This is a genomic window from Fluviicola taffensis DSM 16823 (assembly GCF_000194605.1).
GTDB lineage: Bacteria > Bacteroidota > Bacteroidia > Flavobacteriales_D > Crocinitomicaceae > Fluviicola > Fluviicola taffensis.
Genome location: NC_015321.1, coordinates 692,056 through 749,726, shown reverse-complemented (window position 1 = coordinate 749,726; position 57,671 = coordinate 692,056). Strand labels below are relative to the sequence as shown.

The following is a 57,671-nucleotide window of genomic DNA, read 5'->3' as shown; positions in this document are numbered from 1 at the left end:
GCGTGAGAAAACAGAAGCGTTGGTACATACAATTCGTGAAAAAGTTCCAGGAATAGCAATTCGCACGACCTTAATTGCGGGTTATCCAGGTGAAACAGAAGAAGATTTTCAAGAAATGGTTGATTTCGTAGAACGCATGCGATTTGATCGTTTAGGGATTTTTACCTATTCTCATGAAGAAGATACACATGCTCATTCCTTGGAAGATGATGTTCCCGATGAGGTAAAACGTCAACGTGCAGATGAAATCATGGAATTGCAATCAGGAATTAGCTATGAATTAAATCAAACAAAGATTGGTAAAACGTTCAAAGTTCTTTTTGACCGTATCGAAGGAGACTACTTTATTGGACGTACCGAATTCGATTCTCCAGAGGTTGATAATGAGGTGCTTGTGAAGAAATCAGAAGGATACGTTAGCGTTGGCGATTTTGCGCTGGTTGAAATTACTTCGGCAGATCATTACGACTTGTACGGGAAATTCGCGATGTAAAATCAAAATTTAAATAAAATTGAAAACCGCTTCTCTCACGATGAGCGGTTTTTTAGTTTAGAAATAATTGCCAGTATTTCGGCTGCTTTCTGGTTTTAAAAAGGTAGAGAGCTTCCGAATTCAAAGTTCTTACACCCCCTGTTTTGTAAATGTTTCAATAAAAAGTCTATTTTTGAGTATGGACATTCAGAACCGACTACTTGAACAGCTTAAAGCTAAATTACCTCACGATACCTCTTTGGGGAAATTATTGATGGATGATTTGGAATTGTCTCGCGATTCAGCTTACAGAAGAGCGCGAGGAGAAACAGCCTTGAAACCAGAAGAAATCAATTTGCTTTGTCAAAAATACGAACTGTCAATCGATAAAATTATTGGTGTTTCGGGAAAAAGTGTCACCTTTCAATATAATCCTATTCAACGTTCCGAGTTTTCATTTGAGACTTATCTGACAGGAATTATGGATGGATTTAAACGGATGGTTGCACAGCGAACCCAAGAATTGTATATGTCGAATTTGGATTTAATCATCTTCCAATTATTGAATTCACCAGCACTTTTGCGATTTAAGTTGCTTTATTTTGGGAAATGTTATTTGAAATTGGGGCAGTTAGAGAATGTCAAGTTTCACAAAGGTTGGAAAGGCGACATTTCAGATGAACAATTGCAGCAAATGTCGAATTTTTATATCCGCGTAAAATCAACAGAAGTAATTGGTTATGATGCTGGGAAAGGATTAATTCGAGAAATTGTATCCTTCTACGAATTGGGGTATTTTGAAACTCCAGAAGATGCTCTGTATTTGATTGATGAAGTTTCAGGATTAGTAGAACACATCAAACAGCAAGCTGAAATTGGTCGTAAATTCATCAAAGGACAACCAGTTATTACTGAAGAAGATAACTTTCATCTTTATTTACATCAAACGTATATTCAAGACAATACGATTATTTCTGAAACGAATGCCTATCGCATGTTATATATCACTCACAACATGCTGAATTACTTGTATACGATTGATCAAGATTACGTCAATAAATCGTTTGCAGTGTTTAAATCCATGCTGAAAAGCTGTGTAAAGATTTCGGAAGAAAACCAACGACAACGGAATGCGTATTTTGATAGTTTGGAGCAATTTATTGACAAAGCAAGACTCCGAATTAAAGGAACAGACCTTTTTTAGAAGCTGAAAGAGTATTGCTTCTTGTTTTTAGTTTAAAGTATTCCGTGGGTGATAACTCAAAATTGCTTCGCGCAAAAAACGTTGATCTAAATGCGTGTAAATTTCGGTAGTGGTAATGCTTTCATGGCCCAACATATCTTGAATCGCACGTAGATTTGCGCCACCTTCAATGAGATGAGTGGCAAAAGAATGTCGAAACGTGTGTGGACTAATATTCTTTTTAATCCCAGCTAAATCTGCTAAACGTTTGATAATCGTGAAAATCATGACACGTGTTAATTGAGCGCCACGTCTATTGAGAAATACAAATTGTTCATGGCCTTTTTTGATTAATAAGTTACTTCGGTCATGTTCTACATATTCACCAACTTCTTCAATCACACTTGGACTCACAGGAACCAATCGTTCCTTGTTTCCTTTTCCGATTACACGAATAAATCCTTCTTCGAAAAAACAATCTTCAAAGCGCAAAGAAACTAACTCGCTTACACGAATTCCACAGCTATAAAGGGTTTCGAGAATTGCTTTGTTTCGCTGACCTTCATTCGAACTTAAATCAATCGCATCAATCAATGCATCAATTTCTTCGATTGTCAATACTTCGGGTAGTTTTCTGCCAATTTTAGGAAGTTCCAATGCTTCAGAAGGGTCGTCTTTACGGATTTCTTCCAAGACTAAAAAGTCGAAAAATTGTTTCCAACCACTGATTATTCGGGCTTGTGAACGTGCACTTAATCCCATATCATAAAGCTCTGCAACAAATTGTTTTAAATGCCCAGTTTGAATGTGTTCAGGAGAAAGTGTGTAAGATTCGCAAAAGTCACGTAACTTCGCAATATCTTGTTGATAAGCGAAAATGGAATTTTCAGCCAAGCTTCGTTCAATCTTCAAATAATGAACAAATTGTTTAATAGTACGTTCCCAATTTTTCAATGATGCGCATTCTAATTCTCAATGGCCCGAATTTAAACCTTTTAGGAACACGTGAGCCCGAAATTTATGGAAATCGTACTTTTTTACATGTTTTGGATCAGTTAAAGAAGAATTTTACGGGAGAAATCGACTATTTTCAAAGCAATGTGGAAGGTGAAATCATCAATGCCCTCCACGATTCAAAACACGATGGAATTATTCTCAACGCAGGCGGATATACACATACGAGTGTATCGATTCGTGATGCTGTCTCAGGAATTCAAATTCCGGTGGTAGAAGTTCATATCAGCAACTTAGCTCAACGGGAAGAATTTCGTCACAATTCATTGATTACAGCTGTTTGTGCAGGATCAATCATGGGATTTGGAATGGATGGTTATCGTTTGGCGTTGGAATGGTTTGAAGGCAATCAACGTGGGAAGATTGGATATTGAAATATGTAGGCACGCGATGCGTCGCGTGCCTACATATTTTTATCGTATTTCAAGATTTCCCCTTTCATTTAATTCTGTAGTTTCGGTTCGATAAAATCAATGTGCTCCTTTAGGCCTCGTCCATATTTATAATACTCGTCTCGAAAATTCTCCGTTTCCATTGCAATCAATCTCCCCAAACCAAGAGAAATAATCCGATTTATACTATCATTAGTGGTATGAAGAACTCCAAAATTTCTCCAAGTTATGGAATGATCATAAATTTTCCCGATTCCTTGAATATAGCCTGAATTGGAGTTTGCATCCATAGCAAATTCGTGATTTTCATTTGTGAAAAGAGAAACTCCGACTCCTTTTCCATTCACGTCAATGAAACCGATTGAGATCAACGAATCTTTATTGTTTTTTTTTAAGATTTCGGATGCTGAAACGGTGTCTGTAGGATATCTCTGACTATTCGAATAATAGTAGTAAGCCAGTTTTTCTGTCTTTATCTCGCATTTTTGGTCAATTGTCACATCACATCTTTTAGGAGAAAAAAGGAGCAGCACAATTCCAATCAATGCAGGTAATCCTTGAACGAAAAAGATTTTTTTATCTGCTGTAAGTGCTCCGTAAAGTCCCGCTACAACCACACAAATTAAGAAGAACATACTTACATTGAAACGCCATTCCGGATTACAGATAAAAAACGTCCAAATCAATCCTGCAGCTAGAAACCCATTGTACAATCCTTGATTGGCTGCAAGAGACTTTGTTTTAGGGAACAAGTCTTTGTCAAAATTCTTGAAGGTTTTTGGGCCACGTGTTGTCCAAGCAAACATTTCCAGCCACATCACATAGAGGTGGAAAAGAGCTACGATTCCGATTACAATTTTAAGTGCGATTTCCATACTAATTAACGTTTAAAGTGATTTTATTCCTACTATCGAATACATCATGGGAATAAAATTTCCAAGATGCTTGATCCGGTATTTTCCTGGTTCAAATTCGTCTGTGTGCAAGAAACAATTGTAGTTTGAGAAATCGTATTCTTGCAAATCTTGGATGTGAATACCTTGTTTGAGCAAACTCGTTATTACTTCACTCATTCCATGATTCCAGCTTACTGAAGTTGTTTGAATTGGCGCGTCTTTATCTGCATAGGTTCCTGTTGCTGTTTCTACAATCGGATCGGATTTGAAATAACGATATCCAACCTTTTGAAAATCATCATCAAACATCCAAACAACTGGGTGAAATTCTACAAATACAAATTTCCCTTCTGGCTTCAAAAAATGAGAAATAACGGAAGCCCATTTGTCTAGATCTGGCAACCAACCAATGGTTCCATAAGACGTAAATACAATGTCAAATTCTCCTTCCAAATGCTGCGGAAGATCGTATAAATCACAACAAAAAAAAGTGGCATCTGTTCCTGAAAGCATGGAAAATTCGCGTGCTTTTTCGATTGCTTTGTCGGATAAATCTGCTCCAATAGTACTAGCTCCCATTCGTGCTAATGAAATGGTGTCCTGACCAAAATGACATTGCAGATGTAGAATGCGTTTTCCTTCCACATCTCCGAGTAATGCAAGTTCTGTTTCTTGAAGCGAGGTTTTCCCCGCAAGAAACCCTTGAACATCGTAAAAATCCGATTCAACGTGTGGCTCAACGCGTTGATTCCATTGTTTTTTATTGATTTCCTTGTAATTCTCCATGAGCGTGTTTTTTTCTGTTTTTTAATTCGTCAAAAGCTTCGTCGTAATCCGTTCGGAGTGTGCCCATCCAGCGATCCCAAAACAAAAAATACAATCCATAATTTCCTTTAAAATATTTGTGATGTTGATTATGAGCTACGGAAGTATTTATCCATCTTCCAATCCATGTTTTTTGAAAATTTGAAGGAAACAACTCGAAGCCTAAATGCCCATAAACGTTGATAATAAACTGCCCCAATAAAAAGAGAATTAATGCGGTAGGATGAACAGGTAAGGTAAAGGCAATAATTGGAATAATCAGTGCTTCTAGAATACTTTCCGAAAAATGAAATGAATAGGCTGCAAGCGGAGTGGGATTTGTTGATTGATGGTGTACAAAATGAATGTGTTTGAATAATTTGGGATGATGAATTGCTCGATGCATCCAGTAAAAATAAGTGTCGTGGATAATAAACATTACAGGAATCGTGAAGATGTAATAGCCGATTCCGTATTCCGTGATGTCTTTGTACAGATTGGTGTGCGGCCTAAAAACAACCATCACGAGTAAAAATATACTAGCAAATATGATTGTTGTTTGCATGGAATAAAGTACTTCCATCAACACGCGTTTGTTTTTAGGTAGAATGAGTTGAATTTTTCGTTGAAAGAACTGCTTCTTGAACAGAATGTAGAAAACAAAATATGCTCCGCCTGCAATTAGCAAGTAGCGGAGTGAAATGTAATAAGCAATCTTTACCCAAAGATCCGTAATTGTTTCCATTGTATTTGAATTCTATTAAAGGTCGCAATTTTATTTGAATTGTAGATCCTCATGGAATTTGTAGTTCCAAAGAGTAAGTTAGTTAAAAAAAACTAACTACGAATTAGTGGCAAAACTACTCGATAACTTTTAACTCTAACAAGTAGAACGGTTTCTTTATTAAATTTGCACCAAAATTTAGTAATTATGAAATGGTTTCTTCTCCTATTGATCTGTTCCTCTACCGCTCATTTCTATGCACAAGACAAGATTGAAATTTGGAAACCAAATAAAAAAGGTTCGTTTTACATCTATTGGGGGTGGAATAGAAGTGCTTACACGAAATCGGATATTCATTTTCAAGGAAAATCGTATGATTTCACGCTAAATAATGTAATCGCCAATGACCGTCAATCCTTATTTAGAGCAAATCTCTACTTCAATCCAAAAACGATTACAATTCCACAATACAATTTAAGATTGGGGTATTATTTTAAAGATAAATATGAAATATCTTTTGGAGCAGATCACATGAAATATGTGATGAAAAATTTCCAAACGGTAACTATGAATGGAACGATTGCTAATTCAGGAACCCCTTATGACGGTGTTTACACCAACCAGCAGCAGTATTTAGACACTTCTTTCTTGCTTTTTGAACATACAGATGGATTGAATTATTTAAATCTAGAAGTAAGAAGATCTGAAGCCTTAATCAATGTAAAACACTTTAATTTGAGTGCTTCTTATGGTGCAGGATTAGGACTTTTAGTACCCAGAACAAACACAACACTATTGGGAAATGCAAGACACGATAAATTTAATGTAGCAGGTTATGGATTGGGCTTAGTTGGCGCTGTGAAAATCAATCTATTCAAATATTTCTTTATCCAAGGCGAAGCGAAATATGGATTTATCCACATGCCAGATGTTCGAACAACGAATCAAATTGATGACAAAGCAAGCCAGCATTTCTTCTTTATGCAGTACAATGTTGTTTTTGGAGCTCAACTTCAATTAACGAATAGAGTGAAGAAAACAAAATAAACGCCCATCTTACTTTTTCTTGTTTTCCGAGAAAAGTAGAATTTTTGGTAATCCTGCCTGACCTTCATTTGAAACATATAAGTCACCATTTGGCATGATTGCAATTCCTTCGGCTTTATTGAATTTTACAGGATCTAGAATCTCTAAATGTTGAATTTCCCCTTTGTGATTGAACACGAACAAGTAAAAATCGGATGCGCTAAGCACATATAACAATTTGCTGGTTGGATGAATGTATATTCCTGAAAGCTGAAATTTCAGAGCTACTTCTTGTTCTTCTGGGTTTTTCTTGCTTTGTTTGGTTGGGAGTTCAATACCTTGGTTTTGCGCAAAATCTTTGATGACTGTAATGTCGTAGCTGTAGATAGGCTCGCTCTGTAATTTCTTTTTCGTGTAATCGAAAGCATAAATCGTTCGAATATTTTTAAAGGCTGCACCTTTTGCTATTTTACTCTTAGAACCAATCAACAATCGTTTATTTTCCTTGTCAAAACACAATCCTTCATTGTCTTTGTTTGGAATTCCAGTTGCAATGGAATCAATTTTCGGATTGCTTTTGGTAAAATTTTGAATTTGAAAAAGCTCGCCATCACTGCGTAAAATATAGAGATCTTTTCCTACGGGAGCAATTCCTTCATAATCACCAGGTCCAGCGAAATCAATTTTCCGAATTACTTTTTGAGTAGATAAATCATAAATGAAGGCGATTCCCTCTTCATCTTGCACACAAGCCAACGTTTTTGAATCAATGATTGTTAAGCCCGAGATTTCGCGCAATTCGTTCGGAAGGATAATTGTTTCTTTTTCCTGCTTTAAATTGTAGGGAATAGAAACTTGAGCAAATCCAAAATTGAATTTCAATAAAACAAAAAGTAAGAGTGATAATGTACATTTCATTCCTTAAAAATATAAAAGAAGCACTGTAATACTTGGAGTTTTAAGTTGAATTAACGTTTTATTCCCCCGAAGTCATTTCATAGTAGCGTTTTGCATTTCTGACTAGCTCAATGAATTCGACGTTCTTCAATATAGAAGGTGTAATCTCCACGTAACGGGTTTTCTTACCATCTCCCATTAATAAATTCGATTTAGAGGAAAGTTCGACGCCTTTACTGAATGAACATTTGATTCCTCTTTGAGATGGAAGTAAGACGCAAATCATTCCTTTGTATCCAGATCCATAGCTAAAAGCAAGCATTTTTGCAGCGATATCTAGTTCTTGGAAACTATTGGGCAATTCTGTTTCCAGTAATTCTTTTGTTTTTAGAAATAACTCGCGAATGGGATGTGGATAACCACCTAAAAATACTGCTAAAGATGAGCTCATTAGAGATCCATTTTTCGTTGATTTAAATCTTTGAATTTGAATACTTTTTGAATGTATAAAGCCCAAAGAATACTCCCTTTATAAAAACGGATTGGAGTTTTTAAATCTCTTTTTTTCCATGCTCTTCGTTCTTTTATGGAGGAAGGAAGATGATTGTAAAATGAAATATGTGCTCTAAAAACCGCCCAAAAATGGGGGAATTGCCCTCTGAAAAGGAATACCAACCCAGCCAATCCGTCAAAGCAAAGTCTTCTGAAAAGTACATAAGTTAAGCCAGCTCGTTGGTTTTTATGAATCATTAAAAGGCTATTTCTGAAATTCAAAAAAGTTTTTTTTGGGTTCATGTAGTTTAAAGTTCCTCCACCAACATGATAAACGACACTTAGCGGATTCACTTCGAAATGAAGTCCCATTCGATGAATCCTCCAACAAAGATCTATTTCTTCCATGTGCGCAAAGAACCGTTCGTCTAATCCACCAGCTTCCCAATAAATTTCAGAACGAATCATTAAACAAGCACCAGTTGCCCAAAATATTTTTGCAGGATAATCATATTGTCCTTCATCGATTTCTACATGATCCATAATTCGACCACGACAAAAAGGATAATGGTATTTATCTAAAAAACCTCCAGAGGCTCCAGCGTGTTCAAACGTATTTCTGTTTTTAAATGAGCGAATTTTTGGCTGACATCCAGCAATTTCCGGATTTTTCATGGTCTCTACAAGTGGATTCAACCAGTTTTCACTAACCTCAACATCGCTATTCAGAAGCACATAATAATCTGCTTTTACCTTTTTGAGCGCATCGTTGTACCCTTTGGCAAATCCTCCATTAGAATCATTGATAACGATTTCCAAATTGGGAAAATGTTCTTTCGTCCATGAAACAGAATCATCCGTTGAAGCATTATCCGCTAAAACAACACGATAAGGCTCAGAGTAAGCGATGACTTGAGGTAGAAATTGTTCTAAGAAATGTTTTCCGTTCCAATTGAGTATAACAACGGCGATGTCAGGATTTTGCACAGAGTTTTTTAATCTTGTTTGTAATAGTATTGGCTATTTCCTCCATACTGACTATTTCCGTTGGTTCCATCAATATTGTTATCAGAATTGTTTCGTTTCACAAGCATTTGTTGCCATTTGTAATTTTGCTGCTCCCCAACCATATCTGAATGTAATAATCGGTAGCCGTTATTCACCAAATCTGGGTTATAGAAAACGAAGCGTTTGTTGCTAAATGTTTTGATTTTATAATAATGCCAAATTTCGTAAGGATATTCTGATGGAGAGCTCTCTCTTACAATAATTGTATTTGGAGTACCATATTGAAGATAAACTCTTCCGCGATCTGTTTCGAAACCACTCATGAAATTTGAGCCATAATTTTTTTCAACGAGAACCACATTTTTCTTGTAAAGCATCCATTGATTATAAGCATCTACTCCAGAAGTTTGAACCCAAAACTGTTGGAGATGCTTGCGGCTTAAATCAGGACTTTTAGCTTTCAATGTTTTCAGAATTGATTTTATTTCAGCTGGTCGTGCAATTGGAATTAAACTTGCCAAATAATAGTTGACAGAATCTTGAGTAATTGATGCCTGAAATGCAGGATCTAGAACTATTTCCTCTACATTTTCTGCGTTTTCAATATTATCATTGATGCGTTCAAAGAAATAATCAGCTGTTTCACCAATCGTTTGACTGTTTTTATCAATAATTTGAAGGGTTAAATGATAAGATCCTGATGGTAATTTTGAAATATCTAAATTTCGTAATACGGGAACCACTGGTTCTGGTTTAATCTTCGTAAAACGAGAAAATCCAGGGACCACCTGATTTGTTTGAGAAGAAACTATTTGTTGTCTCAATCCAAAACTACTGTCTTGAATCAAATGGGTATTGTAAAGTTCGATGTAGTAAGGAATTCGGTTCATTGTTTGACTATAGAAATTCGATAGTCTTGGGATAATTTCATACCCGCTTTTGTAGAATGGAGATTCATGATTTGTACTTGGTGAAGCTACTTCAGCAACAACAATATCAGAGCTTGAAACGTGTTTTGAATCACCAGAAACTTCTATTTCAAGTTTTCCATCTACTGGTTTTCCCTGAGCAATGATATCTGTGAGTTCAACATGAGCAGTGTATTTCCCTGGTTGTAAAGGAATGCGCAAGATGTCGTAGAAATCTTCCACAATTGAATCACGCATTCTTGGACTTTCTAATGCGAATAAATTGGTATATACAGTATCGCCAGTAGCTACATCCGTAATGATGGTTGAAACAGCAACTTTTGCTTGTAAAATAGAATCCACTGGAGCAAAACGAATTGTATAGGCAATAAATTGAAACTGTAAATCAACATAAGCCCCTTGATCAGGAGAATAATAGCTCTTGTAATCAATGAACGCTTTCATCTGACTTTTCTGTCCAAAAGAATGGAAAGAAAGTACAAAGAATGCGATGAATACCAAAAATAGATTTTTCATAATTCTAGAATCTCCCGTAAAGTTAGCGATTTTGACCTATTTACGGAAAAGTAATCGAAGGAAAAGCAAATTCATTGATTAAAGGGTGCTGATTTTCAGGTGACAAGTAAATAACTTTATTTTTTTTTCAAATAATGCTTGCCAAAAAGGAAAATAGCACTACTTTTGTCGCGGAGAATTGGCAGAGTGGTCGATTGCGGCAGTCTTGAAAACTGTTGTACCGCAAGGTACCGTAGGTTCGAATCCTACATTCTCCGCCAAAATAAAAAAGCTCCGAATTTTCGGAGCTTTTTTATTTTAATCAATTTATTCGATCCTCATTTAGTCAATAAATTCATGAAACCTGCAGATTTAATTGCGATTATAGAAAAGAATGAACTGATTGAAAATTTGGTTATTCTTGAGCGTAATGAGTTTCTGAAAACAGCAGGAAGTATCGATACGAACATCTATTTTATAGAAGAAGGAAGTTTGCGCGTTTATGTGATCGATGTTCATGAAGAACGAACTATTCGCTTTGGGTATCAAAATAATATTTTGGTATCGCTCGATTCTTTTTTGACTGAAACTCCCTCCGAATTTGTAATTCAAGCGATTAAGAAAACGGTTGTAAAGATTATTCCGAAAATAGCCTTTATGAGATTCATTTATGAAAATGAGGATCATCAGAAGTTGTGGATTCAAATTTTGGAAGATTTGGTTGTTCAGCAAATTGAACGCGAAAAGGATTTGTTGATTTCATCTCCAAAAGAACGATTTGAACGAGTCTTGAAAAGAAGTCCGCAATTGTTTCAAGAAATTCCTAACCGACATATTGCCAATTATCTTCGAATGACACCCGAAACGCTTTCAAGACTTAAAAAGTCTTGATTTGAATCAATGTTTTTAGTAGAAGAGTTAGAGACCTTTGTCAAAAAGAGAGCAAGATGAAAATTCAGACAGAAGCATTGTTGGTTGATTTAACGAATAGAACCAAAAAACTCGTTCAGGTGGCAGAATTGTTGAGAAATAAATCGGAGGAAGCACTCAATTTCAAGCAAAATTCGGAGAGTTGGAGCATTTTAGAATGTTTGGAACATTTGAATTTGTATGGACGATTTTATCTTCCAGAAATTGCAAAGCGAATTGATGAGAATAAAGGAAAGAACGAATCCGTTTTTAAAAGTGGTTGGTTGGGGAATTATTTTTCGAACAGTATGCTACCAAAGGAGAAGTTGAACAAAATGAAGACTTTCCAAAATATGAATCCAATCAATAGCAAATTGGATAAACGTGTAATCGATGAGTTTTTGAGTCAGCAAACCGAAATGCTCCGATTATTGGATCAAGCCCGCAAAATTAGCTTGAATAAAACGAAAACAAGTATTACACTCACAAAACTCATCAAATTGAAACTAGGGGATACTTTTCGTTTTGTGATTTATCATAATCAAAGACATATGGAGCAGGCGAAGAGAATTGAAAATGGAGAATTAAAAAATTGAAAAGTTTAGATTCACTCAATAATTTCAGATTCCTGATAAAATTGATTGATTTGATTTAGTAATAATTGAATGTCTTTATTTTGATTTTTGGTATTGTAGAAAGTATTATTAATTGATTTATCGATCATTTTCCCGTTTTCAACTTTTAATAAGTAAGGAAAACCTTTTTTATCCTTAATAGAATAAAGTGCATGTGAAATATACTTAGTCTCGAATTTAGATTGAGGGATTCGACCATTTAAATATACCAATGCAACATTTTTCGGAAGTTGGGGAAGGATTGTTTGTTTAATGTAGCTGTGGCTATTTGTTCTGCTATTGTATACAAATATTTTTTCACCTTCAATGGATTGTAAATATGCATGGAATTTTTTTTTGAATGAATAATTCTGAATTTTTCCATAAATCATCATTGGAATGAAGATCGGGAGAAAGACAATAAATCCTGCGATGAGGAAAACGGCTACAATTGAAATAATAATGAACTCACCCATTTTTCAGAGAATTAAAAATTCGTAACTATCCTATCCGTGTTCAGTTTTTCACTTCTCGTTCTGGCTGAAGCAAGGTCACTTCTTTATTGTCTCCAATTCCACCTAAGATTAAACATTCGCTCATCATAGTGGCAATTTGCTTGGGAGGAAAATTAATGACTGCAACAACTTGTTTGCCGATTAACTCTTCCGTTTGGTAAAGATCAGTTACTTGCGCGGAAGTTTTGCGAATTCCATATTCTCCAAAGTCAATGGTGATTTTATACGCTGGATTGCGTACTTCTGCGAATATTTCTGCTGAAATAATCGTTCCAACACGCATTTCGACGTGCATAAATTCGTCCCATGTGAGGTTGTTTTCCATTTTTTACTTGATTTTATTTCCTTTTTTATCAATGTAGAACCAGTTATCACTTTCCCAAGAGGAATGCTCTCCATCTTGAATCGTTTCACAATCCAAAGACACTTTTGCTTTTCCATTTTCGAAAGGATATGCACAGCCGTATTTTGCATCAATCACTACTTTTCCAGTAAGGTCTGCAAAGCCAATTTTACCGTTTCGCTTGATGCGGAATAAACCTTCATTGATGTAGTCAGGGCCATTGTCATAGATAAATGCTTCAAAAATGAGCTCTTTGTTTCTATTTATGGCAACAATACCTTTGTCTTTGAATTTTTTGTCGGAAACGTATGCGAATGTTGCAAATAAGTCACTAAAACAATATTCGAATTCTCCCACAGGAATAATCGTATCACCAAATTTGTTGGTGTATCCATAAGAAGTTCCGTATTCAAATTCACCAGCTGAAGTGCTATACAAGGTGTCTTTAATAGGAACGATATCTGAATAGGAATTGTCTTTTATAGCTACCTCATGCTTTTCGGGGTGAGAAGTAGTACAAGCAAAAGCAATTAGTAAAATAGGAAGAAGGTTTTGTTTCATAGTTTATTGGTTTGTGTTTAGTTGTTTCTCAATAATCATTCCATAGAATTGTTTGATGTTTTTTTACATTGATGAGATTCATCTAGTTAGCAATTGGTTGAATTTACCTTTAAAATTCAATGGACTCAAATTTATAGATAAACTGGTTTTATCCAAAGGAAATGTTCTGAGAGTATTGATTTTTCTCATTTTTGTGATCAAATGCTAAAATGGTGATGTGAGAGCGTTAAAAAATGCCAAGTGAAAGCTCAACTTTTAGTGAGTCAAATAGCTTTGCTCAAATTTTAAAATCATTTTTATGAAATCACTTAAATCGCTAAAGGCGTCCTTGCTTGGATTTGCCATTTTTCTAACTTGTAATGGAGCATCTGCTCAAACCGAAAACCCCTCTCCGATAAAAGGAAGGTGGGGATTGAGCACGGGTATTACTTTTGATCAATACAAAACTGATATTTTATTCCAAAAAATGAAACTTGGAATACTTCCTATGTTAACGTACACTTATGGGAAGAACCAGTTCGAATTGGGGCCTCAATTTCAGCTTGCCACAAGAAATACGCGTAATGAATATTTGGGAGTAAATTTTCAGTATAAACGTTATTTTAATGGCTTTGGAAATCGATTTGTTCCTTATCTATATAGTGGAATAGGTTTTACGATGTCAAAATATGATGGTATTCATTATGAAAGTGGAATCATTTATTCAACTGGATATGATTATCAACAAATTGGAGTGAATTTGAGTATCGGTTACGGTTTGGAATGGCAGTTAGGAAAGCATTTTTATCTTGGTTCAGCAGTTGGATTTAATCCTGGAATTTATTCGGTTACAAGATCCCAAATGCCATTTGAATATACTGAAGGGGTGCAAACAACAAAAACGACGGGAATCGGACTGAACTTCAATGTAAATATGCAGGTTGGATATCGTTTTGGAAAGTAACTTAAAAAGATAGAAACAACAAAAAAAAACGCCATCTCTCAACTGAGGATGGCGTTTTCATTGAGTAAATTATGTGTGCTATTTCCCTAACAATACATCAACCGCTTTTTTCAATTGTGCATCTTCACCTTTCAACATGGTTTTGTAGTCATTTTCTACTTTAAAGTCTGGTTCACATTGGTTGTTTTCGTAGTATTTTCCATCCATAGTCATTACTCCAACTTGTGGAATTCCGAAGATCAATGAATTGTCTTGTAGATTTTCCCACCAAACGGCTGTTCCTGTTCCTGGTACGGGCATTCCAATTAATTTTCCAATCCCCAAAGTTTTGTAAACTACAGGGAACATGTGCGCATCGGAGTAGTTTCCTTCTCCCATGATGACGCAGCTTGGTTTTGTCCATTTTGATCCTGGTTCAATTCCGATTTTCTGACCGCGAGGTACAAAATTGATGTATTGTTTTCCCGATAAGAAGGTTGCTAAATCATCATGTAACCAACCTCCACCATTGAACCGTGTATCGACAATCAACGCTTCTTTGTTGATGTATTTCCCCATTACCTGATTGTAGAATTCACGGTAGCTGTGGTCGTCCATTCCACGAACATGCATATAACCTAGTTTACCGTCAGACAATTTTTCGGTCATTACCTGCATGCGCTTAATCCAACGTTGGTAAAGCAATTCGTTTTGTATTCCAGTAGAAATTGGTTTGACAATCTCTTCCCAACGTTTCCCACTTGCAGGGTCAAATACAGAAAGTAAAACTGTTTTCCCTGATTTCCGATTCAAGAGCGGGTAATAATTCAATTCTGGTTTAATTTCAATGCCATCAATTTTTTCAATGATTGCTCCAGCCTTGATTTTAGTTTCAGAACTTACAAGCGGACCTTTATCTAAAATTTCAGCAATTTTCAGTCCAGTTCCTGTGAAATTCTCATCCAAAATAACACCTAATTGAGCTGTTTCATCTCCATTTTCAGGTCGTGAGTAAAAACGACATCCTGTGTGTGAAGCATTTAATTCACCCAATAATTCGCTACACATTTCTGCGTAGTCGTAATTGTTATTGATATGAGGAAGGAACTTTGCGTAAGTTGTTTTGTAATAATCCCAATCAGTTCCTTGTAAGTCTGCGACATAGAATTTCGTTTTCACTTGTCTCCACATGTGTTCAAACAAATACGCTCTTTCTGCATAGCTATCTTGTGTTCGTTCAGCTCTGAATGGAATATCTTTTCGTTCGCCTTTTTCTAAATCCAAACGGGTTAATTTCCCATCAATCACTGCGAAGATGTTTTTCCCTTCTTTATCCATCGAAGTACTCCACATGCCATTAGCTTTGAGAGGAATCAGCATTTTTGTTTCGTGTTCTTTGAAGTCACGAACATATAAGTTTGTTCCGTCTTCATTTGGACTTAAATAGTAGAGCTTTTCTCCTTTTGGATCCAGGAATGCATCTTGCAAGAAAGAAGAATTTTCCGTTAAGCGAACTTGGCGATCCATTAACCCTGTTAGGTCAATTTTCAACGGTTCTACTTTTTTGGTTGTATCTGTTTTTTCACCTTTTCCTTTTTTTGCAGGAGTTTCTTTCTCCGTTGTTTTTTCCTTGTCCGTCTTTTCTTTTTGTTCTTTCCACAATTCGTAATCTGCTTTTTTCATTTTGAACAAGTCAAAAGCATTTTGATCCAAGAAAAGGGCATACGCATCTTGTTGTGAACCATGACTAGCAACATTTTTCATTCCATCGCGGTTGGAGAACCATAGGATTGCTTTTCCATCTAGTTGGAATTTTGGACCACCATTGGAGAACCCATTTTGAGTTAATTCTAACATTGGTTTTCCTCCACTCACATCGACTAATCCAATTTGTTCATGCCAATTTCCATCTTGTAAGAAAGAAACCAAAATGTATTTGCTATCAGGTGCCCAGTTGAATGTTTGATCTCCGTCGCTGTAGGAGTAGTTTTTCGTTTCAGGAAGTACGTTTCGAATTTTCTTGGAGGCCAAATTGTAAACGCTTACTGCAGTTCTATTTTCCAAGAAAGCAATTTCTTTACCATCTGGGGAATATTGTGGTTGGAAAGATTCTTTATCAGTGACGATCAATGCTTCTTCTTTTAACAAGGTAGAAACATAGAAGTAAGCATCTTCTTTTCGAATCATCGTTGTTTGGTAGATTCCCCAAATTTTATTTCGTTCTGAAGCATATAAAATCGCTTTACCATCTGGAGAAAAACTCACGTTACGTTCTTCTTCTGGAGTATTGGTGATTTGTTTTGTTACACCATTTTCAAGAGAAACTGTGAAAACATCTCCGTGGTTGGTGAAAACAACTTCTTTTCCATTTGGAGCCACAGCAATTTCAGATGCACCGCCCGTTTCAACGCTGTTTTTATTGTCTGCATTGCGATCTTCTGCATTAATTTGAATGTTTACTTTCTGCGGATTTGATCCTTCTTTCTGTGTGTAAATTTCGCCGTCATATCCATAACATAAGGTGTTCTCATTGGAAACAGATAGAAAACGAACAGGATTTTTGTCGAATTTGGAGACTTGTGTTGCAGCGTTTGGTGAACTTGGATTCATTTTCCAAACATTGTAAGAACCACTTTTTTCACTCAAATAGAAGATGTTAGATTCGTCGCTATTCCAGACTGGATTTCGATCTTCGCCTCCAAAATCTGTCAGTTTCGTAAATTTGTCGCCTTCTTTTTCATACATCCAAACATCTCTTGTAACGGATGATTGGTGGTGTTTTCTCCAAGGATCTTCGTATCCTTTTTTATCGTGGAAAAGCATTTTTGTTCCCGCTTTGTTCCATTTGATGTTTTCAGCAGTAATTGATAACTCTTGTTTTTCGCGGCCACCGTCAATTCCTACAGAATAAACCTCACCTAAAGCACCGTAAGGGAATTGAGACATGGCAGCATTGTCGCCACGAGCTGCAATAAAAATGATTCTTTTTCCGTCATCAGAAAGACATTGTGGGTAATCATTGCTGGAATGAAACGTTAATCGTTTTGTAGCCCCACCTTGAAGCGGAACGGAGAAAACATCAAAATTTCCATGTCGGTCTGAAGCAAAATAAATGGTTTTTCCATCTGGAGAAAAAACGGGCATAAAGTCATGCGCACCACTTAAGGTTACTGGTGCAGCAACTCCTCCAGCGGCAGGCACTTGATAAATATCACCTTTGTAAGTAAAAACAATGGTCTTTCCATCAGGGGAAATAACTGGGTATCTCATCCAGAGCGGGTTCGTTGATGCTTCTTGAGGTGGAGTGGGCATTCTGAGACTCATAATCATTGCGCCAATCATGACCCAAGCAAATCCTTTTTTCATAAATTGATTTTAGAATTTTAAAAATAGGGAAATCTAAGAGAATATGATTCAGGAAAGAATAAAGATGTGAATTGATCATGGAATCTAACGAATTAACTAAATAAACCCGCAAAGAGTTTAATTGATACAACCATTATTGATTCTTCGCGTCTTGTCTGATAGATAGAATTATTTATAGAACACACAAAAACAGAAGCTTATGAGAAAAATTACGCAATTAGTTTTCACATGTCTTGCACCAATTGCATTTGGACAAACAGACCATCAAGTTGATGCTCAAGCCATGGCTTGGTCACCGAATGATTTAACAATTGATTTGGGAGATTCAGTGACATGGATTAATAATAACAATGGGAGTCATAATTTGAATGGAACAACGGCAACATTTGCAGCAAATCCAGAATCGTTTTCTATGCTGACAACGGGTCAAAATTGGACATTTGGAAAACGATTTAATGTGCCAGGTATCTACATGTATCGTTGTGATGTCCATTCGGCAATGATGACAGGCAAAGTTACTGTCGTTGATCCAAATTTAGGTCTTGATAATAAGACGACTTCAGTAATCAGTTTTGGACCGAATCCTGCAGTGGAAACGATTACAATCCAAACAACAGCAACGGATTTCACGGTGGTGATTTATGACATGGCTGGAAAACAGGTTTTGTCTGAAAATTTGAAAAACAAAAATCAATTAAATATTTCTTCCTTGAAACAAGGGACTTATGTGATTGAGATTAATGCTCAAGGAAAAATCCTTCAAGAGAAATTGGTGAAGAACTAATTGGATTTTAAGACATCGAAGTGTCGGGGCAGACTTCAGGATATTAAGATATTAGGACTTTATTTTTTACTTCTAGCAAGATGTAAGTCCTAATATCCTGATGTCTTAATATCTTAAACGTCCATTCCCAAAACCACTCAACCTAATCTTTGAACCTTTCGCTAACTGATAATCGGTTTTTGACCAGTTTTTCGGTTTTTCATCCAAATATCCTAACAATTGTGTATATTTTTGCTTCAATAATTTTGAAGTAGTCATGGATATCAAAAAAGAAAGTTCTACACCCCAGGTTTCTAAATTAGCAGAGCACATTATTGGTTCTGAAATCATCAAATTGGCTGCTGAAGTCAATGAGAAGATTAAACAAGGGGAAAAGGTGTATAACCTAACTATCGGAGATTTTAATCCAACCGTTTTTCCAATTCCAGCTGAGTTGAAGCAATATATTCAAGAAGCTTACGCGGAAGACCAAACAAATTATCCAGCTGCAGATGGAATGCTAGAATTGCGTCAAGCTGTTTCTCAATTGTTGAGTAAGCGCGGTGATTTGGAGTATGCAACGGATGAAATTGTAATTACAGGTGGAGCTCGCCCAGCTATTTATGCCATTTTTAAAGCTGTTGTTGATCCAGGAGATGCGGTAATTTTCCCTGTCCCATCTTGGAATAATAATCATTATACCTATTTGAATAATGCCCGACCAATCTTAATTGAAACGAGTTCTGATAATAATTTCATGCCGCGTGCAGAAGAGATAGCTCCATTTCTTCCAGAAGCAAGTTTGTTGGCTCTTTGTTCTCCATTAAATCCGACAGGAACGGTTTTTTCGAAAGAAGATTTGGAACAGATTTGTGATTTAGTATTGGCTGAAAATAAAAAACGGTTGTTGCTTGGAGTGAAGCCTCTTTATGTCATGTATGACCAAATTTACTGGCCATTGACTCACGGATCTATTGAGCATTACAATCCTGTTTCATTGAGACCAGAAATGCGTGAATATACGTTGTTTGTAGACGGAATTTCAAAATCTTTAGCTGCAACAGGAGTTCGTGTTGGTTGGACAATGGGACCGAAATTTGTGATTAATAAAATCAAATCGATATTGACACACGTAGGTGCTTGGGCTCCAAAAGCAGAGCAACTCGCAACCGCGAAATATTTGAATGAATTGAGTGATTATGATACTTATTTGAATCACATCAAATCGGAAATAAATGCACGCTTAGTTGGGTTTTATTCTGGTATTCAATCCTTGAAAGCAGCAGGACATAAAGTAGATGCGATTGCTCCAGAAGCTGCAATTTATTTGACCGTTCAATTCCAATTACACGGATTGAAAACAGAATCAGGACACGTGTTAGAAACAACCCAAGATGTTACCAAATACATTTTAGACGAAGCGAAAGTGGCTATTGTGCCGTTTTATGCTTTTGGTTCTTCAGATGATTCAAGTTGGTATAGACTTTCAGTTGGAACCTGTAAATTGGAAGATGTAGATGGTGTTATTTCAAATTTGAAGGCAGCATTGCAAAAGTTGAGGTAAGCTGATTAGATCTCGCCGATTCAGTTTATTGATTTATTTGTTGGTGGATTGACAATTTGGGCTTTGGTGGACCTAGATTTAAGAGATTACGCAGATTTTTCAGGAGTTGTTTAGGTTTAAACAATAGATATTTCATTCGTCATGTCTGTGTGAATCTGCGTAATCTGCTTGCGAAACTTGATGGTGCTTATAAATCAGCGATTTTCATAAAGAAGATATTCACATTTCTATTTCTGGATATAGTAATGATGATTTTGAAACGATTTTTTAGTTAAATTTCCGTCCAGAACTAAAAACTATATTTCAAAATTAAACTACGCTTATGAGAAAACTCGTCTTTTCTGTAGTTTTGCTGTGCGGATTTACTTCCTTTTCACAGGTTACTACGCAAAAAGCACAACAACTTGTCTCTCCGCAAGAAGTTGAAAAATGCAGCCAGCATCACCGCATGCAAGAAATGCAAATCAAAGATCCAGAACGCTTTGCGACTGTATTCAGAGAAACTATTAATCCAAAACCAAAAGGCACTCCTAATTCAACCGTAAAAACAACAGGGTTGATTTACACGATTCCAGTTGTTTTTCACATCATCCACAACAACGGAACCGAAAACATTTCGGATGCACAAGTAGCAGACGCTTTGGCAATTTTGAATCGTGACTTTAGAAGATTAAATGCAGATGCAAATACTGTTCAAACTCCATTTCAGGGAATGCCTACAGATGCAGAGATTAACTTTGTGTTTGCTACCGTAGCTCCAAACGGAAATTGTTTCTCCGGAATTACACGCACACAAAATGCAATTACGAGCAATGGTGATGATGGCCAGTTACAAGTAAATGCTGTTATTGCTGGAAACAATGTTTATCAAGGAGTTTGGGCACATAATCGGTATTTGAATATTTATGTCTGTAAAGATCTTGGAGGAGCGGCAGGTTATACCTTCTTACCAAATGGTGGCTCTGCAGCAAATGCAACAAACATGTTTTACAATGGAATTTTCATCCTAGATGATTACTGTGGTTCTATTGGTACTGGAGACGTTCAATTGAGTCGAGCTTTAACACATGAAGTTGGTCACTGGATGAATCTTTCCCATGTTTGGGGCGATAATAATAATCCAGGAAATGCAGCAAGCTGTGCGGACGATGATCACGTGCAAGATACACCGATGTGTATTGGTGTGACTTCTTGTGCGAATGTAACGACAATCAACACTTGTAATGATCTAAATGACCCCAATAATTACAGTTCATGGACAACCAATGTGATTGATAATATTGAAAATTACATGGATTACTCCTATTGTTCGAAAATGTTCACACAAGGACAAGTTGACAGAATGAGAACTGCATTAACAAGCTCAGTTGGTGGGCGAAGTAATATCTGGTCTGCACCCAATTTGAGCATGGTTGGAGGTCCTGGAACAACATCTCTTTGTGGAATTGATTTTACAGCAAATCAAACTACGATGTGTGCAGGAACAACAGTTACTTATACTACAAGTACAACAAGTGGAATTTCTGCTTATTCATGGTCTTTCCCTGGTGGAACGCCTGCAACTTCAAACGCGGTAAGTCCAACAGTTACTTATCCAACAGCGGGAACTTATAATGCAAGTTTAACAGTAACTGCTTCTTCTAACGGAACAACCTATCCTAAATCTAAAACAAATTATATCCAAGTAAATTCAAATACTACGGTGAGTTTGCCAATTTCGCAAGGTTTCGTTTCTACAACTTTTCCTCCTACAGGGTGGACTCTTGTAAACGCCAGTGGTGGAACCTGGAGCAGATCTAGTTCTGTAGGAATAACTCCGACAGCGGGAAATTCCCTTCTGTTTGATAATTACAATATCACTATTGCAAATGGAGCTAATGATGAGCTACGTTTGCCGAAAGCAGATATCACTGCTTATTCAAGCGCGCAATTGACTTTTGATGTTGCTTATGCCCTTGATGCAACTAATAGTGGAGCGGCTGATGGATTAGAGGTGTTGGTATCCACGAATTGTGGAGCAACATTTACGTCCGTTTATTCGAAATCTGGAGCTACTTTGGCAACAACAGCTTCAGTGTCTGGATCTTTTACTCCTTCTGGTACACAATGGAGATCTGAAACAATTAATTTAACACCGTTTGTAGGAAATAGCTCCGTTTGGATTGCATTCCGAAATCTTGCGGGATATGGAAACAGGCTTTTTGTTGACAATATAAATGTAACAGGAGTAAGTGGTGCTCCAACTGCTCCAGTTGCTTCATTTAGTTCTACAGGAACTGCAATTTGTGCTGGCCAATCTGTAACTTATACAAGTACCTCGACTAATAATCCAACTTCATATAGTTGGTCATTCCCAGGTGGAACTCCTTCAACGTCTACTTCTGCAAGTCAAGTTGTGACATATCCAACTGCTGGAACTTACAATGTATCGTTGACTGCAACCAATTTAGGGGGATCTAATGCTTCGAATCAAACAGGATACATTACGGTTAATCCAGTTCCATCTGCACCAACAATTACTGCTGGTGGTTCCACGACATTTTGTCAAGGAAATTCAGTTACACTGACATCTTCTGCTCCTTCTGGAAATACATGGTCGAATTCTGCAAATGGATCCTCCATAACAGTTTCCTCTTCTGGAACTTATGCTGTTACAACAACAGTTGGGTCTTGCGTTTCTCCAGTATCGAATAGTATTTTTGTGACGGTTAATCTAAATCCAACGGTTACTTTTAGTTCTGTTCCAATGTTGTGCTCAACGGATGGCCCGTTTACATTAACACAAGGAAATCCGGCAGGAGGAAATTATTCAGGAACTGGAGTAACAGGAAATCAGTTTAATCCAGCAACACTTGGAATTGGATCAACTCCTGTAACGTATAATTTCACGAATGGGAATGGCTGTTCTGGTTCCGCTCAAACAACAGTTACAGTTGATGCTTGTGCGTCTATTGATGAAAATGAGTTGGACTTCATTTCAGTTTATCCCAATCCTTCAGTTGGATCAATAACGATTAATTCTGGTGAAGTGAATTTGAATTCAGTAAAAGTATTCAATGCACTTGGTCAGGTTGTTTATGAGATCGCAAATCTTGAAACTTCCAAACTGGATGTTGATTTAAGAAATATGGCAAAAGGTGTTTATACAATTCGTGTTTTAACGAATGTGGGAACACAACATATTCCTCTTGTTTTGGAAAAATAGAAGTTTATTTTTTGATTGAAAGGCTGTTACATGATGTAGCAGCCTTTTTTGTTGTCGAGATATTGTAAACAATCTTAGAATTTGCTTAAAAACTAGGTGTTCAATACTTAACGAAAAATTCATGCAATGTTTTATTTGACAAGCGTGTACGGAAAATCGCAACTCGATTGTAGTCATGCGCACAATTCCGTTTTCCAGTGTTATGCATACCTAGCAAATTTGTCTCGAAACTTAAAATTGAAAACCATGAAAAAGTTATTACTAGTTTGCATTGGGATTTGCTCGTTTAAATCGATTGCTCAAGTATCTCAACTTCCATCAATGATGATTGCAGGGATTGAAGTTCGAAACATTCCTTCCAATGAAGATATTTTACGTTCTGTGATTTATAAAAGTTTAGTGAATTCCAAAAAATATGTGGTGAATGACCGCTATGATGTTGCTGAAAAGTTGGGTGATACCAAAATGAAGGAATGTTTAGGAAAAGATTGTATGGGGAAAGTGGGGAAACAATTAAGTGCTGATTTTGCAATCAGTGCAAGCTATGAAGGATTGGGCGACCGTATTTTGATTTCTATGAAAATTGTCAATGTTCAAACAGGCGAGATTGATCAAAATGAAATTCAACAATTTGAAAATCAACCTCGGGAATTGAACAGAATGACGGATATCATGATTTATAAACTGCTCAAAACGGATGTTGATTTATCAGTTTACAAAGCTTTGTTTTTTAAAGATGGCCCAACAGCTAGTTCTGGATTGGGGAAAATGAATAATTCGGGTCCGCGTATTGGTTTTGCGGTGCCAACAGGAGAGAATGCGGAGTTTTTCACTAGAAATGAACGCGAAGGTGGACTAGGAACGTTACCTGTTTTGTTCAATATTGGATATCAATTGGAAGTGCAGTATGCTGGAAGCGAAAAGTTTAGCGGATTGTTTGAGTTTTTAGGAAATGTTGCCGGAATGGAACACGGTTCTCCAATTCCTTCACTTGCGATTATGCACGGTGTTCGATTTGGAAAGGGTGCTTGGGAAATTGCTATGGGACCTTCTTTTTCGATGAAACGATTAGCTTCTGGAACAACAGATTATGATGGTAATTTTAGAACATACCAAGAATTGTATGCATTAAACGCGGTGAATGCAGCCCAAATGTCTTATTTCAAAAGACCAGATACGAGAGGAGCGACTTACTTTTCAACCAATTTCATTTTTGCAGTTGGAAAAACCTTTCGACCTGGAGCCTTGAATGTTCCTTTGAATTTCTACGCAAGTATGAATAAATATGGAACAACTTATGGTGTTTCACTAGGAATTAATATCACCCGATCACGTAAATACACCTACACCAAATAATCACAAAACAATCCCCGGTTTCTGGACTTAGTCGAAGTGCCGGGGATTTTTATGTAACTCAAATTTATTTTCTTTAAAATTTGAACAGTCCGTTTTTTTTTTGTAAAGTTGTTCACTTATTCACGATAAATGGCCATTATTCACGTCTAAGTCAGTCTAAAAATCCCTACTGATAAAAAAGGGATACTTAAATTACTTCTTTTATGAAAAGAATTTTTTATTCTGTACTTACAGTTTTATCTATGAGTTTCATTACGAATGCTCAAGATGTTTCTCCAATTTTCAAAAAGCCTGCAAATGCCAATGGGTATTTGATTATGAATCAGGCAGCTTATCCATCTGTAACTAATTGGAAAGTTTCCATAAAACAACGTGTTTGGAATACAAGTTTAAACAGGTATGAATACACGCTAATTCTGAGCAAAACCTTATTAGGTCTTAATTATTTTAAAGTCCCAAAAGAATATCGAAATTCAAATTATGTGGTTGATATTAGAGGTAATTCTAATACTGGTACGGTTATACAGACAAATGATATAGGTATGGGGCCTGTTACTGAAACCATGTGTAATTGGGTTTGTAATGGGCCAAATTATGTTTATGGATTACAAATGAATAATGTTCCATTTCAAGGGGTTAAAATTAGTATGCAGCCTGCTTCAGCACCAACTGGTACTCCTTTTTATTACGAATGGGTGCAAGATGGGTATTATTGGAATCAATTTTTGAACAATCAAAATCCTGCTGATTATGGATTTTCTAGTTGGGATCATGCTCTTGAATTTGGAGGAGATGCAATTATAGAAATGAATGTTCCACCGGGTCAGTATAAATATGACCGATTTGGAACTCCTATGAATGGTGCTGTTGTTGGTGTGTCTAAATATTTTGGCCCTTATAAAGATGTTTGGAATAATGTAGTATCCGATCCATTAATGGTTTTGGAGAGTGATTGCAGTAATCCTATTTCATGGGCAATAGATTTGGTAAATGATGGATCTACTAACCCAGTAACTGTTGCTTGTAATGGCAATTCAGGTCCAATCAATTGGAGTTCAACGAATGAGGTTCTTAATCCAATATCTTTTGACCCTTGTTTTGAAGAATATTATGACGAGATTGGATGGCATGCAGGAAGTGGGTCGGGTGTCTATCAACTTGTTCAAATTCCATGTAATTGGTTCGTAACAAATCCGGGAGGTGGCACAGGAGCAGGGGTTAACTGGCCAGAGAATGTGTCTCGCATTACGATGAAAAGTATGAACAGTAAATCTGGGCTAACAGAAATTTCATTTGCTGAGGATGATGTGTTTGATAATCGAGGGCGTTTTATTGGTGCAAATTATCCTGTTCCAGCTGGTTTTTATACTGTTATATATCAATACTCAGATTTATCAATTGCTTCTTACTATGTAGAAGTTCCAACTGCTACAAATTCAGTAATCTCCGAAAAAGATTTCTTGTCTTATTCTGCTTATCCGGTGCCAATTGTAGAGAATAGGTTTAGCATGAGTTTTAACGCAACAAAAAAAGTTTCTTTCAGATATGAATTGAGAAATGCAAGCAATGAGTTGTTGTTTAAAGATGATTATATCATTGAGAAAGATGCCTCTGTTACCAGAGTAATTAATGTGCCTGAAGGGATTCCAACAGGGGTGTTGTACAATAAGTTCAGGTTTTCAGATGGTTCAGTAATTCAGTTTACAACGATTAAATAACTATATTTAGGTGTTGGGAAGTATTAAAAATGCTTCCCAACACTATTCAAATAACATTCTATGAAAAACAGTCTACTTTTCTTTTTAATCATCTCGAACATTTCTTTTTCCCAGAATTTCGCTACACCAGAACAGTATCATTATGGAACTTCCGGATGGGATAACCCTGACCAAACGATCAAATGCCAGGATAATGGATTTTTGCTTATTTCGAGTTCGGCAGGAAATGATCATGATAAGTCACAAGCTAGTTTTGGAGGAGATGATATTTGGGTTGTTCGTTTGAATGCGGATAAAACAATTCGTTGGGAAAAGACGTTTGGAGGAGATCAAGATGATAAGCCTAAATATATCGTAGAATTGGCTAGTGGTAACATTTTAATTCTGGCAGATTCGTATTCTGGAGTTAGTGGCAATAAAACATCTGTTAATTATGGAGACAAGGATTACTGGGTGCTTAAACTATCTAGTGCTGGAAACAAAATTTGGGAAAAATCGTTTGGGACATCAATGGCAGAAGTTCCTTCTACGATATTGGAAATTTCAGACACAAATTATGTGATTATTGGAGGGTCTCAAGGTGGAGTTTCGGGGTCGAAAACGGAAGCGAGTTTCGGAGGTACCGATATTTGGGCAATAGGCATTGATTCTACAGGAACAGAATTATGGCAGAAGACCTATGGAGGGAATTCTGTTGATAGTCCTATGGATCGATTGAGTATTAAGTTGCAAAATAGTAATGTCTTAATTCTGAGTAATTCATTGTCTGGAGTTTCTGGAAATAAAAACACCCCCAATTATGGATCTAACGACGGTTGGGTTCTTGAAATTAGTTCAATGAATGGTCAGATAATTGAAGAAAATAATTTTGGAGGTGCAGATATAGATTATTTATTTCAGGGACTTCAACTTGATGGGGATATTTATCTTGTAGGCTCTTCTCGTTCAGAAGTGAGTGGGAATAAGCAATCTGCTTTACATGGCACCACAGATGCATGGCTTTTAAAATTGGATCAAAATTTAAATATTGTTTCGGATCAAAGTTTTGGTGGAACAAATGCTTCAAGTTTTAAGGGTATTTCGAAGACCGATTTTGGGATGGTAGTCTATGGAGTTGCAAGAAACGATGGGAATCCTTGGGTTGCTGGAACAGTAAAAGGGGCTTATGATGCGTGGTTTGTAGGTTTTGATAGTTTAGGAGATTATCAATGGGATTTTATTTTTGGAACGAATACCAGTATAGATATCGTGAATGGTTTTTTTGAAAACAGCCACAATAATTATACTTTTTCTTACTCAACTACCTCGCCAGGTAATGACGGCGACTTAACCATTTCGAGTTATGGTTCTTATGATTTGTATTTAATTGATTTAACAACTGATTTAGCAGTGCTGGGTAATTCAAAAGAGGAATTTGTTGTGTATCCAAACCCCGTAGTGAATTCGTTATCAATTTCTGGAGCTAAAGAATTATCGTTTTATGAAATTACAGATTTGAATGGTAAGATTGTATCGCGTGGAAATTATTCAGGAGTAATAGATTGCTCTCCTTTTAATCAAGGATTCTATACCTTGAGAATAACTTCAAGCGATCAAGTGTTTGTGAAGAAATTTGTAAAGCAGTAAGGCTTTTATTTCGACTGATTATTCTCTTTCTTACACCCGCATTTTTTCTCAGGCACGGGGTCATAACCAAATCCGCCCCATGGATGACAGCGACTAATTCTTCTTGTTCCAAGCCATAATCCTTTGATTGGCCCATGAATTTTTAAGGCTTCAATCATATAAGCTGAGCAAGTTGGATCGTATCTACAAGCATTTGGAAGAATGGGGCTAATAATCCACTGGTAAATTTTTACAGGGACAATTAAGAGTGAAACAAAAAATTGCTTGATGTATTTCATAACTACTACTTCACAAAGTTACGCAAGAATGGTTGACATTCGGTTTTTGGATTAATTTTATCCCAAGGGTATGGAAGAGATTCATAAAAATCGAAAAAGGAGTATTGCATTTCGTCTAGGATCGAAGTATCTAAGTCAGAAAATAGCCCATATTAAGACCGAAGAAAAATTGGGCTATCAGTTAAATGACACTCAAAAGAAGCAGTTGAAATTGCTTCAATGGCGGGTATACTTTCTTGCTGGAATCATAGGCGCTTGCGCGGTATTGATTGTCATATTTCCATTTCATTTTAGCCATTTATTGGATGCCCAACAGTTTCGTGTTTTTGGCTACGAATTTGAGTTTGAAGCGTATTACATGCTTTATGCGGTAATCATGATTTTTCCAGAAATTTGGTTGTTGAACATACTGAACATCTATGCCGTAAAGCGCATTTGTGAAATCATGCAGTATCCTTCCAAAGAACGAAAAGATTATCAGGAGCAAATTGCGTTATTGACCGAAGCTGGATTGGAAATGCCCGCAAAACACATGCAGCTTTTAGAGATTGATCCGTATGTTGGCTTGACCAAATTTTCCTATTATTCGTTGCTGATTGCTACTAAATTGAAGGCGACACTTTCAAATGTGGTGATGAAATTTTTGGTCAGACGATTATTAGGAAGATACGCTTTGCGCATTGTTACCGATTTGATTGGTATTCCCATTTTTGCTTTTTGGAATGCTTGGGCTAGTGGTCGAGTAATGAAGGAAACACGCATGCGCATTGTTGCTACTGTTGCTACAGATGATTTTTTGAATCACTTCTCGAAAGAAGAATTGGTGGAAGTGAGGGAGATTCTACCTAAGTTGTTTCATTTTATTGCGCAGCAGAAACGCCAATACAATTTTGCACTTTATTCTTTTATGAAAGGAACATTGGATCGAATTCCTGATTTGAATTTGAGTTATGAAAAAGAAGTGAATCTGGATGAGTTGTTTGTGTCGGAAGTTTCAAAAAATCAGTTAATTGCTCGGTTATTGATTTTCGGATTGATTGTTGACGGAACACTTTCTGTAAAAGAGCGTTTAACGATACGAAATGTAGTAAAGGAAGAGTGGTTTCCATTGACGATGAACGAAATAGAAGATGTTTTGAAGATGTATGTGGACGGAGAAGGTTTGAAGAAGTTCTGAATTTTTATCAGTGAATTAGGGTGTGAAATGTTCTTTTTTCTAATCAATTTATTTTCAAAGTCTTGTAACTTTCCGCGAATTGCTTCCTTATTGAAACAATAATTCCCGTCATTAACAAAGTTGAGTGTATTAATTTCTCACAAAAGCATTGCATTCTTCACTTCCTTTTTTTAATTTGCATCATCCAAAACCCAAGAACACAATGAAACGCAAAACTCTTCAAACACTAATTGCGTGTATTCCTTTCCTTTCCTTTGCACAAAGTTCCAATTGGGATAGTGAAATGATTGCCATTACGGAAGGAAATTCTGAACATATTATCATGGGATCGGCTGGTATTCAGGCTGCTCAATGGGATCAACTTCAACATCCCAAATTTTGGCAACAAATCATGATTCTTTCACCCGATTCGGTCTTGGTAAACGTTGGCGCTACGAGACAGATTATTACTAAAATGTCGAATAAAGACTGGCATTCTCAAACGGAAGTTCAAAAAACGATTTTTAAAGACAGCGTCCGAACAGTATTTGGTTTGAGTGCTGATGAAAAAATAAATGTTACAACTGGAAAAAATGACTTCTATCGTTTTGACCTTGTATTTGAAAGTTTGCCGCAAGGTGTTTCTGCTTTTGAGCAATTTGGAGTAGATCCTTGGTATGCACAATCCATTTTGCTGATTGAAAGTCCAGGGAGAATGCAAAAATCATCTGTTGGTGCGTATGGACCTTTTCAATTAATGCCAGCTGTGGCTCGTTCAATGGGATTAACGGTCAATCGTTCAGTTGATGAGCGGAAAGATTTTATGCGATCAGCGTATGCTGCTTCTCAGTTGTTAAAACGCATTTGTATTCCATCTGCGAAAGGAATTGCTGAAGGCGCAGGTTTGACTGTTGATGAGCATTCAATCTGGTTTCGTTTATTGACCATGCATGTGTATCATGCTGGAGCTTTAAATGTGAAAGCTGTCGTTAATGCAATTGGACCTGTTGCTTCAGGGGAAGAATTGATCCAGAAAATGTGGGTAACGAGTGCTGGAAGTTTCGGAAATTGTTCTCAGAATTACTCGCAATTGACATTGGCAGCTCATATTCAATTGGATTACATTGTTAAGCACAAAGGAATTCCAGTTTATAATTGCAATACAATTGTTGAGTAACAAAATTATCCTTTCTTAAACAGGATACTTAAGGAATTAACGCAATGACGGGTGTTTTTTGGAGTGAATCGTTCGCCAGTAAAAACATGGCCAAGGTGTCCATCACAATTTGCACAAACAATTTCTATGCGTCTGCCATCAGCATCGGGAACATGTTTAACAGCTCCTTCAATTTCATCATCAAACGAAGGCCATCCGCAACCAGAATCAAATTTATCTGAACTTTTATACAAAGGAGCTTCACAACGGCGACAAACAAACAATCCTTGTTCTGCCCATTTATTATATTGACCTGTGAAAGGATACTCGGTTCCTTTGCGTACAATAATACGCTCTTCCTCAGGAGTCAGTGGATTCCAATCTTTTTTTTCTTTCATCGGTTTAATTTATGAAGAACAAGATACGAAAAAATGAAAAGAGAAAATCTCAAAAGATGTTAATCAGCCGGAATAGCTAGTTGAGATTCTCATAAAACAAAAAATGGGCTATTGTTTCCAATAACCCATTTCGAATTGCTTTCAACCAATATTAAGCACCCATTCCATCAATTTTATCCATGATTTGTTTGGTGTAATAATCTTTAATTTGTTTCAAGATATTGGTATTCTTATTTTTTGCAGCTACAATCACTTTTGTACCATCTCTATTTACATTGACGGTCATGTATTGAAGAATTTCAATGACTTTTGCTTCGTCTTCGAGTTCTAAGCTTGCTACATCCATTTTTTCAAAAGCAATAAACATCGAAAAGCTGTCTTCACCAAAGTTTTTAGCGTAAGAAGGAAGGTTTATTTTTCCACTATTTCCTTTTCCACTAGAAGCGTAAATTCCTTTTTTAGCAAGTTTCACTTTTAGTTCACCTACTTCATAGGTATCTCCATTTTTAATTCCAAAAGCACCAAATTGTTCTTTCAAAAGCTGTTGTAGAATTTCCCCTTTTGGGCCCATTCCAAGGAAACTACTGTATTCTAATTCCATTCCCATTGCTGATTTTGGATCGCCATTAAGTACAAATCCTGCTTGACCAGAGAATAATTTGGAGAGTGGATTTTCACCCAAAGTTAGCAATGCAAATTTCACTTCTGTAGGTAAACCAGAGATTAGATCTTTTTTTCCATCTGGCAAATAAGAACTGATAAAATCTTCTCCTTTTCTCAAATCTAAATTAACAGCGACTCCCATCCATGGATTTCCTCCTCCTAATTGGCTCACAAGTGTAGATCCGTTTTTGTCTTTAAAGAAAAGTTTGTCTTTCAATTCGTCAGAGAACAAGTTATTTGATTCGAAATTAATTGCTCCATTTTCAAAGTTCACAACTGTTTTAACAAATGCATCTTCCACCAAATTGGTTAATTCATCTTTTTTATCCGCAGGTAAGTTTTCCAATGATGTATTGGAGGTTGTAAATAAACGCGCAATATCGACTCCAGCAACGATGTCGCCTTTTTGTTCAATTATTTCTTGGGTTTTATCTTCCGAAAGATCACCTTCTGTGAAGGTAAAAGCTTCTTTTATTTTTACCTTTCCATCATAATCTCCGGGTTTACTAATGATAATAAGTAATTTTTCGCGAATTCCAAAAGTAACATCATCTTCCTGATGGAACGAAATATCTCCCTCTTTCTCCAAAGAATAGCCCATTTCACTGATAATTGAAGACAAACTATCCTTGTTTTTAATGTTGATGATTGCATAAACGGATTCTGGTGTTCCATTTTGACTGAAAGGAGCCTCCAACGCATAGTAAATCGGTTTGTCGATTTCCAATCCTTTTTTCCAATTACCTAATACGCTTCCCAAGATGATATTTACCTTCGGAATGTTTTTATAATCGGAATTGTTCAGGATGTTCATGGCATCAACATGACCGAAAGCAACTATTTTCTCGTTTGCTTCAATTAAGGCTGAAGTTGCTTCTGCAGCATCTCTTTCTTTTGAATCAGAAGAGCAAGAACTCGTAATTAAAATTCCGCTAAAAGCAAAAATGCTGAAAATTAGCGCTTTAATGTGTTTTTTCATAGGTAAATTTTTGTTTGAAAATCGCTCTCAAATGTAGACTTTCTTTTTAATTTCGAAGATGTATTTTGCAAATTTTATTCCAAACTTAAAACGTTGATTTCGTGCATTTTATTGAGCCTTATTTTAATTGGAGACACTTGTATATCGCATCGGAGGATTCGCTTTCTCCATTTTACAATCGGGAATACAGTGAATTTGAGTTTACAGATCGGATTTATAACTTCTTAATTCATCCTCAATGGGACAATATTGGCTCTAGAACCTTATTCACTAAAATTCTGTTCGCAGACTACGAGGAAGGTTTTGCAATTCTAGAATTTATTGGAGAATGGAATGATGCCATAGAAAATGATATCATGACTTTGAAGCGCAATGTGATTGAAGAAATCATGCAGCATGGAATTACTAAATTTATTTTAATAGGAGAAAATGTACTGAACTTTCATTATTCCGATGATTGCTATTACGAAGAGTGGTTTGATGAAGTGGAAGATGGATGGATTGCGCTAGTAAACTTTCACGATCATGTAATCAGTGAGTTTGAAAAGGCACGAGTGGATCATTACTTTGTGATGGGAGGTGATTTGGAGGATATTGATTGGAGAACAAGCACACCAACGCAGTTTTATGAACGAGTAGACGAATTGGTGCAGAGAAGAATAGGATAATTACGAATTACGAATTACGAATTACGAATTACGAATTACGAATTACGAATTACGAATTACGAATTACGAATTATTTGAACGTTAAAGGCCTTTGCATCCCTAAACTCTTTGCGGTAAAAATAAAACTGCAGAGAAATAAAAACGCAAAGACCTGTAATTCTGTTAGTTTTACTTCGAAATAAAAATTTTCTTCGCTGTCATATTGTTATCAACAGAAACATTTACCATATAAATTCCAGCATTTAATTCCTGATCTAAACGAACTGATAGTGCACTTTCTCCAGCGTTGATTGCCCCCATATTTTCGGTGAATACAGATTTTCCATTCAAATCAACTACGTTGACAAAAACAGAACCAGCTACTTTGCTGTCTAGCTGAATGTTCAATGAATTTGTGATGGAAGAATAGCCAATGGTGGTTTCTACTTTTGAAGTATTCTCTTTAACATCGGCTTGTGTGCCGAAAACATGTTGCGATGTTCGAATAATATCACCAGTTGTTCCAGCGTCACTGTTTGTTTGATTTGTCGCTAAGTAAAAAGTTACCGCACTCGTATTGGTTGCTGGAGAGGTCCAGTTGAAGCTCCAGCTTGCTAAATCATTTCCAGCAGATTTGTGAGTGACACGTGTTTTCCCTCCAGATGTAATTGTTTTTGTGTGTGTTGCATTCGTAATAGCAAATGTTCCAGCCATGGTATTGTTTGAATTTAATGCCACGATTTCAAATCCATTTTTAGCATTTGTTGTTGACATCGTCACATTCACTTGATATACCGTGTTTGGCAGGTATTCTGTTACGGGATTTCCTCCTGAAGATAAAGTGACTAAATTGAAACCAGAACCGCTTTGAACACTTCCTGCATGACATTGTGTGCATGTTCCATCACCCGGAGCCCCAGTTCTTCCTCCAGGACTTCCAGCACCATTTAGAGCATGATATCCTGTGAGTTTTTGAATAGATTCGTTGGGGGAAAAGCTTAGAAGCAGTCCAGATGCTACTAATAACCCCATAAAAAAGTAGTTTTTATTCATAATGCATTTTTTAATAGTTCATTTTCTTTGCCGCATCCACAACATTGAAAATTAGCTTACGTAACTTGAAGTAGTTTTATTCGTTGTGAAATTGTATTGTGACGAAGTTATGTAAGTATGAGGTGTTTATTATTATGAAATTGCAGTGATAACTTATGAATTTCCGAATTTGGGGTGTTTTTTAATTGTTTTGTTTTCCTTGTTGAATCCAACATTGAATTTGTCTAATTAATGAATCGGGAAGAGCTGGTCCGCCTTGAGTCATTAATTGCGGAGACCCTTTTAATGTGTTTAATAGCGCAATTCCATTTTCTGAAATTTCTGCATAATTGGATAAAACTGGATTGGTTCCAGCTCCACTATCGTGACAACTTGCACAGTTTGCTTGAATGATTGGCAAAACTTGTTGACTAAATGAAATAGAATCTGTACAATCTATTTCAATCAAAGCAGCAGGAGCTTTGGCTTTTGAACATGCGGTTGGCAGAATTAATGTTAATGCAAAAATAAAGCTTGCTGCAAGTAATAGTTGAATTAATTTCTTCATGAATTGATAAATAACGGTTTAAAACTGAACCATGAAAGTGCTGGAATAAAGGCAAATGGAATCATATATGTTTTGAAGTAATCAATCATATCCATTGAATCTTTGTTTTTAAATATGGGATCATCCATTTTGAGAATGTAGAAAACAAGTGCAATGGAAAATCCGGAAAGGATGAAATTGGAAAGAAACGCTGCAACTGATTTTTTTTTGATAACAGCAGTAATTCCTGCACTAAGAATGCTAATTCCCAAAGTAATCATGAGTGAAAAATTTAGTAAATGCAAATATCCAGTCGCTTCTGTAAAATCGATTTCAACCATTGATTTGTAAACAGCGGAATAAATCAAAGAAACTAACGAAGAGAAAATTCCTGATACTACCGCCAAAAAGAAGAAGCTTTTAAACATAATTCTTTATTTGGAAGTAACAGGAATTGAATACGAAATATTCATGATATCTGGAACTGCGTCGCTTTTATGTCCTACACCGTAATCAATTCGATTGACTGTGAATTTTCCAGAGAAAGTCAAATCTGCACCAGTTTTTGAAACTGTAGCCGTAATTTTCTTTTCTTTTGTAATTCCTTTCATCGTTAATTTTCCAGTGATAGAGATGTTTTCACCCGTTTTTTCCACTTTGGAAGAAACAAATTTAATCGTTGGGAATTTTGAAGCTTCGAACCACTCGGATGTTTGAGCTTTCTTGTTCTGCATAGAATTTCCAGTATTGATAGAACTCACATCAATGGTCAAATCAAATTTTGCATTGTCCAAATCATTTTCATCAAATTTGATGGTTCCTTTTGCTTTTTTGAATTCGCCTGAAGGATCTTTACTTTTAAAAGCAATGGTAAAATCCTCCTTGAATGTATAATCATTCGTAGCCGTAATTGTAACAAAAGCCGAAGTAGTAAACAAGGAAAGTGCTAATGTGGGATAAAGTAATTTTTTCATAATCTATTTTTTATATATAATGTTCAAATGTTCAAATGTTCAAATGTTCAAATGTTCAAATGTTCAAATGTTCAAATGTTCAAATCAATTTATAAATACGTTGAACTCTTTCAATTTTTTGAACCAATTGAACGTTGTTTTTACTGTCCAAATTCGAACTTTCTTCCGATGCAAAAACCAATCCTAAATTGACCTTTCAACCAGTTTTCATAAGTATTTGTGACGAATTGTGTTTCTCCAAATCCCCGAGAATTGGTTAAATAAATCGTGAAATTGTGTCCGAATGTCAACCACTCAACAGCAAATCCAAGACTGTTAAAATTATTTTTCCGAATACCTTTATCTTGGAAAACTTGGTAATATTCAACCATGATTCCCAAACGCTGTGTTAAAGACCAACGCATGGCACCACCCAGGGCAAAGGTTGTGTTTTGATCATCTGCAGCTACATAGTTTCGATGCACAAGAGTTGGCATCACGGCTAAACTTACCAAATTACCAAATTTCCGTGCGATGTTTAATTGAGCCGAATAGGAAAATCGGTATACTTGTTTTGGGAAATGTGCTACTGCATATTCATCGGGTAAAGCTTTCATATAAGTGTAGAACATGCTTCCAACTGCAGCTATGGAAACGGGCATTCCGCCTCTTTTTTGTTGCAAAAAACGGTATTTCACAAAACCATCTAACAAAGAGCGGTATGGGGTTCCATTTCCTTTGCTTCTTCCAACCCCCACCATAATGTTATTGGTGATTCCGTATTCAAAAGCTAATCTGATGTCACTTGAATTATCAAAACCGAACCAGTTGTGAACTCCTCCATTTGAACCTGCGAGATCTCCGAATCGGTGTTCTACCCGAAATTCGAGAACCCCTTTTCGTAAGCATTCTACGGAATGTCCACTGACAATACGTGTGGATTGAAACGTTTGTTCTACTAAATTGGTGTCAACAGGAGTTTCTTCCGATTCTTCCGAATCAGACTCCAAAGATTGATCTTGTGCTTGCAAAGATGTACTAATAAATAGAGCAAAGCCTATGAAAAGTATTTTTTGAATCATATCGTTAGTTTCATTAGTTTCATTTGTCTGAGCGTGAAAATATGCTATTTAAAATTAATTACCTAGGCGAATAATCCATATTTTACGGAAAGGTTGGAATCCCTTTTGATTATTCTATGAGATATATAGACTGTGTGGGATCAACTAAGTTTTTAAATTTGATTTAAATACATCATTTGCAGGTTGTTGAGTTTTAAAGATATGACTATGTTTGTATCAAGAAAATGACAGATGAAATTGTTTATTCTTCTTATAGCGTTTAGTTTTTGTTTTGCAAGTAGTGTTTATTCGAAGGATAAAACAGTTCTTGTGGAATGGAAATTTAATGGAATAGCAAGTGGTTTTGATCATTTAAATCGACTCAAAGTATTCATTGACGGAATTGATCAACCAATATCAGAAGAAGTTCTTCAAAGTAATCTAGGTAAATATGAGCTAAAAATTTCGAAAGGTATTCATAAAATTCAACTCATAAATGAGGCTTTTTATAACGGTAAATGGCAAGATCACACGTTTAAAAATGAATTTAGCATGGATGCTATTTGCGAATTTGAATTAAATGCGGATGAAGTAGGGAAGGTTCGCGTCGTTTTTGATTTAGATGGCAAACCAACTCTACTTACTCAATTTGATAAAAAAGGGCAGTTAATTCAGCCAAAATTAATTGGTTTTAAAGGAAAACACGTTCCGTTAATTATCGATTGGAAATTCATCAATATTGAGTCGGGTTATGACCATTTATCGCGGATTTGCATCTATGTGGATGACGTGAAATTTGCGACTTCAATTGAGTCCTTGGAAAGTGTTGGGGGCGTTTTTGAGGTAATGATTCCGAAAGGAGAACATTATATTCGGATAGTGAGTGAATGTAAAGGGAAATCCGGCTGGCAAGAACATACAATCGTGAATGATTATTCGACAGATGCTCTTTTAGATCAAAAGATAAAAGTGCTGAAAGCTCAAAAGCTGAAGTGGATTATTGATTTAAATAATGAGCAGACGGTAATTGATTGGGAAAAGTAGATTTTTTGAAAGTAAGATTCAATACGCAATAAAAAAGTCGGAGTGAATCTGCTATTGCATACACCCCGACTTTTAAACTTTTTGATCTTTTCGAACTGTTTTCTATCCGTTCCAAACTCCCATAGAGTTGAACTTTTCAATGCGTTCATTCACTCTTGCTTCAGGAGTTTTTGGGTCTAATTCTTTCAAGTATTCAATGATTTTTGCTTTTACATTTTGGAAACTGCCTTCTTGATCCCTGTGAGCACCAGATAAAGGCTCTTGAATGACATCATCTACCAGTTTCAAACGTTTCATGTCTGTACTTGTTAATTTCAATGCTTCCGCTGCTTTTTCCTTGTACTCCCAAGATCTCCATAAAATAGAAGAACAGGATTCAGGAGAAATAACAGAATACCACGTATTTTCTAACATCACTACTTTGTCACCAACACCAATTCCCAATGCTCCACCAGAAGCACCTTCGCCGATGATGATACAAATTACTGGAACTTTCAACTGCATCATTTCATAAATGTTGCGGGCAATTGCTTCACCTTGACCTCTTTCTTCCGCTTCCAATCCTGGGAATGCTCCTGGAGTATCGATGAATGTTACAATTGGTTTGTTGAATTTCTCTGCCATTTTCATCAAGCGTAATGCTTTGCGATATCCTTCTGGATTTGGCATTCCGAAATTGCGGTATTGACGCATCTTGGTATTGATTCCTTTTTGTTGACCGATAAACATCACTGTTCTTCCGTCAAGTAATCCGAACCCACCAATCATGGCTTTGTCATCTTTCACTGTTCGGTCACCATGCAATTCTTGAAAGGTATTTTCTGAAATTGCATTGATATATGCCAAAGTATATGGTCTATCTGGATGACGAGACAATTGCACACGTTGCCATGGAGTTAATTTCCCGAAGATTTCTTTCGTTTTTTTTACGAGATTTTCTTCAAGAACTCCGATTTTATCAGACATATCAACACCTGTGCTGTTGCCTATTTCGCGCGTTTGTTCGATTTGATCTTCTAAAGCCTTTAAAGGTTCTTCAAAATCTAAATATGTTGACATAATTGACTATTTTGAGGTGCGAAATTTACGAAAATAGTTCGCATCTATTAATTTTACGGCATGATTAATTTTCCAACATGTAAAATAAACTTGGGATTACACATTCTTCGAAGACGAAATGATGGGTATCATGAACTAGAAACAGCCATGTTGGAATTGCCTTTCAATGACGTACTTGAATTAATCGAAAGTGAAGAATCTACCTTCACAACTTCGGGTCTTGAAATACCAGGTTTGGGGAACTTGGTTTTGGATGCTGAGGCGGAATTTAGAATCCATAAATCGATTCCAACACTTGCCTTCCATTTGCATAAACTCATTCCAATGGGGGGCGGTTTAGGTGGTGGTTCCTCAGATGCCGCTTTTGCTTTGAAATTAATGCGGGATCGATATGCTCCTGAAATTGAGAATGAATCCTTGAAGGAAATGGCTTCAAAAATCGGGTCGGATTGTGCCTTTTTTATTGATGGTGGATTGCAATTTGCAACAGGAAGAGGAGAGGTTTTAACTCCTTTGAACATTGATTTTAAGAACCTCTTTGTAGTCTTGGTGAATCTGGGAATTCATGTTTCAACCAAGGATGCTTATGAGGGCGTTGTTCCAAATAATGATAGAACTTCCTTGAAAGAAATTTTGGAAAAACCGATTCGAATGTGGAAGGATTCTTTGGTAAATGACTTCGAAAAGAGTGCTTTTGCTAAATATGCTGAATTAGAAGATATTAAAAATGACTTATATAATCATGGAGCAATTTATGCTTCAATGACTGGATCAGGTTCTACGATATTCGGAATTTTTGAATCAGAAGTTGAGTCGATTCAATGGTCGCATAAGGTGATGTATGAGAAATATTTGAAGCTTTAGTTCAGACTTTTTTCTTCAAATATTTTTGAATTTTCAAATTTATGTGTTCATAAAGATGTGAACAGATTTGCGCTTAAGGTACTGATTTACAATGTTTAGTGTTTTTCATGAGGACGGAATTTATCTGTAAATGAAAGAGTTAGTTTTTAATAAAATTCAGGTGTTCTACTTTGCCATTGTTTTCAATTACAAAATAGTAAGATCCAATACTCAAATTACTCACATCAACTAATGAGTTCATGAGTTCTACTGGTTGTTTTTGCCCAAGAATATTGTACATTCCAAGAAGTTTTAGGTTTGATAAATTTCCATCCTTTACTAAAATTTTTACAAACTGATTTCCTGGATTCGGATAGAGAACCAAGTTTGATTCAATAAATTTCTCTGAAAGAGAAGAGGTGCTTAATGGATCTGCTTCAAATAAGAACAATCCACCCAAGTCTTGCCCTACAAAGAGATTTAAGTAACCATTATCATCAATATCATCTACAAAAAAAGAACTATATAATCCAACGTCTAAATTTAGATAATTGCTTGAATACAAACTAAAGGTGTCACCGTCTGTTAGGTGTCCATCAATATTGCGGTAATAATTCAGTTTTCCATTATAGGCTCCAACAAATAAGTGTGTGGTGTCATTCACTCGAAAGAAATGCGGTGAGGCATAGCCGTCTGGTGTGGATGCAATATCTGCTTGGCCAACATTTTGACTAATTAATGTGAAGATTGGACTTGAGTTTGATCCCGTATTTTGATAATAAGAGATTTCGCCTGTCTTTTTACCAACCATTAAATCCAATAATCCATCTTTATTTAGGTCGAAGAGTTGCGGGAAGGCATAGGAAACTACATTAATTGGATTACCAGTATTGTCATTGACTGGGACAGATACTCCAAAACTCAATGAATTTCCAGCTCCCGCTGAATTTGTAAAACGGACAAGAGTTCCATTCTCACGTCCAACGATTAAATCTTGATCTCCATCTCCATCCAAATCTCCAAAAGTAGGAACAGCTCGTAAACCTAATCCAAGGGCAGAGAATCCTAAATAATCGTTGTTTACAAGTGTGAATTCTGGATTAGAAGCAGTTCCTGTATTTCGGTATAATTGAAACACGGATTCCAGATTCAATGTTGGTTTGTATCGGATAAAGTCAGCAACGACAAGATCTTTCAGCCCATCTCCGTTTTCATCAACTAAAACAGGAATGCTTCCCAAGCCATGATCGATCATCTCTTTTTGCAAGAAGTTGTTTTCTTGAAACACGAAATTGGGGAGCGCATTTGTGCCTATATTTTTAAAAAATTGCACACTATTTTGATTTTCAGATACTGTTCGTGCATTTGGTGCAACAATCAGATCCTTTTTTCCATCAAAATCTACATCTTCCCAATATATTGCAGGAAATAATTGCATGGATGCTGGGTGTGAAACAGAAGGGAAGTTGTGATTCTGACTAATCATCACTGAATTGGTATTTGGGGCAGTTCCGCCATTCATTAAAAGTGTAATGCCAGGATAGGAAACATCGCCTAAAATCAAATCCATGACACCATTGTTATTGATATCTATTGCTAGCAATGTTGAACCAGTATGTCTGGTAACAGTTGCATTGATTGAGTCTTCATTAACAGTGTTTTCTGGTCTAAGTGGATTTGCAATGTCTCCATTTTCACAAGGATATGCCGTTTGATTTAAAACCAAGTCATTGTTGTTTGGATCTTCACTAAATTTCCCCCAACATTGGTTTTTCAACACAAATTTCAAGGAATCGGGAATCCCATATAGTTCCATGCTTTGATTTTGATGGTATTCTACATTTTGACCACCAATATGAAAGGTTAAAATATCGATATCTCCATCGAAATCTATATCGCTGTATGCAGGAATATCACTAGCGCTAACAAATAAATTGGAAACATTTCCCACGTAATCCGTTTGGAGAATGTCTGTAACTAATTGCCATTGAAGCCCAAGTGACGAACTTCCAATGTTTCGATAGACTTTCACTCCTCCAATTCCGTAAGTAAACAAATCTTTTCTTCCATCATTGTCGTAATCCACAAAAGCCGATCGGTATTTGCAGTCGGAAGGGAAATAGTTATGGCCTTTGTAAATGTATTGATATCCATGTGTTGAACCCGTTAAAGTATGTTCCATCAAGATGAATTCATCTCCGCTGCGATCAAAAATGACTAAATCGTCTAATCCGTCAAAATTAAAATCGATTGTTGAGAATTGTCCGTAATTAATTCCGCCCGCCCACGGATTTTTTAAGGTTGCGGTTGCTGTTTTTACGGGAATGTTTGGATTGTATTCAAATCCTAAATAAGTCTGAGCAAGAGTTATTTGTGAACTAATAATTACTGCTAAAAATGAGGAAAAGACTTTTATCATTTGTTTAGGATTACAATCTGAATCCTAAAATAAGACAATTATTCGGGCAACTCCAAAACTCTTTTAGGGTTTACCTAGTATAAATTAAACTAAATGAAAAAAATAATCCTCTCTCTCCTTGGATTGACACTGATTCAATCGCAATTAGTTGCCCAAGATTCTATTTCTGTATTATTCATTGGAAATAGTTACACCTACGTAAATGATTTACCTGGAATGTTGAATAGTCTGACAACTAGTTTGGGGAAAGAAACCACCGTTGACTCTAAAACGAATGGTGGATATACCTTTCAGAATCAAGTAAACGATGCAGCGACTTATGTCAAGATTCACTCCAAACCGTGGGATGTTGTTGTTATTCAGGGTCAAAGTCAAGAACCTAGTTTTCCAGATTCTCAAGTGAATACAGGAACTTTGCCTTTTGCACTCCGATTATCAGATAGTATATGGGCAAATAATGCGTGTAGTAATGTAATGTATTATATGACTTGGGGTCGGCAAAATGGAGATCCACAATGGTCAGGAATCAACACCTTTGAAAAAATGAATACGCGCTTGTATAATGCGTATATGCGCATGGCAGATTCAAGCGATCGAGCGATGGTTTCTCCAGTAGGAGCAGTTTGGGCGTATGTTCGCACCAATCACCCGACTATTAATTTGTATAATGCAGATGAATCACATCCATCCGTAGAAGGAACTTATTTAGCGGCTTGTACATTTTACGCATCCTTGTTTCAGCAAACTCCAGTTGGGTCGACTTTTTATGGCGGATTGAATGCAACTACTGCGGGAATTCTTCAAAATGCTGCTGCTGCGGTTATTTTAGATTCATTGGATCATTTTCAGTTACATTCAGTTGACGAACCTACTCAAGCTAATTTTTCGATTGTTCAAAATGGAGGAACGATTCAGTTAGAGAATAAAAGCTCAAGAGCTATAAGTTATAGTTGGAATTTCGGAGATGGGCAAACTGCGAATTCAGTAGATGCTCAGCATACATATACTTCAACTGGAACATTTGCAGTTGAGTTAACCGCCTCGTCTCCATGTAATTCAGATGTTTTTTCAATCCAGGTGCAAGTAACAACACTTGATTTATCCGATAAGCATTTTAAAGAAGTTCAGATTGCAAGCAAAGAGGATGTTATTGAAGTCTCTTCCAAAGAATTAGGATATTCACTGGAGGTTTATAGTGTTGATGGGAGACTGCTGCTGAAAACTACAGAAATCAATGAAGTTCCAATTTCAATTTCTCGAAAAGCCATTGTTCAATTGCTTAAGATAAAAGACACAAACGGTGTGGTAAAGATTATTCGAACAATATAAAACCAAGTAGTTTTTTCTAAAAAAATGAAAAGAGTTTTGGTCAGAGGCTTTTTGTTTAACGTTTTTGTTAATATTTCATTTTTTAAACTATTCGTACTAAAAAATAACAAAAGCTTGTTAAGCTCACATTTTTAAGCTTTTTGAAACTGCTAAATTTGATAGTGTTGTCAATTATTGATAATTATTACGTTAAATAATTAACAATAATATTTTTTATTTTTTTAACGTATATAGCTCGTTTTACGCCCTGTTTCACTTAGGTTAAACTATCTTTTTAAGATTCTCAATTTGTTGCTAAATCGGTTTATTAACTTGAAGGTTAAGCTTTCAATTGCCATGTCAATTTTGTTTGTAACGAGGATAGTAACATTTTTGTACCGTTACTATAAACTTATAGATTATGTTGAAAATCAAAACCATGAATTTTTCAAGACTCATTTTGTGCTCTGCGCTTTTGATTCTTGGTTCTGGAAGTTTGTTTGGACAGGTCTCAGGAACGAAAACTATTCCTACTGACTATGCTACCATTGCAGACTTCGTTACAGCCATCAATACAAGCGGTATTGGAGCCGGAGGTGTTACTTTAGATATTCCTTCTGGATATACCGAAACGGCACCGGCAGGAGGATTTACAATCACGGCTACAGGAACTGTAGCAAATCCAATTGTTATCCACGGAGTAGGCGGTGCGCCTAAACCGATCATTACAGCATCTGCGGGATTAACAGCAGGAGCTTTAAATGATGGGATCATTAAATTGATCGGATCGGATTATGTTACCATCTCAGGTTTGGATTTGAGAGAAAATGCAGCGAATACAACAACTGCTGCGGGTACTAATAATATGACTGAGTTCGGTATTGCACTGTTTTATAATACAATCACTGATGGGTGTCAAAATGTTACCATAACAGACAACACTATTGGTTTAGGTGCAACCTATCAAAATGCGATGGGGATTTATGCAAACTCTACTCATAATGCGACTGCGATGGCCGCTGGGGCAACAGCAACTACTGGAAACAATAATAATTTAACAGTTAAAAGAAATACGATTTCATCAGTTAACCTTGGGATTGTAGTTCTAGGACCTACTGCAGCCGCTGATCATGCGTCAGACTTGATAATCGGTGGTGCGCCAGGAGATGGAAACACGATTACATTTGGATTAAACGGAACATTCTCTGGATTCAATGCTGTTTCAGGGACTGTGAATGGAATTTTATTTCGTAACGTAAAAAACACAAACTGTACTTTTAATACATTGACCAGCAGTGGTACGGTTACATCTGGTACTTTGAATGGAATTCAGCTTCAGGCATTTTCGAATACTCCGACAGGAACATTTTCACAAGTGATTTCTAATAATACGTTTAATTTGATGTCAGCTGTTGTAGGAGGAAATGTCGTGGGAATTACTTCTCCTTCCGGATCTGCTTCTGCTACATCTACACTGGATATTTCAAATAACCAATTTAATGGTTTTGGTCACAGTGTGGCTTCTCCTACGGGTAGTTTGACATTTATTTCAACTGTGAGCACGAATTTTACAACAACGATTAATTCCAATAGTTTTAATAACCTGACTGTTACAACAACAGGTTCTGTGACATTCGTTTCTCATTCATTTTCAATTCCAGGCGGAGGATCTTCAACTGCTTCCAATAATACGATTGCTACACAGTTTACGAAAACTGGTGCCGGGGGTTCTGTAGTTGGATTTACAACGGGCGCTTCTACACCGAATAGTGCTTTTTACACACTAAGCAATAATAACTTTTCAAACATCAGTGTTACTGGAGCAACCTCATTGACTTTCATTAATAATACGGATGGTTCAGGTACTGCATGTTCAAAAACGATATCGGGAAATACTTTTTCCAATATATTAGGTGGAACCAGTGCAATTATTGGTTTTACAACTACTTATTGGGGAGGAGCGACTTCTACTGTAGCAAATAATACATTCAGTAATATATCGGGACAAAGTTCAATTACAGCCATTAACATTGGGAATTCATTTGCTGGGACTGTTGCCACAACCATTCATAACAATACTATTTCATCCTTGACTTCGACAGGAGCTGGTTCGACCGTGACAGGTATTACAACTTCAAATACGGCTTCGTCAATTTCAATTAACAACAATACTATTAATGGACTTTCTTCTACAGGTGCAAGTTTGGTAAGTGCTATTGCTGTTACAGGCTCAACACTTACGAATGTAAATGCGAACCGCATTTATGGTCTTTCTTCTTCAAATGCAGGAGGTACTGTATTCGGAATTAGTATTACAGGAGGTACTGGTGTTAATACATCAAACAATATTATTAGCGGACTTACAGCACCAATTGCAAGTGGTACGGATGTTATTAGAGGAATTAATATTAATTCATCATCATCATCGGCTGTTTATGGAGTTTATTACAATTCAGTTTACTTAAATGCAACTTCTTCCGGAACAAACTTCGGTACGGCTGGTATTTATCATCAGGCAAGTGCAACTGCTTCAACTGCTGCTCTGGATATGAGAAACAATATCATTATCAATGAGTCTGCTGCGGCTGGAACAGGTTTTACTGTGGCATTCCGTCGCTCTGCAGTACAATTGAATAACTTTGCTTCTGCATCCAATAGAAACCTGCTTTATGCCGGGGCTCCTTCTGCAACTCATTTATTGATGTATGATGGAACAACTCCGTATCAAACGATGTTAACGTATCAGGCTGCTGTTTTGCCACGAGAAGCGAATTCCTTTTCAGGAGAAGCTCCATTTGTAGGTTCTGGTTATGGAACTGCTGGGAACTTCTTTATTAGTTTAACAGGGGTAAGTTCTGACTTTTTACGCCCGGTTTCAGGAATTACTACTCAGGTTGAGAGTGGAGCTTCGACTATTTCCGGAATTACAACTGATTACACAGGAACTACCAGATCAGGTACGCCTGATGTTGGGGCTTATGAGTTTTCAGGAACTACACCTGCTCCGGTTATTACATTGAATTCAGTTACTCCTCCGACAACTACGCAATGCGTTGCAACGGCTCGTTTAGTTTCTGTAAATATTACAACTGCTTCAGGAACAATTACAGGTGCAACAATTGGATATTCAGTAAATGGTGTCCCGCAAACAAACATCGTAATGACAAACGTTTCCGGGACAACCTGGGAAGGAACAATTCCTGTTCCAACGCCAGTAAACGGAACAATTGTATGGGGTGTGGCAGCTACAAACTCACTTGTATTGAATGGTTCTTATACAGGAACACCTTATGCAGATGAGCCGTTATTCGGAGCTACAGCAAGTGCAACGGCTTCTTCATCCACAGTTTGTGCTTCATCTCCTAGTGTGCTGACTGCGAAACTAGTGAAAAGCGGTCCGGTTACAATTGGTACAGGAAGTACTGTTTCTACTGGTTCAGCTGCTCAAACTCCTTTTTATGGAGGTTATGGTGGTGTAAAAACACAATATTTAATTCGTGCTTCCGAATTGACTGCCCTAGGGTTGAACGCAGGAAACATTACTCAAATGTCTTTAAATATTACTGGTGCAGGAAGTACGTTAAGTGGTCTTGGAATCAGTATGGATCATACTGCTTTGACAGCATTGACTAACAATATTGAAAACATAGCAACGCAGGTTTATTCGATACCTTCTTTTGTTCCAACTGTTGGTGCAAATAACTTTGTATTTTCGACGCCATTTAACTGGGATGGTACATCCAATGTGATTGTTAGCTTCTGTTGGAGTAATAACAATACTTCAAACACAGCAAGTAATCTATCAATTGTCTCTACGGCTTATGTTTCGGCGAATGCACGATATGTAGACAGTAGAACTGCGGCAGAGGTGTGTGGATATACTGGAAATACTACTCCTGGTGGTTGGAACGGAGGTGCTACTACCTTATCATCACGACCAATTTTTACATTTATTGGAAATGCTACACAGACCATTACATCTGTTTCCTGGTCAGACGGAGTTGGAACTATTGGAACCACAAACCCATTGTCGGTTTCTCCTACAGCAACTACAACTTACACAGCTAACATTACTGCAGCCGGTTGTACGTTTGCTCCTTCTCCATCAACAACAGTTACTGTAAATCCTTTACCAACAGCACCAACGGCTACAAACAGTGCACAATGTGGTGTGCAGGTGCCAACTGCAAATGTAACTTCTACAAGTGGTTTGCCAACTCCTTCATTTAATTGGTATGCGGCTTCTTCAGGAGGTACAGCGTTACAATCAGGTACATCTGCTACATTTACCTCAACGGTTTCAACCACAACAACATTCTATGTGAGTGAATTGAACACGGTAACGGGTTGTGAAAGTACAAGAACTCCGGTAACCGTGAACGTTTCTACACCAGATGCAGTTTCATTAACAGCTTCCGTAGCTTCGATTTGTGTAGGTGGTTCATTTACACTAACCGCAGCAAACATAAATGGAACACCATTCCAAAGTTATACTTACTCCACGCAAAGCGCAACAACAGGAAGTGGTGCTGAATCACCATTGGCAGGAACTACGGTTTCTGTTACTCCTACAGCTGCAGGAACATTTGTTTATACATTAACTGCTACTGATGCGGGTTGTGCTGCATCTGCTACTGCAAGTGTGCTTGTAAATCCTCTTCCAGCGGTCATAGCGACTGCAACACCATCAGCGGTTTGTAGTGGGGATAATATTGTACTTGTTGCAAATATTCCTTCTGCGAATAATGGACCATTTGTAATCGGAGCAGGAGCTATTACAGGTTCAGGTGATTATTACAATCCATTCTATCACTTATTCGGTGGAATTAAATCGCAATACATTATCAGAGCTTCAGAATTAACTGCAGCTGGATTTACTGCGGGTAATTTTGCATCTGTTGCCTTGAATATTGGAACGGTTGGATCTCCTTACTCAGGATTTACTCTTCATGTCGGTACAACGGCAGCTACAGATTTGTCTGCAGGATTAAATGCGGCTACATTGACGCAGGTTTATTCTAATCCTTCATTGGTTTTAACTGCTTCAAGTTTGAATACATTTACGTTTAATACTCCGTACTTTTGGGATGGAACAAGTAACTTGATTGTCCAATTATCCTGGAGTAATAACAATGGAGGAGGAACATCTTCTCAAGTTCAGTACGATAACACGGCTTACGTTGCAACGGCATATTACCGTGATGATAACTTGACGCCTGCAGCTATTTTGGCAGGAACACCTGCTACGGGTACAAGGTCTACAAGACCTAAAATGACCTTGACTATGAATCAAAACAATGATTATAACTGGTCATGGTCTCCAGGAGCTGGATTGAATACAGCAACTGCAACTACTTCCATTACAAATGCAAGTGGTTCGGCAGTGACACAAGCATTCACAGTTACATCTACGAATATCGCTACGGGATGTGTAGCTTCGGTTACAACACCTTTGGTTACGATTAACAGTTCTGTGCCAGCACCTGTTGCTACCAATAGCACACAATGTGGAACTGGAGTTCCTACGGCTTCTGTTACAGGAACAGGAATATCTGGAAACACATTCTCGTGGTACTTGGTTTCTACTGGAGGTACTGCAATTTCTGGTCAGACAGCAAGTTCTTTAATAGGATATCCAATCACTGCAACAACAACTTTCTATGTTTCAGAAGTAGGTTCAGGATGTTCTAGTCCAAGAACTCCAGTAACTGTTACTGTTACACCAGCTCCGGTAATTTCTGTTGCTGGTACGGCGACAATTTGTAACGGAAGTTCAACTTCTTTGACAGCATCAAGTGTGAATGATCCTAATTACACATATACATGGTCTGGTGGTTTGGGAACAGGAGCAACTGTTTCAGCTTCACCTACTGTTGGAACTACGTATACAGTAACAGGAACTGATATGTCTGCTGGAGCGAATGCAGGATGTGTAACTACAGCTACTTACGCAATTACTGTAAATCCAGCTCCTACAACTGCACCAGTTGTTCCTGCTACTTCAACGATTTGTGCTGGGGATCTTCAGCATTTGACGAGCGGACCAACAACATCGACTGCAATTTTTGGAAATGGAACAACTGCGCCAGGTAATACTGCCTACCCGAACCCTTTGAGTGCTTACTATGGAGGTGCAAAACACCAATTGTTGTTTACAGCTTCGGAACTTACCGCTCAAGGACTTGTTGCGGGAGCACAGATTAGCTCCATTACATTTGATTTGAATACATTTACTGGAAGTGCATGTACAAACTTTACAATCCGTATGGGGAATACTGCACTTACTGCACTGACAGGATTTGTTGCGGGTACATCAACAGTATACGGACCTACAACATTCACTCCAACAGCCGCTGGATTAGTAACGTTTACTTTAACAGCGCCTTATACTTGGAACGGAACTTCAAATATTGTTGTTGAGACCGTTCACAATGCAGGAAATGCAGGAAATGGATCAGGTACACGTACCAACACCACTACTACACCTACAAACACAGTGTATTCAGCTGTTGCTGATGATGTGTTAGGTGGAATTGCAGGATTTGATGCGTTGACGAGCTGGGATGAGAATGCAGCAAGTGCTTTAAGACCAAATGTAAGATTCGTTCATACGAATACAGCGCCAGTATGGTCTCCAGCGGCTTCTCTTTATACAGATGCAGCAGGTACAGTTGCCTACACAGGTACTGGAACAACAAGTGTTTATGCAAAACCAACAGTAACGACGACTTATGTTGTTACTTATACGGGGAGCAATGGTTGTACGGCTCAAACATCAGGAACGATTACAGTTAATCAGCCTACAGCAGCTTCTGTAGCACCAGTAACAGCATGTACGTCTTATACATGGCCACAAACTGGTTTAACTTATAACACTTCTGGTGTTTACCGTGATACCATTTCAAATGCTGCAGGTTGTGACTCGGTGATTAGTTTGAATTTAACAATCAATCAGCCGACGACTGCAATTGTAAATCATACAGCTTGTCAGACATATACTTGGCCATTGAATGGGGCAACGTATGTTACATCAGGAACTCACACTGCAATAATTTCGAACTTTATTGGATGTGACTCTGTGGTTACTTTGAATTTGACAATTGGAGGTCCTTCTGCTTCATTGGTTCCAGTTACAAATTGTGGACCTTATGTATGGGCTCAAACAGGATTAACTTATAATGCTTCAGGTGCATTTAATGACACAATTCCGAATATGTACGGGTGTGACTCAGTAATCACATTGAGCTTAACGATTAATCAGCCTTCAGCTTCTACGTTGCCTCCATTAACAAGATGTACGTCTTATACATGGCCGCAAAACGGAACAACTTACCTTGTTTCTGGGGCGTATACTGATACTGTTTCGAATGCTTTAGGTTGTGATTCTGTCATTACCTTGAATTTGACGATCATTCAGCCAACAACTTCATCTGTTCCTATGACAGCATGTACGTCTTATACATGGCCTCAAACAGGTTTGACTTACAACGCTTCTGGAGCATATAGAGATACGATTGCAAATTTTGTAGGTTGTGATTCGATTATTACGTTGAATTTGACAATTAATACTCCAACATCATCGATGTTTACAGTTTCAACTTGTACTCCGACTTATACATGGGCACAAAATGGAACAGTTTACAATGCAACAGGATTTTATAATGATACAATCTTAAATGCTGCAGGTTGTGACTCGGTGATTACTTTGAACTTAACTATTACAGCATTTGTAGCAACTGCTACAGACAATGGTAATGCAACTGTTACAGCTTCTACAGGTACAACTTACCAGTGGATCAATTGTACGACGAATGCTCCGATTTCGGGCGCAACAACTCAAACATTTACAGCAACTGTAAATGGTACGTATGCTGCGATTGTATCAAATGGAACATGTTCGGATACAACTAATTGTGTGACGATAGCTAACGTTGGAGTCAAAGAGAATATGATTTCATCGATTTCGGTTCATCCAAATCCAACGCACGATGTGGTTATCGTAACTATGGATGCTGCTACTGCAATTGTTGAAGTAATGGATGTTCAAGGAAAATTAGTTCAAACAACTCAAATCAATGCTGGAGGTCAAGTTGATCTTAGTGGATATGAAAGAGGAGTTTATACATTGAGAATCAAAACTGAACTCGGAACTGCGATTGAACGCATTGTGAAGAATTAAGAGATTCTAATTAAAATTGAAAAGCCATTCGTCAATCGACGGATGGCTTTTTTTGTGGATTTATTTTTCGTAATTCTTATTTAGACGCATGTGTTTTTGTTTCTTTTTCTTTCCGATTGAAGTAGGCAAGAAGATTAATTGTCTACAATGTTCCTTTTTTAGGTTTACTTTCCTCCAAAGATGTGTAATTAACCTGAGTTTGATTATTCAACCTTTGTTAAAACACTTATTAAAGCTCTTACGCTAAGATTGGAATTCATTTTAACCGTGAGTGTTTGTTGATTCATAGACAAGCTCGACTACATCTAAAAAGGTCTCTTAAAATTGATTTCAGAATCTAAATTTTAAAGTCAAACTCACAGGTAACTAGGCAAAATGAAAAAGCCACCCGTCAACTGACAGATGGCTTTTTTGTGATATGATTTCTTTACTTACTTAAATGTTCTAAAGCTGGTTCTTCTGTTTCTTTTTTTAGATCGACAGGAATCACGCTTTTAATAACATCTATAATGTCTTTTGTATTTAACCAATCTTCGTGTTGAATTACCAATTGATTTTGAGGATTCAGATTACAGGATACGTAACCGTCTTTTTGATTCATAATTGAACAGATTTCAGCATATTGGCTTGCATTTACAGTTCCTTGTGGAATAAATACATGATTCACTATGTGTGAGACTTGTTTGAACTCATTGTAGCGTGCTTTTTCCTGATTCAATTCAAAAACAGTTGTTTGAGAATAAGCTAAGCCAGAAATGAAGGTAAATACGAGGATATAAAGTGATTTTTTCATGCTTAATTCATTTTAATAATACGTTGTTTCTGAGAAGAAGAACTGCTATTTACAATCAATAAATAAACTCCTGACTGTAATTTGGAGATGTCTCTGTATAATTGAGTCGTTCCTTCGTTTACATGCACTTCTTCAGATAGAATATTTCTTCCTTTTTCATCAATGATAGAAACAGTCATTATTTCTGCTTTGTTACTTTGTAATTGAATAACCAGCTGATCCTTCATTGGGTTGGGATAAGCACTGAATAAACCGTTCAAATCTTCTTTGGAATTGATAGAAATTATTTTCGAGTCAGTTCGTTCTCCGTTCAAATCTACTTGTTGTAATTTGTAAAAGCTTGTGCCAGTTGGAACTCCTTGGTGCATGAATTGATAGCTTTGTAATTGGGAGGTTGTTCCAGCGCCTTGAATGACTCCAATAGGTTCAAAGTGATCTGCATCTCTTGAATACATCACTTCAAAATAGTCGTTCTTATATTCGCTTTCGGTATCCCAAGTAAGTTGATTTCCAGAAGTTGTTGAGACACCATTAAATTCAGAAAGTGAAACAGGCAGAATTCCCGTACCTGTCCAACCTGAAATGGTGAATTCACAGCCGTCTCCAGCATTTCCGTCAATCATTAGAAGATAATTATTGCCAATTGTAAGTCCAGTTGCGGTAACAGTTCCTAAAGTAGTATTTGAAGGGTTGTAACAGTTAGACATTGAGGTAAATCCTGTACAGCATCCATTGGTGTTATAACTTACACTGTAAACATGAGCTTGAATACCGTAATTGTTCACACATCCTGTGACAGAAACAATTGGAAAGGTATGTGTAGCACTGCTAGCAGTAAATTGATACCAAGAATTGTTTTCGATGGATCCACAAAATACAGAGTTCACATTTCCTGGTAAATCAGCTGTAAATGTAACGTCAGTAGAAGCACTGAATGTACCTGCGCTTTGGGTTAAAATAGCAGGTGTAGGACAGTTGTCATTGGTTGCCGCACCTGTACATGTGCTGGGTGTACCAGCAACTGCACAAATTGAGAAAGTTCCAGTTCCACCACCAAAATCCCACATTCGAATATAAACGGTGCTTCCAGGTGTAAATCCTTCATATTGAATCATTGACATAGCGCCATTTGGAGAGTCATCATCGTCACACTCGGCTAAAGTCAGTGAGCTACAGGTTCCTGTATACAAAGCCATTCCGCTATCTGTCATAGTGCCTGAGTTTGTGTTGATAATGAGGACTCCTGTTGGTGGAACAACGGCTCTGTACCAAACATCTTGACCAAAGTAACTTGCACATCCAGGAGCAGGAACTCCTGGGGTATCTGTTGCTGCAACATTTGTTGTTGCTAAATATGTACAGGTTACATTTACAGAAATTAAAGTAGCTGAACAAGGATTATCATTTGCTGGTTGGGCAAAACAAGGTGAGAAAGGTAGCAAGATGATTGCGAGTTGTAGTAGCGTTTTCATAAAAATAAAATCATCAATTGTTCTCTTAATTATAACAATGATTTTACATTCTGATCATTAATAATGAATGTATTAGTTCAACTAGTTTTCAAACTCCAGTTTTTAATGAATAAAAAAAGACAGTCTAATTGAGACTGTCTTTACTAAATCCATTTACTAAACTTATCCTTTAACTAGCTGAATCTCGCCGCGTAATTTCACGTCTTCTCCAACTAAAACTCCTCCTGTTTCAAGAGCTGAGTTCCAAGTTAAACCGAAATCTTTGCGGTTAATAGATGATTCAAAGCTAAATGCTGCTTTTTCATTTCCCCAAGGATCTTTTCCTTCTCCGTGGAATTCGATTTCCAACGGAATTCGTTTAGTGATACCATGAAGAGAAAACTCACCTTCAATTTTACCTGACTTCAATTCAGGAAGTTCTGCTTTGAAAGTAATTTGTGGGTGATTTTCAACGTCGAAGAAATCTCCACTTTTTAAATGTCCATCACGATCTGCATTACGTGTATTTACAGAGTTAGTGTCAATTGCAGCTTCTATTACTACGTTTTTGAAACCGTCCTCAGCTTGAACTGTTGCATCTACTGTGTCGAATGTACCTGTTACTTTCGTAAACATCATGTGTTTTACGCTAAATCCTACTTCACTGTGAGAAGGGTCAATTGTCCATTTAGTTGTACTCATTTTGATTGAATTTTAATTGTTTGTTTTTATTTTATTGTTTGAAAAGTCCAAAAGTTCACGGTCTTAATATCCTGATGTCTTAAAGTCCTAAAATCTATTTAATCGTTACTAATTGATCTAAAGTCTTACGCACTTTTTTGTGGTGTTGTGTATGATCTTCATCCGAACGATATCCGAAGGTTAGAACCAAAATGGAGTGATCATCGGTTAATCCTAGAATTTCGTCGTATCTCTCTTTATTAAAGCCTTCCATCGGAGTACTGTCTATTCCTAAATGAGCGGCCATTACTAAGCCAAATCCCAATCCGATATAGGCTTGTTTTGCATTCCAAGCAACCAATTCTGCCGAATTTAAGGTTGACAATACACCAACAATATTCTCCTGAAATCGGTTCAGTCTTTCGCGTTCCACATCGCGAACCTCAACAATGCGCTGCATGTAAGAATCGATGTGTTGATTCTCGATATTGCGGTTCACAGTGAAAACAACCAAGTCTGATGCATCTGTAACTGGCGACTGATCGTAGGACGCAGCTCTCAATTGGTCACGTAATTCCGGAGATTTTACATGAATCAATTTGAAAGGTTGCAACCCGTAGGAAGTTGGAGCACTGTTAATCGCTTCCAAAATTTCCGTCATATCATCGGCGCTAATTTTCTTCGTTGGATCGTATTTCTGTGTGGCATATCGCCATGCTAACGCATTTTTCATTTCTCTGTACTTACAATTTCACATCCATTGGAACTTCCATGAGTAGGAGAGTAGAGTCTTTAGTGATGTGTAAAGTTACGGAGGAAGTATCCATTATTCCTAATGCATCGCGACGATTTAATTGCTGACCATCAATCACAGAGCTTCCATCAACCTGCATCACATATAACCCGTTGTTCGGATTTTTAAATTCGTAAGTAACTACTTTATCTTCTGTAAATTTCCCCATGTTGAACCAAGCGTCTTGATGAATCCAAACTCCAGCATCGTCTTTATTCGGTGAAAGAATCTGAACGAATTCATTGATATGATCATCTACGGCAATTTTTTGTTGGTCATAACGCGGTTCTACGTTTCGTTTGTTCGGGAATAACCAGATTTGAAATAATTTAAGGTCTTTATCCTCGTTTGGATTAAATTCCGAATGTTGTACTCCTGTTCCTGCGCTCATCACCTGAATTTCTCCTGTATTGATCGTTGCGCTGTTTCCCATGGAGTCTTTATGTGCAATTGCTCCCTCCAATGGAATCGTAATGATTTCCATGTTATCGTGAGGGTGTGTTCCAAATCCCATTCCCGGTGAAACGCTGTCATCATTTAATACGCGTAAAGTACCAAAGTTGACTCTGTCCGGGTTGTACCAAGAGGCGAAGCTAAAAGAATGTTTTGCATTCAACCAACCGTGGTTGGCATGGCCTCTTGAGTTTTCTGAGTGGAAGATTGTTTTCATGTTATTTTTCCTTTCTTGGATTGTTTGATATGAACAAAGATACAACAACTTTTGAATTAATTACCATGGTAGATATTATTTTATCATTTTTTAAGAATTTCTTCCTATAAAATAAAGGCAGAAACAAGCAATAATCTTCTGATTTCTAGTGTTAATGGGAACTTTAAAGAATAAAAATTATTTTTTTTTCAAAATTCCCTTGTTAAAATGAAAATACAGTGTATCTTTGCAACGCTTTTAACGTAAAGCATTACACAATTTCTTAATCAAGCTGTAGCTTGATTCGTGAAAGCGGAAAGAAAATTGGTTTGGTAGTTCAGTTGGTTAGAATACATGCCTGTCACGCATGGGGTCGCGGGTTCGAGTCCCGTCCAGACCGCTAGAAACGTTAAAAGCGAAAGCAAAATTACGAAAGCCTCACAAAAGTGGGGCTTTTTTGTTTCCCATCGTTTTCAAATTACTTGTTTTTCAATGATTTGCAAATGTCCAATTCGTAGGACTTTTTAAAGTCAAATTTTAGTCCCACGATTTCGATTCAATTGCCCTGTTTTGCTGTGTTTTACATTTTATTCCTTGAATGGGTTGCACTAGTTTTAACCTTTCAAAAATGAAGAACATGAAACGTACAACCTTCAGTATTTTGTACTTTATCAAACGCAATAAAATGTTGCGTAATGGCGAAGCGCCTATATACCTCCGTATCACTGTCAATGGCAAGTCTGTTGAGCTTTCTATTAAACGCAGTATTCGCCCAGAACTTTGGGATACTACCAAAAACAAATGCAAGGGTGCAAGCGAACCAGCAAAGGCTACTAATGACTATCTAGATAGTATTCGCGGTCAACTTTACACCCATCAGCAAACCATGCAAGAACGTGGAAAGGTCATTGATGCCAAAACACTCAGTCAGGCATTTCTTGGAGTTGGTGAAAAACAATGGCAATTGTTAGAACTGTTCCAGGATCACAATTCCCAAATGGAGCAATTGTTAAACAAAGACTTTTCACCAAATACGCTTCAACGATATTTAGCTGCATTCAAACACCTGGGCAATTTTATCCAAGTGCAATACAATTGCTCCGATATTTATCTGAATGAATTGGATCATGCATTTGTAACTAGATTCGAACAATACTTGAAAACAGTTATTTCTTGCCAGCACAATTCAGCAATGAAACATGTGAAAGCCTTGAAGAAAGTTGTGAATTTAGCCTTGGCAAATGACTACATCAAAAAGGACCCATTTGCCAATTACACTATTTCCATCAAAGAAGTAAAACGTGATTGCTTAACTCAAGCTGAATTAGATCAGATTGCTTCAAAAGAAATCAGTATTGAGCGCCTTGATGTTATCCGTGATTTATTCTTGTTTCAATGTTACACTGGTTTGGCATTCGCTGATTTGGCCTCTCTAACACCAGAACACATTCAAATTGGTGTTGACCGCCACAAGTGGCTGTTTGTGGAGCGCACAAAAACAAATACTGATTGTCGCATTCCATTGTTTCCAATTACGGAGGAAATTGTAAGCAAGTACAAAGACCATCCGGAACGCATTATAAAGAATCGTTTGTTGCCTGTTCCATCCAATCAGAAGATGAATGCTTATTTGAAAGAACTTGGTGCAATCTGCGGAATCACTAAAAACATTCACACACATTTGGCTCGGCACACCTATGCAACAACTGTAACACTTGGAAATAACATTCCAATTGAAACAGTGTCAAAATTGCTAGGCCACAAGAAAATTCAAACCACTCAGATTTA

Annotated in this window: 48 protein-coding genes and 2 tRNA genes (2 of these 50 only partly in view); 23 read left to right on the top strand and 27 right to left on the bottom strand. The window is 37.0% G+C overall.

What is annotated here, in order from left to right:
- On the top strand, positions 1 to 493 hold the final stretch of the coding sequence (rimO, locus tag FLUTA_RS03270) for a 30S ribosomal protein S12 methylthiotransferase RimO (protein WP_013685422.1). Its footprint begins 821 nt before the window's first position; the window shows 493 of its 1,314 coding nt (coding positions 822-1,314); its start codon lies off the left edge, out of view; its stop codon occupies positions 491 to 493.
- A 178-nt stretch (positions 494 to 671) separates the two neighbouring features.
- Positions 672 to 1,676: a hypothetical protein gene (locus FLUTA_RS03265; RefSeq protein WP_013685421.1), complete on the top strand. Its 1,005-nt coding sequence runs from the start codon at positions 672 to 674 to the stop codon at positions 1,674 to 1,676.
- A gap of 27 nt (positions 1,677 to 1,703) precedes the next feature.
- On the opposite strand, the gene xerD is transcribed toward FLUTA_RS03265, so the two are convergent.
- Positions 1,704 to 2,609 (bottom strand): site-specific tyrosine recombinase XerD, encoded by a 906-nt coding sequence (xerD, locus tag FLUTA_RS03260; RefSeq protein WP_013685420.1) that lies wholly within the window; start codon positions 2,607 to 2,609, stop codon positions 1,704 to 1,706.
- A 2-nt stretch (positions 2,610 to 2,611) separates the two neighbouring features.
- On the opposite strand from xerD, the gene aroQ reads away from it, so the two are divergent.
- On the top strand, positions 2,612 to 3,043 hold the full coding sequence (gene aroQ, locus FLUTA_RS03255; RefSeq protein ID WP_013685419.1) for a type II 3-dehydroquinate dehydratase: 432 nt from the start codon (positions 2,612 to 2,614) through the stop codon (positions 3,041 to 3,043).
- A gap of 68 nt (positions 3,044 to 3,111) precedes the next feature.
- Here the strand turns inward: aroQ and FLUTA_RS21985 are convergent, their stop codons facing one another.
- Genes FLUTA_RS21985 through FLUTA_RS03240 form a run of 3 tightly spaced genes read right to left on the bottom strand, consistent with a single transcriptional unit; the run spans position 3,112 to position 5,506 of the window.
- Positions 3,112 to 3,936: a DUF1304 domain-containing protein gene (locus tag FLUTA_RS21985; protein ID WP_013685418.1), complete on the bottom strand. Its 825-nt coding sequence runs from the start codon at positions 3,934 to 3,936 to the stop codon at positions 3,112 to 3,114.
- Between the two features lie 12 nt (positions 3,937 to 3,948).
- Entirely contained in the window at positions 3,949 to 4,743 is a 795-nt protein-coding gene (locus FLUTA_RS03245; protein WP_013685417.1) for a class I SAM-dependent methyltransferase, read from the bottom strand.
- Positions 4,718 to 5,506 (bottom strand): sterol desaturase family protein, encoded by a 789-nt coding sequence (locus tag FLUTA_RS03240; protein WP_013685416.1) that lies wholly within the window; start codon positions 5,504 to 5,506, stop codon positions 4,718 to 4,720. Before FLUTA_RS03240 ends, FLUTA_RS03245 begins: the two co-directional genes overlap by 26 nt.
- Before the next feature lie 186 nt (positions 5,507 to 5,692).
- Between FLUTA_RS03240 and FLUTA_RS03235 the strand changes: the two genes are divergently transcribed.
- Positions 5,693 to 6,532, top strand: a complete 840-nt coding sequence (locus FLUTA_RS03235; protein ID WP_013685415.1) for a hypothetical protein — start codon at positions 5,693 to 5,695, stop codon at positions 6,530 to 6,532.
- 9 nt (positions 6,533 to 6,541) lie between these two features.
- On the opposite strand, the gene FLUTA_RS20490 is transcribed toward FLUTA_RS03235, so the two are convergent.
- Genes FLUTA_RS20490 through FLUTA_RS03215 form a run of 4 tightly spaced genes read right to left on the bottom strand, consistent with a single transcriptional unit; the run spans position 6,542 to position 10,353 of the window.
- Positions 6,542 to 7,429 (bottom strand): SdiA-regulated domain-containing protein, encoded by an 888-nt coding sequence (locus FLUTA_RS20490; RefSeq protein ID WP_013685414.1) that lies wholly within the window; start codon positions 7,427 to 7,429, stop codon positions 6,542 to 6,544.
- 58 nt (positions 7,430 to 7,487) lie between these two features.
- On the bottom strand, positions 7,488 to 7,859 hold the full coding sequence (locus FLUTA_RS03225) for a hypothetical protein (protein WP_013685413.1): 372 nt from the start codon (positions 7,857 to 7,859) through the stop codon (positions 7,488 to 7,490).
- Positions 7,859 to 8,887 (bottom strand): glycosyltransferase family 2 protein, encoded by a 1,029-nt coding sequence (locus FLUTA_RS03220; RefSeq protein WP_013685412.1) that lies wholly within the window; start codon positions 8,885 to 8,887, stop codon positions 7,859 to 7,861. Before FLUTA_RS03220 ends, FLUTA_RS03225 begins: the two co-directional genes overlap by 1 nt.
- Positions 8,888 to 8,895: 8 nt before the next feature.
- On the bottom strand, positions 8,896 to 10,353 hold the full coding sequence (locus FLUTA_RS03215) for a GWxTD domain-containing protein (RefSeq protein WP_043023613.1): 1,458 nt from the start codon (positions 10,351 to 10,353) through the stop codon (positions 8,896 to 8,898).
- 172 nt (positions 10,354 to 10,525) lie between these two features.
- Here FLUTA_RS03215 and FLUTA_RS03210 point away from each other — a divergent pair.
- The 3 genes from FLUTA_RS03210 (at position 10,526) to FLUTA_RS03200 (ending at position 11,837) form a co-directional block, all read left to right on the top strand.
- Positions 10,526 to 10,613, top strand: a tRNA-Ser gene (locus FLUTA_RS03210).
- A 76-nt stretch (positions 10,614 to 10,689) separates the two neighbouring features.
- The gene (locus FLUTA_RS03205) at positions 10,690 to 11,223 is read left to right on the top strand and encodes a Crp/Fnr family transcriptional regulator (RefSeq protein ID WP_013685410.1); all 534 of its coding nucleotides are present in this window, start codon (positions 10,690 to 10,692) and stop codon (positions 11,221 to 11,223) included.
- A gap of 56 nt (positions 11,224 to 11,279) precedes the next feature.
- The gene (locus FLUTA_RS03200) at positions 11,280 to 11,837 is read left to right on the top strand and encodes a DinB family protein (RefSeq protein ID WP_013685409.1); all 558 of its coding nucleotides are present in this window, start codon (positions 11,280 to 11,282) and stop codon (positions 11,835 to 11,837) included.
- Between the two features lie 11 nt (positions 11,838 to 11,848).
- Here FLUTA_RS03200 and FLUTA_RS03195 read toward each other — a convergent pair whose 3' ends face one another.
- Genes FLUTA_RS03195 through FLUTA_RS03185 form a run of 3 tightly spaced genes read right to left on the bottom strand, consistent with a single transcriptional unit; the run spans position 11,849 to position 13,274 of the window.
- Positions 11,849 to 12,331 carry a hypothetical protein gene (locus FLUTA_RS03195; protein WP_013685408.1) on the bottom strand — a complete coding sequence of 161 codons (483 nt, stop codon included), beginning with the start codon at positions 12,329 to 12,331 and terminating at the stop codon, positions 11,849 to 11,851.
- Between the two features lie 40 nt (positions 12,332 to 12,371).
- Positions 12,372 to 12,695, bottom strand: a complete 324-nt coding sequence (locus FLUTA_RS03190; protein WP_013685407.1) for a tRNA-binding protein — start codon at positions 12,693 to 12,695, stop codon at positions 12,372 to 12,374.
- A 3-nt stretch (positions 12,696 to 12,698) separates the two neighbouring features.
- A complete protein-coding gene (locus tag FLUTA_RS03185) occupies positions 12,699 to 13,274 on the bottom strand; it encodes a WG repeat-containing protein (protein ID WP_013685406.1) in 576 nt (191 codons plus the stop codon).
- Positions 13,275 to 13,572: 298 nt separating this feature from the next.
- On the opposite strand from FLUTA_RS03185, the gene FLUTA_RS03180 reads away from it, so the two are divergent.
- On the top strand, positions 13,573 to 14,217 hold the full coding sequence (locus FLUTA_RS03180; RefSeq protein ID WP_013685404.1) for a hypothetical protein: 645 nt from the start codon (positions 13,573 to 13,575) through the stop codon (positions 14,215 to 14,217).
- A 78-nt stretch (positions 14,218 to 14,295) separates the two neighbouring features.
- Here the strand turns inward: FLUTA_RS03180 and FLUTA_RS03175 are convergent, their stop codons facing one another.
- Positions 14,296 to 17,562, bottom strand: coding sequence for a S41 family peptidase (locus FLUTA_RS03175; protein WP_013685403.1), 3,267 nt, complete (start codon positions 17,560 to 17,562; stop codon positions 14,296 to 14,298).
- Between the two features lie 199 nt (positions 17,563 to 17,761).
- Here FLUTA_RS03175 and FLUTA_RS03170 point away from each other — a divergent pair, with 199 nt between their 5' ends.
- The 6 genes from FLUTA_RS03170 (at position 17,762) to FLUTA_RS03145 (ending at position 27,794) form a co-directional block, all read left to right on the top strand.
- A complete protein-coding gene (locus FLUTA_RS03170) occupies positions 17,762 to 18,346 on the top strand; it encodes a T9SS type A sorting domain-containing protein (protein ID WP_013685402.1) in 585 nt (194 codons plus the stop codon).
- 256 nt (positions 18,347 to 18,602) lie between these two features.
- Positions 18,603 to 19,889 (top strand): pyridoxal phosphate-dependent aminotransferase, encoded by a 1,287-nt coding sequence (locus FLUTA_RS03165; protein ID WP_013685401.1) that lies wholly within the window; start codon positions 18,603 to 18,605, stop codon positions 19,887 to 19,889.
- A gap of 322 nt (positions 19,890 to 20,211) precedes the next feature.
- On the top strand, positions 20,212 to 23,094 hold the full coding sequence (locus tag FLUTA_RS03160; RefSeq protein ID WP_013685400.1) for a M43 family zinc metalloprotease: 2,883 nt from the start codon (positions 20,212 to 20,214) through the stop codon (positions 23,092 to 23,094).
- Positions 23,095 to 23,340: 246 nt separating this feature from the next.
- On the top strand, positions 23,341 to 24,450 hold the full coding sequence (locus tag FLUTA_RS03155; RefSeq protein ID WP_148235383.1) for a hypothetical protein: 1,110 nt from the start codon (positions 23,341 to 23,343) through the stop codon (positions 24,448 to 24,450).
- Between the two features lie 203 nt (positions 24,451 to 24,653).
- Positions 24,654 to 26,168: a hypothetical protein gene (locus FLUTA_RS03150; RefSeq protein ID WP_013685398.1), complete on the top strand. Its 1,515-nt coding sequence runs from the start codon at positions 24,654 to 24,656 to the stop codon at positions 26,166 to 26,168.
- 60 nt (positions 26,169 to 26,228) lie between these two features.
- Positions 26,229 to 27,794, top strand: a complete 1,566-nt coding sequence (locus FLUTA_RS03145; RefSeq protein ID WP_013685397.1) for a T9SS type A sorting domain-containing protein — start codon at positions 26,229 to 26,231, stop codon at positions 27,792 to 27,794.
- A 5-nt stretch (positions 27,795 to 27,799) separates the two neighbouring features.
- On the opposite strand, the gene yidD is transcribed toward FLUTA_RS03145, so the two are convergent.
- The gene (gene yidD / locus FLUTA_RS03140) at positions 27,800 to 28,072 is read right to left on the bottom strand and encodes a membrane protein insertion efficiency factor YidD (RefSeq protein ID WP_013685396.1); all 273 of its coding nucleotides are present in this window, start codon (positions 28,070 to 28,072) and stop codon (positions 27,800 to 27,802) included.
- Between the two features lie 70 nt (positions 28,073 to 28,142).
- On the opposite strand from yidD, the gene FLUTA_RS03135 reads away from it, so the two are divergent.
- Together FLUTA_RS03135 and FLUTA_RS03130 are read left to right on the top strand one after the other, a co-directional pair.
- On the top strand, positions 28,143 to 29,249 hold the full coding sequence (locus FLUTA_RS03135; protein ID WP_013685395.1) for an LBF_2804 family protein: 1,107 nt from the start codon (positions 28,143 to 28,145) through the stop codon (positions 29,247 to 29,249).
- A 202-nt stretch (positions 29,250 to 29,451) separates the two neighbouring features.
- Complete coding sequence (locus FLUTA_RS03130; protein ID WP_013685394.1) at positions 29,452 to 30,405, top strand: transglycosylase SLT domain-containing protein; 954 nt, start codon at positions 29,452 to 29,454, stop codon at positions 30,403 to 30,405.
- A gap of 5 nt (positions 30,406 to 30,410) precedes the next feature.
- Here the strand turns inward: FLUTA_RS03130 and FLUTA_RS03125 are convergent, their stop codons facing one another.
- A complete protein-coding gene (locus tag FLUTA_RS03125; RefSeq protein WP_013685393.1) occupies positions 30,411 to 30,782 on the bottom strand; it encodes a methionine-R-sulfoxide reductase in 372 nt (123 codons plus the stop codon).
- A 151-nt stretch (positions 30,783 to 30,933) separates the two neighbouring features.
- Positions 30,934 to 32,424, bottom strand: a complete 1,491-nt coding sequence (locus tag FLUTA_RS03120) for a hypothetical protein (RefSeq protein WP_013685392.1) — start codon at positions 32,422 to 32,424, stop codon at positions 30,934 to 30,936.
- Positions 32,425 to 32,525: 101 nt separating this feature from the next.
- Between FLUTA_RS03120 and FLUTA_RS03115 the strand changes: the two genes are divergently transcribed.
- Positions 32,526 to 33,092: a hypothetical protein gene (locus FLUTA_RS03115; RefSeq protein WP_013685391.1), complete on the top strand. Its 567-nt coding sequence runs from the start codon at positions 32,526 to 32,528 to the stop codon at positions 33,090 to 33,092.
- Between the two features lie 168 nt (positions 33,093 to 33,260).
- On the opposite strand, the gene FLUTA_RS03110 is transcribed toward FLUTA_RS03115, so the two are convergent.
- From FLUTA_RS03110 to FLUTA_RS03090, 5 genes are all read right to left on the bottom strand, one after another.
- Positions 33,261 to 34,103 carry a choice-of-anchor V domain-containing protein gene (locus FLUTA_RS03110; protein ID WP_013685390.1) on the bottom strand — a complete coding sequence of 281 codons (843 nt, stop codon included), beginning with the start codon at positions 34,101 to 34,103 and terminating at the stop codon, positions 33,261 to 33,263.
- A 202-nt stretch (positions 34,104 to 34,305) separates the two neighbouring features.
- On the bottom strand, positions 34,306 to 34,671 hold the full coding sequence (locus tag FLUTA_RS03105; RefSeq protein WP_013685389.1) for a cytochrome c: 366 nt from the start codon (positions 34,669 to 34,671) through the stop codon (positions 34,306 to 34,308).
- Positions 34,668 to 35,078: a hypothetical protein gene (locus tag FLUTA_RS03100; protein WP_013685388.1), complete on the bottom strand. Its 411-nt coding sequence runs from the start codon at positions 35,076 to 35,078 to the stop codon at positions 34,668 to 34,670. Before FLUTA_RS03100 ends, FLUTA_RS03105 begins: the two co-directional genes overlap by 4 nt.
- 6 nt (positions 35,079 to 35,084) lie before the next feature.
- Entirely contained in the window at positions 35,085 to 35,624 is a 540-nt protein-coding gene (locus tag FLUTA_RS03095; protein WP_013685387.1) for a YceI family protein, read from the bottom strand.
- Between the two features lie 140 nt (positions 35,625 to 35,764).
- A complete protein-coding gene (locus FLUTA_RS03090) occupies positions 35,765 to 36,685 on the bottom strand; it encodes a DUF5777 family beta-barrel protein (RefSeq protein ID WP_013685386.1) in 921 nt (306 codons plus the stop codon).
- Between the two features lie 231 nt (positions 36,686 to 36,916).
- On the opposite strand from FLUTA_RS03090, the gene FLUTA_RS03085 reads away from it, so the two are divergent.
- Positions 36,917 to 37,708: a hypothetical protein gene (locus tag FLUTA_RS03085; protein WP_013685385.1), complete on the top strand. Its 792-nt coding sequence runs from the start codon at positions 36,917 to 36,919 to the stop codon at positions 37,706 to 37,708.
- A 102-nt stretch (positions 37,709 to 37,810) separates the two neighbouring features.
- Here the strand turns inward: FLUTA_RS03085 and FLUTA_RS03080 are convergent, their stop codons facing one another.
- Positions 37,811 to 38,767 (bottom strand): acetyl-CoA carboxylase carboxyltransferase subunit alpha, encoded by a 957-nt coding sequence (locus FLUTA_RS03080; protein ID WP_013685384.1) that lies wholly within the window; start codon positions 38,765 to 38,767, stop codon positions 37,811 to 37,813.
- A gap of 60 nt (positions 38,768 to 38,827) precedes the next feature.
- On the opposite strand from FLUTA_RS03080, the gene ispE reads away from it, so the two are divergent.
- Entirely contained in the window at positions 38,828 to 39,631 is an 804-nt protein-coding gene (gene ispE / locus FLUTA_RS03075) for a 4-(cytidine 5'-diphospho)-2-C-methyl-D-erythritol kinase (protein ID WP_013685383.1), read from the top strand.
- A gap of 139 nt (positions 39,632 to 39,770) precedes the next feature.
- On the opposite strand, the gene FLUTA_RS03070 is transcribed toward ispE, so the two are convergent.
- Positions 39,771 to 42,029, bottom strand: a complete 2,259-nt coding sequence (locus FLUTA_RS03070) for a T9SS type A sorting domain-containing protein (protein ID WP_013685382.1) — start codon at positions 42,027 to 42,029, stop codon at positions 39,771 to 39,773.
- A gap of 93 nt (positions 42,030 to 42,122) precedes the next feature.
- On the opposite strand from FLUTA_RS03070, the gene FLUTA_RS03065 reads away from it, so the two are divergent.
- Together FLUTA_RS03065 and FLUTA_RS03060 are read left to right on the top strand one after the other, a co-directional pair.
- Positions 42,123 to 43,358 (top strand): PKD domain-containing protein, encoded by a 1,236-nt coding sequence (locus tag FLUTA_RS03065; RefSeq protein WP_013685381.1) that lies wholly within the window; start codon positions 42,123 to 42,125, stop codon positions 43,356 to 43,358.
- Between the two features lie 418 nt (positions 43,359 to 43,776).
- Entirely contained in the window at positions 43,777 to 51,516 is a 7,740-nt protein-coding gene (locus tag FLUTA_RS03060) for an Ig-like domain-containing protein (protein WP_169312056.1), read from the top strand.
- 427 nt (positions 51,517 to 51,943) lie between these two features.
- Here the strand turns inward: FLUTA_RS03060 and FLUTA_RS03055 are convergent, their stop codons facing one another.
- The 5 genes from FLUTA_RS03055 to FLUTA_RS03035 all read right to left on the bottom strand — a co-directional run bounded on the left by FLUTA_RS03055 (position 51,944) and on the right by FLUTA_RS03035 (position 55,904).
- A complete protein-coding gene (locus tag FLUTA_RS03055; RefSeq protein ID WP_013685379.1) occupies positions 51,944 to 52,309 on the bottom strand; it encodes a hypothetical protein in 366 nt (121 codons plus the stop codon).
- A 2-nt stretch (positions 52,310 to 52,311) separates the two neighbouring features.
- Positions 52,312 to 53,781 (bottom strand): T9SS type A sorting domain-containing protein, encoded by a 1,470-nt coding sequence (locus FLUTA_RS03050; RefSeq protein ID WP_013685378.1) that lies wholly within the window; start codon positions 53,779 to 53,781, stop codon positions 52,312 to 52,314.
- 162 nt (positions 53,782 to 53,943) lie between these two features.
- The gene (locus tag FLUTA_RS03045; RefSeq protein WP_013685377.1) at positions 53,944 to 54,462 is read right to left on the bottom strand and encodes a YceI family protein; all 519 of its coding nucleotides are present in this window, start codon (positions 54,460 to 54,462) and stop codon (positions 53,944 to 53,946) included.
- A gap of 94 nt (positions 54,463 to 54,556) precedes the next feature.
- Positions 54,557 to 55,174 (bottom strand): NAD(P)H-dependent oxidoreductase, encoded by a 618-nt coding sequence (locus FLUTA_RS03040; protein ID WP_013685376.1) that lies wholly within the window; start codon positions 55,172 to 55,174, stop codon positions 54,557 to 54,559.
- Between the two features lie 10 nt (positions 55,175 to 55,184).
- Positions 55,185 to 55,904, bottom strand: coding sequence for a pirin family protein (locus FLUTA_RS03035; protein ID WP_013685375.1), 720 nt, complete (start codon positions 55,902 to 55,904; stop codon positions 55,185 to 55,187).
- Positions 55,905 to 56,209: 305 nt separating this feature from the next.
- On the opposite strand from FLUTA_RS03035, the gene FLUTA_RS03030 reads away from it, so the two are divergent.
- Positions 56,210 to 56,283, top strand: a tRNA-Asp gene (locus FLUTA_RS03030).
- Between the two features lie 237 nt (positions 56,284 to 56,520).
- Positions 56,521 to 57,671: the 5' portion of a site-specific integrase gene (locus FLUTA_RS03025; protein WP_013685374.1), read on the top strand. Its footprint extends 67 nt past the window's final position; 1,151 of the gene's 1,218 nt are visible here — the first part of the coding sequence; the start codon lies at positions 56,521 to 56,523; its stop codon lies beyond the right edge, outside the window.

Bases quoted from the DNA above. Each gene is read 5' to 3' on its own strand.
- FLUTA_RS03265 (WP_013685421.1), top strand. From the start codon at position 672: ATGGACATTCAGAACCGACTACTTGAACAGCTTAAAGCTAAATTACCT.
- aroQ (WP_013685419.1), top strand. From the start codon at position 2,612: ATGCGCATTCTAATTCTCAATGGCCCGAATTTAAACCTTTTAGGAACA.
- FLUTA_RS21985 (WP_013685418.1), bottom strand. From the start codon at position 3,936: ATGGAAATCGCACTTAAAATTGTAATCGGAATCGTAGCTCTTTTCCAC.
- FLUTA_RS03245 (WP_013685417.1), bottom strand. From the start codon at position 4,743: ATGGAGAATTACAAGGAAATCAATAAAAAACAATGGAATCAACGCGTT.
- FLUTA_RS03240 (WP_013685416.1), bottom strand. From the start codon at position 5,506: ATGGAAACAATTACGGATCTTTGGGTAAAGATTGCTTATTACATTTCA.
- FLUTA_RS03235 (WP_013685415.1), top strand. From the start codon at position 5,693: ATGAAATGGTTTCTTCTCCTATTGATCTGTTCCTCTACCGCTCATTTC.
- FLUTA_RS20490 (WP_013685414.1), bottom strand. From the start codon at position 7,429: ATGAAATGTACATTATCACTCTTACTTTTTGTTTTATTGAAATTCAAT.
- FLUTA_RS03225 (WP_013685413.1), bottom strand. From the start codon at position 7,859: ATGAGCTCATCTTTAGCAGTATTTTTAGGTGGTTATCCACATCCCATT.
- FLUTA_RS03215 (WP_043023613.1), bottom strand. From the start codon at position 10,353: ATGAAAAATCTATTTTTGGTATTCATCGCATTCTTTGTACTTTCTTTC.
- FLUTA_RS03205 (WP_013685410.1), top strand. From the start codon at position 10,690: ATGAAACCTGCAGATTTAATTGCGATTATAGAAAAGAATGAACTGATT.
- FLUTA_RS03200 (WP_013685409.1), top strand. From the start codon at position 11,280: ATGAAAATTCAGACAGAAGCATTGTTGGTTGATTTAACGAATAGAACC.
- FLUTA_RS03195 (WP_013685408.1), bottom strand. From the start codon at position 12,331: ATGGGTGAGTTCATTATTATTTCAATTGTAGCCGTTTTCCTCATCGCA.
- FLUTA_RS03190 (WP_013685407.1), bottom strand. From the start codon at position 12,695: ATGGAAAACAACCTCACATGGGACGAATTTATGCACGTCGAAATGCGT.
- FLUTA_RS03185 (WP_013685406.1), bottom strand. From the start codon at position 13,274: ATGAAACAAAACCTTCTTCCTATTTTACTAATTGCTTTTGCTTGTACT.
- FLUTA_RS03180 (WP_013685404.1), top strand. From the start codon at position 13,573: ATGAAATCACTTAAATCGCTAAAGGCGTCCTTGCTTGGATTTGCCATT.
- FLUTA_RS03175 (WP_013685403.1), bottom strand. From the start codon at position 17,562: ATGAAAAAAGGATTTGCTTGGGTCATGATTGGCGCAATGATTATGAGT.
- FLUTA_RS03170 (WP_013685402.1), top strand. From the start codon at position 17,762: ATGAGAAAAATTACGCAATTAGTTTTCACATGTCTTGCACCAATTGCA.
- FLUTA_RS03165 (WP_013685401.1), top strand. From the start codon at position 18,603: ATGGATATCAAAAAAGAAAGTTCTACACCCCAGGTTTCTAAATTAGCA.
- FLUTA_RS03160 (WP_013685400.1), top strand. From the start codon at position 20,212: ATGAGAAAACTCGTCTTTTCTGTAGTTTTGCTGTGCGGATTTACTTCC.
- FLUTA_RS03155 (WP_148235383.1), top strand. From the start codon at position 23,341: ATGAAAAAGTTATTACTAGTTTGCATTGGGATTTGCTCGTTTAAATCG.
- FLUTA_RS03150 (WP_013685398.1), top strand. From the start codon at position 24,654: ATGAAAAGAATTTTTTATTCTGTACTTACAGTTTTATCTATGAGTTTC.
- FLUTA_RS03145 (WP_013685397.1), top strand. From the start codon at position 26,229: ATGAAAAACAGTCTACTTTTCTTTTTAATCATCTCGAACATTTCTTTT.
- yidD (WP_013685396.1), bottom strand. From the start codon at position 28,072: ATGAAATACATCAAGCAATTTTTTGTTTCACTCTTAATTGTCCCTGTA.
- FLUTA_RS03135 (WP_013685395.1), top strand. From the start codon at position 28,143: ATGGAAGAGATTCATAAAAATCGAAAAAGGAGTATTGCATTTCGTCTA.
- FLUTA_RS03130 (WP_013685394.1), top strand. From the start codon at position 29,452: ATGAAACGCAAAACTCTTCAAACACTAATTGCGTGTATTCCTTTCCTT.
- FLUTA_RS03125 (WP_013685393.1), bottom strand. From the start codon at position 30,782: ATGAAAGAAAAAAAAGATTGGAATCCACTGACTCCTGAGGAAGAGCGT.
- FLUTA_RS03120 (WP_013685392.1), bottom strand. From the start codon at position 32,424: ATGAAAAAACACATTAAAGCGCTAATTTTCAGCATTTTTGCTTTTAGC.
- FLUTA_RS03110 (WP_013685390.1), bottom strand. From the start codon at position 34,103: ATGGGGTTATTAGTAGCATCTGGACTGCTTCTAAGCTTTTCCCCCAAC.
- FLUTA_RS03105 (WP_013685389.1), bottom strand. From the start codon at position 34,671: ATGAAGAAATTAATTCAACTATTACTTGCAGCAAGCTTTATTTTTGCA.
- FLUTA_RS03100 (WP_013685388.1), bottom strand. From the start codon at position 35,078: ATGTTTAAAAGCTTCTTCTTTTTGGCGGTAGTATCAGGAATTTTCTCT.
- FLUTA_RS03095 (WP_013685387.1), bottom strand. From the start codon at position 35,624: ATGAAAAAATTACTTTATCCCACATTAGCACTTTCCTTGTTTACTACT.
- FLUTA_RS03090 (WP_013685386.1), bottom strand. From the start codon at position 36,685: ATGATTCAAAAAATACTTTTCATAGGCTTTGCTCTATTTATTAGTACA.
- FLUTA_RS03085 (WP_013685385.1), top strand. From the start codon at position 36,917: ATGAAATTGTTTATTCTTCTTATAGCGTTTAGTTTTTGTTTTGCAAGT.
- FLUTA_RS03080 (WP_013685384.1), bottom strand. From the start codon at position 38,767: ATGTCAACATATTTAGATTTTGAAGAACCTTTAAAGGCTTTAGAAGAT.
- ispE (WP_013685383.1), top strand. From the start codon at position 38,828: ATGATTAATTTTCCAACATGTAAAATAAACTTGGGATTACACATTCTT.
- FLUTA_RS03070 (WP_013685382.1), bottom strand. From the start codon at position 42,029: ATGATAAAAGTCTTTTCCTCATTTTTAGCAGTAATTATTAGTTCACAA.
- FLUTA_RS03065 (WP_013685381.1), top strand. From the start codon at position 42,123: ATGAAAAAAATAATCCTCTCTCTCCTTGGATTGACACTGATTCAATCG.
- FLUTA_RS03060 (WP_169312056.1), top strand. From the start codon at position 43,777: ATGAATTTTTCAAGACTCATTTTGTGCTCTGCGCTTTTGATTCTTGGT.
- FLUTA_RS03055 (WP_013685379.1), bottom strand. From the start codon at position 52,309: ATGAAAAAATCACTTTATATCCTCGTATTTACCTTCATTTCTGGCTTA.
- FLUTA_RS03050 (WP_013685378.1), bottom strand. From the start codon at position 53,781: ATGAAAACGCTACTACAACTCGCAATCATCTTGCTACCTTTCTCACCT.
- FLUTA_RS03045 (WP_013685377.1), bottom strand. From the start codon at position 54,462: ATGAGTACAACTAAATGGACAATTGACCCTTCTCACAGTGAAGTAGGA.
- FLUTA_RS03040 (WP_013685376.1), bottom strand. From the start codon at position 55,174: ATGAAAAATGCGTTAGCATGGCGATATGCCACACAGAAATACGATCCA.
- FLUTA_RS03035 (WP_013685375.1), bottom strand. From the start codon at position 55,904: ATGAAAACAATCTTCCACTCAGAAAACTCAAGAGGCCATGCCAACCAC.